The following is a 57,671-nucleotide window of genomic DNA, read 5'->3' as shown; positions in this document are numbered from 1 at the left end:
TTGGTTGAAAACGTTCTTTGGTGTCTCCTTGACTTGCTAAATCTATTTCGGTTTTCATTACATTTTTTGCCTTAGCAGAAAACCAAAGTGTTATAACCATTACAAGTCCAGCAATAAATAACAATACAGTTGGTGTTGAAGCTTTTGCTCCTAAACTTTCCATTGAAAATTCGGTAGCTGCTAATCCCAAAGTATTAACTGCAGGATTTGTAAAATCTAAATACGATTGATACGCTCCAATAGATGGTCCAATAAAATTTACAAGATCGTTACCGGCAAATGCCAATGCCAATGAAAACGTACCTATTAGGATAATTAATTTGTAAATATTTGTTTTTGCTAACTGTATTAAAGTGTAAGATATTAAGAACCAAAGCACAAAACTAATGGCTAAAATATAAAGTGCATTATGCTTTAAAAAGTCTTTAATGGTTTCCCCATCAGTGAAATCGAAAGATTCTTTCGCGAAGCTAGTTCCGCCGATACCTTTCATAAATATGAAATACACAATAGATGTAATGGCGATAGCACCAAATAAAGCACCTACCCATTTAGCTTTCTTTTCAAAATTATAAGACAATAAAAGTCTAGAAATCCACTGAACAAATGCTCCTATTGAAAACGATAAGGCAACAGAAAGTAATATGCTTGAAACAATTTCGGTGGCTTTAGAGGTGTTAATGTAATTTACAATTTCGCTAAAGCTTCCGCCGTCATGTCCTATTTTAATAAGCGCGATGGCTACTGAGGCGCCTAATAATTCGAATACAATGGATACCGTGGTAGAAGTAGGCATGCCCATAGTATTGAAAAAATCTAACAGCAAAATATCTGTAATCATAACCGCCATGAAAATAATCATGATTTCACTAAACATAAATTCTCCAGGATTGAAAATGCCATTACGAGCAACTTCCATCATGCCACTAGAAAATAATGCTCCAACACCAATACCAAAACTGGCAACAATCATGATGGTTTTAAATGAAATGGCTTTAGAGCCAATGGCAGAGTTTAAGAAGTTTACTGCGTCATTACTTACTCCTACCACCAAATCAGCGATTGCTAATATGGCAAGTGCGATAATCATATATAAGTATATGTTTTCCATAATATTTTTGTTATATTAACGGTGCAAAAGTACTTAAATAATATTTTTTAAATTAAATAAATTGTTATCAAATAAAAAAGGAAGCCAAAACGGCTTCCTTTTTTATTTATTTGTTAAATGATTTATTTTTTTTTGTTGTGTTTTAACACCTCTGCATCAATATAAAAAATAATTTCTTCGGCAATATTTTTAATATGGTCGCCTACACGTTCAAATTTTTTAACTACAGAAAATAGAAGAAGGGCTTCAGCAATAATACTGGTGTCTTTTTTTATTTCTGATTCAATAATTGAAAAAGACTGAACATTTATTTCATCTAAAATTTTATCTTTTTTGAATACTTTTCTGGCTGCTTTTACATTTTTGTTTTCGTAGGCATCTGTAATACTTTCAAACATTAATAAAATGGTAGCAAACATTTTATCAAATTCTACGGCGGCAATTAAGTTTGCTGGAATTTTTTTATCAACATCAACCACATATTTCGAAATACCATATGCGTGGTCTGCAATACGCTCTAAATCATAATTTATTTTACGAATGGCCATAACAAACCTTAAATCTATTGCAACGGGATTGTAAAGTGCTATAAATTTTTCGCAATCCTTTTCAATTTTTAGGTCAAGAGCATTAACGCGGTTTTCAATATTCATTACTTCTTCTGCTAAATCACTATCGTGATTTACAAAAGCTTCTTTAGCTTTTTCAAGTTGAGAAATGCTTAGGTTAAGCATGTCTAAACCTGCTTGATTTATTACTTCTCTTTGGTATGTAGCATTTGCCATAATTATAATTTTTTATCCGAAACGACCGGTAATATAATTTTCCGTTTGTTCTTTCTCTGGGTTTGTAAAAACAGTTTTTGTTTTATTGTACTCAATAAGTTTTCCTAAATAGAAAAATGCTGTGTAATCACTTATTCTACTTGCCTGTTGCATATTGTGGGTAACAATAACAATGGTATATTTTTCTTTTAATTCAAAGATTAATTCTTCAATTTTTGCTGTTGAAATAGGATCGAGTGCCGAGGTTGGCTCATCCATTAAAATAATTGAAGGCTCTACAGCTAAAGTACGTGCAATACACAGGCGTTGTTGCTGTCCGCCTGAAAGTGCTAAAGCAGATTTTTTTAGGTTGTCTTTTACATCTTCCCAAAGATCGGCTTGTCTTAATGCTTTTTCAACACGTTCAGCTATTAGTTTTTTGTCTGTTATTCCTTGTATTTTTAAGCCATAAGCAACATTTTCAAAAATAGATTTTGGAAACGGATTGGGTTTTTGGAAAACCATACCTATTTCTTTACGCAGTTCTTCAACATGCACTTTATCTTTATAAATGTTTCTACCATTAACTTTAATTTTGCCCTCCATTTTAAAGTCGTCAACATAATCATTCATTCTGTTAAACAGACGAAGAAATGTTGATTTTCCACAGCCAGATGGTCCAATAAATGCAGTAACCGTATTGCGTTTTATTGACATATCAATGCCTTTAATAGCCATAAAATCGCCATACCATACTTTTGCGTCATTAACTTCTATGGTTGGTGTTTTTTTTAATGATTTATCTACTATTTTATCCATTGGTAATTGTTCTTCAATTTTTGTTTCCATACTTATTGCAATTTGTTTTGCCATTTATTTCTGAAATAAACTGCAATTCCGTTCATTATAAAAGTAATTGCTAGTAATATGATAATGGCGCCTGCGGCTGCTATTGCAAATCCATCTTGCGGACGCGTTGTCCAGGTAAATATTTGCATTGGTAATACCGAGAAAGTATCGAATAAAGAATGTGGAATGAATGGTACATACGCCATAGCACCAACAACAATTAATGGTGCTGTTTCTCCAATTGCTCTAGATAAAGATAATATTATTCCGGTTAAAATCCCACCAAACGAAGAAGGTATAATGACTCTTTGTATCGTTTGCCATTTTGAAGCTCCTAAAGCAAATGAGGCTTCTTTAAGTGATGGTGAAACGGCTTTTATAGATTCTCTAGTCGCTACTATTATGATTGGTAAAATTAAAAGCGACATGGTTAAGGCACCCGAAAGAATGCTACCTCCAAACCCGAAAAAGCGCACAAAAATACCCAACCCTAAAAGGCCATAAATAATTGATGGTACGCCTGCTAAGTTTGCTATATTTATTTCCAACAATCTCGAAAATCTTGACTTTTTAGCGTACTCTTCTAAATAGATCCCTGCTCCAACCCCAACAGGAATTGCGAATATAACTGTTAAAAGCATTAAATCTAATGTGCCTACAATAGCAGTGTAAATACCCGCTTTTGAAGCGCGCCTAGAAGGCAAACTGGTTAAAAAATCCCAATTGATTCTGGTATAGCCTACTTTAATTATGTTGTATAATAAAATGGCTAGAACGATGATGCCCAAAAGCGTAAATAGCATTCCTACTGTTTTGAATGCTGAATCAATAAGTTTATTTTTTTTTAGATTATTCATATTTTTCTTGATACTTTTTCTTAATCCAAAAACTGATGCTATTTAATGCGAAAGTGAACAAAAACAATGTTAATCCAGCTGCAAAAATAGTTTTATATTCAATAGAACCTTGCGGTGCATCTCCCATACTAACTTGTACTATATATGATGTAATAGTTTGTGTTGGTATGGTTGGATCTAAAGATAATTGTGCTTGTTGTCCTGCTGCAATGGCAACAATCATGGTTTCGCCTATTGCCCTTGAAATTGCCAAAATAACCGAAACAATAATACCCGAAGATGCAGCAGGAAGCATAACTTTTATTGATGTTTGAAAACGGGTTGAACCCATTCCGAATGCTGCTTCTTTTAACGATTTTGGCACCGCATATAAGGCGTCCTCACTTAAAGAAGAAATAAATGGTATAATCATGATACCCATAACAAGACCAGCGGATAAAGAATTAAAAGTTTCTAAGTCTGGATAGATGTTTTGTAAAAATGGGGTGACAATAGTTAATGCGAAAAAGCCATAAACTACGGTAGGTACCGCAGCTAAAATTTCTAAAAGTGGTTTTAGTGATTTTCTAAAACTTTTAGGTGCGTACATGTTTAAGTAAATTGCAATAGTCAATCCAACTGGAAGCGCTACAGCAATGGCAATAGCCGAGGTTAAAAAAGTACCTGAGACTAAAGGTAATATTCCAAAATGTTTTTCACTAAATAAGGGTGTCCATTTCGTATCGGTAAAAAAATCCAAAACAGATACGCTTTTAAAGAATGAAATACTTTCAAATAAAAGTATAACAACAATACCAATTGTAGTTAGTATTGTAATGGAGGCGCATAAAAATAGAAGGACCTCAATTATTTTTTCTTTAATCTTCATATGAATGAAATACCGGTAAGACAAAATCTTACCGGTAATTTGTGTTAAATTTTAATAACTATTATTTACTACTAATAGCATTTTTGAATTTTTCTTTTTCAGCGTCGTAACCACTTGCTGGCATGGGTACATAACCAACTTCTTTACACAATTCAGGTGCATTGTCTAAATAAAATTCCACAAACTTTTTAACCTCTGGTTTTTGTGCAGATTTTTTACTTACAAAGATGAATAATGAACGTGATAAAGGTGCATATGTATTGTTTGCAACCGTTTCTATACTTGGTAAAACAACACCGTTTCCATTATCGATTCCAACAACTCCTAATTTATCTTGGTTTTCTTCATAATATGATAAACCTACATAACCTAACGCATTTTTGTCATTTTGAATACCTTGAATGGCAACATTGTAATCTGAAACCGCATTGTAATCAGTTCTGCTAGCGCCAGATTCACCCATAATCACCTCTGTAAAGAAATCGTAAGTACCATGAGATGTATTTGGGCCGTAAAGATGAATTTCTTCGTTTGGCCATTCATTTCTTATTTGGTTCCATTTAGTAATTTGACTATTTGGTTCCCATAATTTTTTTAATTCTTCAGTAGTTATCGATTTTGCCCAAGTATTGTCTTTATTAATTACAATAGTAATACCATCCAATGCAACTGTTAATTGAACATACTCAATCCCGTTTTCTTTACAAAGTTCAATTTCTTTGTCCTTTATTTCTCGTGAAGCATCGCAAATATCAATAACACCTGCACCAAATTTTTTAAATCCGCCACCAGTTCCACTTTCACCAACAGTTACTTTAACTCTAGGTTGTTCAGCTAAAAATTCTTCGGCTACAGCTTCTGATACTGGGAAAACTGTTCCCGATCCGTCGATAGAAATTGATCCGGTCAATTCTACAGTTTCACCGTCTTGATTGTTTGATTTTTTGTTTCCACAAGCAATGCTTAAAGAAGCAAGTGCTATAATGATTATACTTTTTTTCATGATTTTATTATTAAAAGTGAATGTCAAATTGTAATCTGTACATTAAATTGTCATTAGATCCAAAATCTAAATAACTGATATCTGATTGTACTTTAAGTTTGTGACCAACTATATATTTTGAAACACCTAAGGTGTATTGATTTTCTATATCTCTTCCAGTAATGATTTTGTCGTAAGAAATGTTTGTGTAACGACCTGCTAATTCCCAATTAGAATTAAATAAGTAGCCTGCTTGAAGGTTTAAACCATTTCCAACTTGTACTTCGGCACCTGTTAAAGTTCCATTCGTGTTTTTAGCATATGGGTCTTTGGCGTCTCTATTTGCATATTCACCCATAAATGAGAACCCATTGTACTTAAACATGGCGTCAATAAATATAGTATTAATGTTTGTTTCGAACAAGCCTGTACCGTTATCAATATCCATATAAGACCCTTGATTACTACGGTTTTTAACAGCGTTATTATTATAATCATAAGTGATTCCTAAAGCTAGCTTAGGGGTTTCTTCTCTTTTTAAATCACTTCCTGAATAATCGCCTTCACTTGCAAATTCTCCAAATGGATATAATTCAACTCTGGTAGTGTATTCGTGACCACCTAAATTCCCTGTAGTAATATTTCTTCCCTCACCTTGAGATATTGCAAAAGATTCTTTTACTATAAAATTATCAGCTAAGTTAAATTGGTGTCTTAATTGGATACCCATATCACGGTCAATATTAAAACGACTATTTAATAAAGAACGATCAACAAATTGTAAGTTACCAGAAGACACTACACGCTCTCTGTTACCAGGTAGTTTAGTTTGCCCAAACCATAATTCAAAATTTTTGGCAAAATGCCATTTCACAACCGCATCAAGAATATATCGAGGGGCATTACCAGTATAGACAGATGCGCCAGAAATATCGTCATTAGATAATCCCAGTTCTAATTTATATTCTAATTTTGGGGAAAATGCAAAACCATCAAATTTTAATCGAGCTCTTCTAACTGTAAATTCTGATTGCGGATCGATATATTTTCCGTTCTGTTTGTCCCAGTTTACTATTGTTAAAAATTGCATTCTTGCAGCTACTTTCATAGTCCAAGTACTATCTTTACCTACAAGATTTAAAAGTCCTTTTCCAAATTTAGGCGCTTCAGTTTCTTGAGCGTTCATTATTAGGCTAGCTAACAAGGCCAATGCGAATAATTTAATTTTCATAATGTTTATTAATTTTTGTCGCTGCAAATAACCGATACCAATGTTAACTGAATGTTATGTGAGGATTAAGTTTGAAACAAAAAAAAGCTGCCTTGGCCTAAGGCAGCTCATTAGAAATCATGATAATGTAGTCGACAAAAACTAATAGATTATATGAAAAACTAATTGTTTCGTCTTAAGACAATGCGAATATCAATCTTTAAGTTTAGTTAATTGTAATATTAATATTAATTAATTATTAATATTTCCAATGTTAAATTTAACATTGCGAATAAATTGATAATCAAATAGTTAGTTGTTTAATGTTATGATAATGTTAAGACAATGTTGTTTTAAGGTTATCAAATTTGTATATTTGATATATAATGTTAAAAACCCCCATAATTATGAAGAAGTTTATTTTGTTTTTTGCCTTTTTAATTACTGTGGTTTCTTTTGGACAACAAAAGAGAGATTTAAAACTTAACAAAGACACTAATTTAATTGAAGTTGTTTATTATCATGACAATGGCGTTGTAAGTCAAACTGGAACTTATACGGCAGATGGTAAATTACAAGGTGAGTGGTTGAGTTTTGACACAGCAGGCAAAAAAATTGTTTCTGGAAATTATGATAATGGTAAAAAAGTCGGCAAATGGTTTTATTACACTAATGAAACCATAAAAGAAGTAGATTATAGCAATAATGCTATAGCGAATTTAAAAGAATCTGAAATTCAATAAAGTAAATTTTTTTAAATAAACTAAAAAGAAAAGCATCCTATTTAGGATGCTTTTTCTATTAAATATTTTCTTACTAGTAAAAAAGACTAGTTGTTTTTAGAAATTTTAGTAGCCCAAGTAGGTAAAGTTGCTCCGTTTCCAGCACCAGTTTCAGCAGCTACATAATCAGTAGTTAAGTTACTTGTGCTTACAAAAGTCTTACCGTTTACTTTAAAGTCTCCAGCATCAATTCTAGCTGTTGCACCAGTACCTGAATCTAACTTAGCAAATGTATCAATACCAGAAACAAATAAGTTCGTGTAAGTGTGTTTTCCACCACCTTCTTTAAAGTTAATTGCTTGCTCTGAAGCTGTAAATTTAGCATCAGCACCTTTTACAATAGAAACGTTGATTAATTTAGCGTTAGTTAACGGTTCAGCAATATCATTATCTCCATTGTTAGATCCTTCAATACCAGCTTTAGAAACTCCAGAGATGTAAACATTAGTGATGGTACCTTGGTAACCATCAGCAAAATCTAAAGAATCATCGTAAGCATTCACGATTGCAATGTTTGAAGCGTTTACTGCTCCACCAAAAAACTCAACACCATCATCACCACTTTCGAAAGCATAAATATTTGAAACTTCTGTTCCGCTACCCACACCAAAGAAAGAAACGCCGTTATATTCTTTTGTAGGTGAAAATTTTGAACCAGTATACTCAATTCTTAAAAAGTTTATTTTTCCTGAAGAATCTGCATTGTTATTTCCACCGTAAGCTAATCCGCCTACTTCAGATGTTCCGTTATCTCCAGTGTTTACTTTAGCATCACCACAAATAATTAAACCACCCCAATCACTTTCTGCAGGAGAAGCTTTACCAGATGTCATAATTACAGGATTGTTAGCTTCACCATTAATATTAATAGTTGCTCCTCTTTCAACCGCAATATACATAGAAGTTGCATCAGCTGTAGTAGAAGATTTAATAGTTGTTCCTGCAGGAATAGTTAAAGTTGCGCCAGATTTTACTATTAATGCTCCAGATAAAGTATAAGTTTGAGAAGCATCCAAGGTTACAGTTCCATCGGCAATGTTTCCTTTTAAGTCATCTATTTTTAGTTCGAAAGAACTTTTTGGTTTAGATGGTCCACCATCACTTGTACAACTTGTAAATGCAAGTGTTATAACTGCTGCGATTGCTAAAATTGATTTTTTCATTTTGATTACGTTTTATTAAGAAATTTTTAGTTTTATTTTCTGTTGCAAAGAAAGGGCGAAACTGTTTTTTATTTGTTAAGGGTACGTTACTTTGCTGTTAAGTATTTAAGACGAATATTATTTGCACTTAACATTAAGTTTACATGTATTTTTTCTATAAAAAAAGGGTGATTGAAGTATATCAATCACCCTTTTTTAAAAGATATTATTAGTGTTTTTTAGAAAGTGTATTTTAATGAAACACTAAAATTAGAACCTGCTTTAAACGAGCTAACCAAAACATCGTCAATAGTGCTTCCTGGCACTTTACTTTGTTCCAACATACGTTTGTAAGTAGGGTTTAAAATGTTTTTATAAGCTAAACCTAACTGTAAGTTTTTATTTAAATTAGATTTTAATATAAAGTCTAATTTATTAATGGCTTTATCAACCATGTTTCCTTTATTCTGTGTTCCTAAAACAGCTAGTTTATCTGAAAAATAGGCATAAGATAGTGTTGCTGTTACATCTTTCTTTTCAGCAAATTGTTTTAAAAAAGTAATGTCTGCGTTTGCTAAAACATCTGAAGCACCTGCTAGTTTAGCTTCATCAAATGTAAAATTAGCTCCAAAACCATTTTCTTCAAATACTTTATTTTTATCTAAATCTTGATTGTGGTAAATATAGGATCCGTTAATTCCGAATGATAATTTGTCTTTTAAATCATTATCTTTTTCAATTTCAAAAATGTCTTTTCTTAATTCTAATTCAACACCAACAGCAATGGCTTTTTCTCCAGTGTTAGCATATGTAATATTACCAGATGATGAGTTGGTAAACATTTCATTTATTGGGTTTTGAATTAATTTACCAAAAGCAGTAACCGAAACTAACTCACCATTACTTGGGAAGAATTCCCATCCTAAATCTACATTGTAGTTAGTAGAAGCATATAAGCTTGGGTTACCTTCATAGTCTTGCGTTACCTCTTGAAACAATAATTTTACTTTTTCTTTAAATTGAGGCAACGTATATGTTTTACTAGCGGCAAACTTTAAATTTTGTTTGTCGTTTAAAGTATATTTTGCTGTTAAACTAGGTAAGAAATTTACAGGAGAATAACTGGATTCATCACCGTCTGGTACTAAAGACGTTTCAAAATATACATACTGGTCTAATTGCTCTAATCTAGCACCTAATATAACAGATAGTTTTTCAGTTAAGTTGTATTGCACATTACCAAACACTGAATGTACATTTAAATTGCCAGTATAATATTGTGGTATATTACCAGATCTGTCTCCAGATGATAAATCAAAATAAGGGTTCGCTAAATAGGTGTCTACATTATGAATACCTTCTTTTGAAAAGTTAATTTTGTTAGCTATTGGGAAAAATGAATATTGTTGTGAATTAAAGTTGATATCTTTCAATTTCCCAGAATAGCCTAAAGTAACTTTTCCTTTATAATTATCTTCAGCATCTTTTTTGAAATTATAAGATAGTGCAACGTTTGCAGACATTTCACCTTCTTCTAAATCTTGGAAATAGCGGTGATTGTGTATACTTGAGTCTGTAAAGAATGTATAGTTAGAAGAACCATCACGAGAAGGTACAAACGTATTTTGCATACGGTCTGGAATAATATTATTTAAGTAGCTATACCCAATAGCCCAATCAGCACTCCATTGCTCAGTAATATCGTGTTTTCCTAATAACTGATTAACATATAACTGCGTTTGGTCGAATGTGCCACGTTTAATAAAGCCTGAAATATTACCAGCTCCAGAAGCACCACCATCAAAATTTTGATTTGTTCCCTCATATTCACTATAATCTTGTGAACTAGAATTTAAAAATAATGATGTGAATAATATAGAGTTGCTACTGTTAATTTTTAAATCGGCAGTACCCATTACCGTAGTATTGGTATTATGCTTAAATGATTTTTTGTAGAAGTCTGAGTTTATGGTTCCTTGAGCCGTAATACTACCTCTATCGTACCCTTCAATATATTTATTATCGGTATCAAAAGAAGCCGTAAGGAATGTACTTAACTTACTTTGTTCACCAATATCAAATTTTTTACCACCAGATAAAGAGTAACTGTTATTTAAAGTGTTTTTACTTTTTTGTCTGTCCCAACTTGTTTCAAAATTAGCTGGGTTAAGTCCAAATGCAGGTTCTTTTCCAGATTCAAATCCAAAATAAGATGGACCATCTTGTAAATAAAAATCATCTTCTTTTAAAACATTGGTGTTAGCACCCATACCTAAGCCTAAAGTAACATATGGTGAACCAGAGAATTTTTTTGAAACGATATCAATGTTAGCACCACCAAAATCGGCATAATTTTGAGATTCGAATGTTTTACTTATTCCAACATATTCAACAATATCCGTAGTAAAAATATCTAAAGTAATATTTTTGCGTGATGGGTTATTAGATGGTAATGGTAAACCATTTAAAGTAGTAACGTTATACCTATCGCCTAAACCTCTAACAAAAATACTACCAGAACCTTCTTGTTTTGAAATACCACTCACTTTAGTTACTGCGGTTGCTACATCGCTAACACCTTTTCTAGAAAGTTCATCGGCGCCAATAGAAGCTTTAAAAGCAACGGCTTTCTTTTGTTCTAGTAATAAAGCTGTTTCACTTTCTCGTTTTGTAGTTGTTGTAATTACCACTTCGCTAAGAGATGCAGCACTTGCTCCCATAGGAACATTTACTTCTGTTACTTTATTTGCAACAATTGTTACAGGGATTTGTTGTGTTTCATAACCTACGAAACTAAATATTACGGTATAAGAACCCGCTTCTAAATTTTCAATACTATATAGACCATCAATGTCTGAAGTGGTTCCTTTGGTTGTACCTTTTATTAATACGTTGGCAAAAGCTAAAGGCTCATCATTATATTCTTTATCGGTTAGCTTACCAACCACAGAACCAGTGTTTTGACCGTATGAAATTGTTGCTGTAAATAGCAGAAACAATAGGGTTAATTTTTTCATTTTTTTTAGTTTTTATCTGGTGCAAAGAACGAAACACTAAATGAATAAGATGTTACGAATAGGTTAAACAACAGTAACAAAAGAGTTAAGTTAATGTTACCGTATCGTTGATTTATAAACATTAATTTAACATTGATTTTTTTTTTGAATGAACGGATACCTGCTTAAAATCAAGCATGTAAATTCAGATTGTTTTAAAAGCAAAAAATCTATCCTTTTTGGGATAGAAATATTTTAAATGAAAGCCGTTTTTATTTGAAGCTGATAAACAAATTAGAACCTAGATGTCAGTCTGAGCTTGTCGAAGACTTCATTTTAGAAACATTTCGACAAGCTCAATGTGACAGTAGGTACAAAATTGACTTTTTAGAATAATTATACCCAACGGGTTAAATGAAGGGAATTTTAAAAAAATGACTGCTGTATTAATTTAAAACAGCGGTCGATTTGTCATCTTTTTGAGCAACAGCAGTAAGAAGCGCTAAGTCACCTAAGGAAATGGTGCTTGCAGCTAAAGATAATTTTACTTCAGCAGGTTGTAGTGCATCTACATGCACGTTAATTTCTTTGGTTTCATAACCAGCAAAACTACAAACAAGTGTATAGTCGCCAGCTTCCAGGTTTTCAACAACAAATAACCCCGTTAAATCGGTGTTTAAGTTGATGGAGGTTTCTTTTATTGAAACATTCGCCAATACTAAAGGCGCATCATTCATTTCATTATCTAGAATTTTACCAACAATTAACCCTGTATTTTGTCCAAAAGAAAATGCGGTAACGAAGAATAAAGAGATGCAAATTAAATGTTTCATAAATGGTTTTAAATAACACTGCAAAAAAAGTGATTCTGTTTAAATTGTATGTTATCTAAACATTAAACAACAGTCATTATAATGTTACCGTAATGTTACCAAATTTTTTTAAAGACATTTAATTTTAAGTAGAACCTTGGCCAATTCATTCTAAAATGTCGGTCTGAGCTTGTCGAAGACATAAAGAGCCACTTCGACAAGCTCAGTGTCACATAGTACGTCTATTTAGCATAAGAATTGGTGATTTAATTTTCCTTTAAAAGAATACATTAATATTTTAAAGAAATTCTTTATTATCTTGCCAACGCTTAAATTTTTATGATGAACTGGGAACAATTACTATCCTTAAAACGCGCTGGCGATACCAATAAACGTATTAGAAAAGAACAAGATGAAACCCGATTAGGTTTTGAAGTGGATTATGATCGTGTGATTTTTTCATCCGAATTTAGAAGTCTGCAAGATAAAACCCAAGTCATCCCATTATCGGAAACCGATTTTGTACACACCCGCTTAACCCACAGTTTAGAGGTAAGCGTTGTGGGGCGCTCGTTAGGACGCTTGGTAGGTAAAAGATTATTGGAGAAACACCCACATTTACAAAACGTACACGGCTATCAAGCCAACGATTTTGGTGCCATTGTAGCCGCAGCAGCTTTGGCGCACGATATTGGAAACCCACCGTTCGGACATTCTGGTGAAAAAGCCATTGGCGAATTTTTTAAAACGGGCGAAGGATTTCAATATAAAGACCAATTAACCGAAAAAGAATATCAAGACTTATGCGATTTTGAAGGCAATGCCAACGGATTTAAAATTTTAACCGAAACCCGAGCTGGTAGAATAGGAGGTTTACGCTTGTGTTACGCTACGCTTGGTGCTTTTACCAAATACCCAAAAGAATCGTTGCCAAAAAAGCCAACCAATCATATAGCCGATAAAAAATATGGCTTTTTCCAAAGTGAAAAAGAAGCGTATCAAGATATTGCCAACGAACTTGGTTTATTAAAACGAAGCGACAAACACCTAAGTTATGCTCGCCACCCATTAGCATTTTTGGTAGAAGCTGCCGATGATATTTGTTACACCATCATCGATTTTGAAGATGGTATCAATCTCGGTTTAATTCAAGAAGAATTTGCGCTGGAATACCTATCCAAAATAATTAGGAGCAATATCCGTCCAGAAAATTATTATGCCCTTTCGGCCAAAGAAGACCGTATTGGCTATTTGCGTGCCCTCGCCATTGGAAACCTAATAAATGAAGCGGTCGATATTTTTATAGAACACGAAAACGCTATTTTAAACGGCGATTTCGATTGTGCTTTATTAGATAAAAGCAAGTACGACGCCCAAATAAAAGACATTATTAAAATAAGCGTCGAAAATATTTACCAATCCACCGAAGTGGTCGATAAGGAAATTGCGGGTTACGGCGTTATCAACACCCTATTAAATACCTACACAAAAGCCGTAAACAATTGTTACAACAATACTGCTTCCAATTACGACAAACTCATTTTAAAAGGTCTGCCAAAAACCATTAAAATAGATGCCGATAGTTTATACACAAGGCTTTCAAGCGTGTGTTATTACGTATCGCTGTTGTCCGATAGCAAAGCCATTTTAAATTATAAAAAAATAAAAGGCATCGAGTTTTAAGTTGTTTTGGGCGTTACCCAAGGGTCGGGCTTTTCGTTACAAGTCCTCGCTCACTTCGGCTCCGCTCAGCGCAGGCTCTCGCTGTGGGCTTTTCACTGCAATCCCTAACGCAGCTATCTGATAAGTTAAGTATTTATAAATCAAGGATTTGTAGACCATAAAGCAGCACTTTTTAATAGCGCTCTTCTCGGTAATTTTAATCCAGAGACTATTAATTCGGCGAAATCTTCAGGTTGTAAAACACTATCTTCCGTACCTTCTTTCGCAATACCTAAGTCAATCGTCATATCAGAAACAATAGTACTTGGTGTTAAGGTACAAACTCTAATATTGTTTTTACGCACCTCTTTCATTAACGATTCCGACATGCCAATAACAGCAAATTTAGAAGCTGAATATGCCGAAGTCGATGCGTTTCCGCTCAAACCAGCAGTAGACGATACATTAATAATATCACCTTCATTTTTATCAATTAAATACGGAAGCACTTCTTTAGTTACATAATACATCCCCATCACATTGGTTTGAATAATCTGGCTCCATTCGCTCACTTCCATGTCATTAAAGGTTCCAAAAGCGGCGATACCCGCATTGTTTACCAAAATATCAACAGATCCTAGCGTTTTTATAATGGTTTCAATTCCAGTTTTAACCTCCTCGTAGTTACCAACATCAAAAACAGCATAGGTGGCTTTAATACCAAAAGCCTCCAACTCAGAAACCGTTTCCTTTAAAACCGCTTCATTTCTACCTGTTATAGCAACGTCAATGCCTTCTTTGGCGAATGCTATGGCTGTTGCTTTTCCTAATCCACGACCACCTCCAGTAATGATGGCCTTTTTATTTTTTAAATGATTCATATTATTTTTTTGAAATTATTTGTAATGAGTATCATGTCGTTTATACGAAATACACTCGGAAGTAAACAAATTTAGGAGTTTTTTACGAGAAGAGGCAGGGATTTAGATATTCTTAACTTTAGAATAAAGTAGGACCTGGTAACCCAACAAATTTAAGTTCTAACAAAATTATTTATCCAAAGTTTTAAAATGCAATTTCATGCCTTCATGAGTGGCAATAAATCCTAAATCTTCGTAAAATTTAATGGCTCTAGGTCTTTTTTTGTCCGATGTTAATTGTAATACATGCGCATTCCGTTCTTTCGCTCTATTTATAGCCCATTCAAACATAAGTTTTCCAATTCCTAAACCCCTTTTGTCTTTTCTAACCCTTACATTTTCTATTTGCGCTCTTGTGCCACCACAATACGACAAGTATTGAATAAATGTTAATTGAAAAGTTCCAATAATGGCATGGTTTTCATCTTCCACAACCATGAGTTCTTGATTGTCATCAGTGTTTATTATTTCAAAGGCTTTTAAATAGGCTTTCGGCAAAGGCGTTTGGAAATTTTCTCTTTTTTGCCCTAGTTCATCGTCAGCCATTTGTTCCACAATGGCTGAAATATCATGTTTTGTAGCTTTTCTGAAGTTCATTGTTAACTTGTTTTTACTAAAAATAAATATAATTTCTGACGTGGAATTAGGGAATAATTTGAAGTTTTGGTTTATTTCAGGTATATTTCGTCTTTCACATAACTTGCATTTAGCCAAAAACAATGTTTTGTGTATTCAGTCAATCCTGTCAATTTATCTGCAACAGGTAAATCATAAGTATCTGCTGAATTTCTTGCGTGTGGTCTAACATGACTTACTCTGTTTTTGGTTTTCTTTGGAAAATATGTTTTTCTTACACCTTTTTCCGTTACTTCTTTTACGATTTCTCCATTTGAAACAGTCTTTACCATTGCTTCCCAAACATTTTTAGCTTCAAGAATATCGGAATGAGGCATATTCCAAAATTTCACTTTTCGCAAAATCAAACTTTCTCCCTTAAATTGGTAAAACACAAAGAAAAATTTACTTTCTAAAATGTTTTTTAAATCTGAATCTTCCCAATCAGTTTCAATAAGTTCTTGATATTCAAATGTCGGAAATGAGATATCTTCTTTTGGTAAATTATTTTCTTTAAGACGAATTGTTTTTACTTGAATATCAGCTTTTTCAAATTCTTCTATTTTTTGACCAAGTTTAAGACCTAAGATTGCATTTGTAAAAATAGTAAAAATCAATCTTTGTATTGATACATATTGTCTGTTGATCAAAACATACAATTAGTATAGTTTAGAGAAATGATAAATAACTTTCTTTTAAAGGAATTTGGTGATAGAATTCGTCATTTAAGAACTCAAGAAAACTTAAGTCAAGAGCAACTTTCGTACAAAACAGGATTTCATAGAACTTACATAGGAATGATAGAAAGAGGTGAGCGAAATATTTCACTTACTAATATGGCAATTTTTTCTAAAGCATTCAATTTAACAATTGATGAGCTATTAAAATTTGATAATGCAAAAGAATTACTTAAAAATTACAAACTAAAAACTGAAGAATAATGTCAAGAAAACATTCGTTTAAATTGACATTATCTAATAATGTTACAGAAAAAGAGGGAATTAACTATCTGATAGAAAAGCAAACAGGTTTCTTTAAAATCGATAAGCTTATGAAAAAAGAATTATTAGATAGAGTTAATATACCATATAGTTTTTTGCAATCTTTTGATGTTGTTTTTATACCAAAATTAAAAGGCATTTTTTTTGAAAAAGATTATATTGAAACTCATCTTGACGAAATACTTTTTGTAGAATTGAAAACAACAAAAAAGTACCTTCCTGAAAATCCTAAAGGTTTTTTCTTTGGAGCTACTGAAAATGAATTCAATTTCGGCAAATTACTTGGTGATAGATTTAGATTTTGCTTTGTATGTCTAAATGAATTATCTCCATCTTATGCAATGTTAACAGTTGAAGAATTAGAAGAGATAATCAGAAATAGACGAATTCAATATCAGATAAACTTATAATTTTCTATATTAAACTATTTCGCAATCAATTTCAAAATGAGAATTCTTGAACTCTTGAAGGAACTCATCTTTTGTATATTTATAATTGTCGCTAAATTCAATTTTTTCTGCGATATCAAAAAAATAAATAAAATTATCCTTTTGATATATTAACCAAGTCGAAGAAAGAAATCCTTTTCTTTTTGAAACTTGAAAACCTTTGAATTTATTTTCCTTAAAGTTGTTTAAAATATCTATTGCTTGCACTTAATAAAACTTTTTGAATTAACTTTCATTTCCAAAACGCTTCTCATAAACCATTGAAGCGTGTTGAATTTTGGTTGAAGGTTCCCATTGGTTACTCCAAACAACTTCGTAATTGCTTTTTTCAAGTCCAAGACGAAAACCTCCAACTCCTGCAAACAATTCTGCTACTTTCATTTTCTTATTTTCCATTTTCTTGAGCTTTATAATAGTTAATTTTTTCTTCTGCAACTTTCAATATTTCGGAAATAGATTCCGTGTATTTCAATTCTTCCGCAATTTTTTCTGAGTACCAATTTATAATTAGTTCACTTTCAGATAAGTTATAAAATTTTGCAAGTCTTATAATTTGTTCCATTGTCGGTTTTCTTTCATTTTTCTCAAACTTGCTAATCAGAGATTGATCAATATCTACTTTTGCCGCAACTTTTCGCAGTATTAAATCTTTTTCCTCTCTGGCACATTTTAAAGTGTCGCCTAGTGTTTTCATTGGTCAAAATTGTTTTAGACAAATATTGTCCAAATTTATAAAAACATTTTGAATTTTAAACTTTTAATTTAGATTATTTTGTTGCTGATAGAACTGAGGAAATAATTCCTGAAGAAATTTTGATATGAGCCGATTATTTTTGTTAATCGGCTCATGTTTTTACCTTTTTTTGAGCCAATTAATTGCTGTTAATTTTAAACGACTATGTCAGAAGCTAGACTAGGCTAAACAAGACCACTAAAAACAGTTGATAAACTCTCCACATCCAACCCAATACTTTTTTGAAGTTCATTAACACTCCCATGTTCAATAAACACATCAGGAATCCCTAAAAGTTTTATGCTGTTTTTATAGTTGTGTGTAGCAGTAAATTCTAAAATGGCAGATCCAAAACCACCGTTTATGCTGTTGTCTTCCACAGTAATTATGGTTTCAAAGGTTTTAAAAATACTATGTAATAAAGTTTCGTCCAGAGGTTTTATAAAACGAATATCGTAATGCGCTATGTATGCAGGTTGCTTACAGTTTGCAATGGCTTCATTTACGTTTTTGGCAATGGTTCCGATGCTTAAAACGGCTACTTTGTTTCCTTTTTTAAGTTGAACACCTTTACCAATTTCAATTTTTTCAAAAGGTTGTTTCCAATCTACAGTCACACCCATACCTCTTGGATAGCGAATGGCAATAGGTAATTCCAAACCATGTTGGGCGGTATACATGATGTTGCGTAACTCCATCTCGTTACGAGGTGCAAAAATGATGAGGTTGGGGATGCATCTTAAATACGAGATATCAAAAACACCATGATGCGTAGGGCCATCTTCACCCACCAAACCAGCGCGGTCTAAACAAAAAATAACGGGTAGTTTTTGTAACGCCACATCGTGGATTATTTGGTCGTAAGCACGTTGCAAAAACGTGGAATAGATGTTACAAAAAGGAATCAAACCTTGGGTTGCCATACCTGCTGCTAAAGTTACGGCGTGTTGTTCGGCGATACCCACATCAAACGCGCGTTCAGGCATGTCGTCCATCATATGTTTTAACGAACTTCCTGTTGGCATCGCAGGAGTAATGCCTACAATATTTTTATTTTGTTTGGCGAGTTCCAAAATGGTAAGTCCAAACACATCTTGGTATTTAGTAAACTCTGATGGTGTTTTAGAAATAATATCGCCCGTAGTGGCATCAAATTTCCCCGGTGCGTGGTATTTTACTTGGTTTTCTTCGGCTTGTTTTAAGCCTTTGCCTTTGGTGGTAATGATGTGTAAAAACTTGGGGCCTTTTACGGTTTTTAGGCGTTTTAATTCGGAGATGACTTTATCAATATCATGCCCATCAATAGGTCCGGAATAATCAATATTTAAGGCTTCAATAATGTTGTTTTTGCGTTGTGTACCTTTTTTAACATTGGTTAAATACTGTTTTAAGGCACCTACACTCGGGTCGATGCCAATAGCATTATCATTTAAAATAATTAATACATTAGCATTGGTAACGCCAGCATGATTTAAACCTTCAAACGCCATACCTCCTGCAATACTGGCATCGCCAATAACGGCAATATGTTGTTTGTTTATATCACCTTTTAATTGCGAAGCAATCGCCATTCCCAACGCTGCCGAAATAGAGGTAGAGGCGTGCCCCACACCAAATGCGTCGTAAATACTTTCATCGCGTTTTGGGAACCCACTAATGCCACCTAGTTGTCGGTTGGTATCAAAAATTTCTTTTCTGCCCGTTAAAATTTTATGTCCATAGGCTTGGTGGCCTACATCCCAAATGAGTTGGTCATCGGGGGTGTTAAATACATAATGCAGTGCTATGGTTAATTCTACAACGCCCAAACTTGCCCCTAAATGCCCTTCTTTGGTAGCGACGATATTGATGATAAAGTTGCGTAATTCTTTAGCAAGTTGAGGCAACTCTTTTTGGTTTAAAAGACGGAGTTCTTTTGGGGAATGGATATGTTTTAACAATTGGCTCATGTGCCTACAAATGTAATATTTGAAAACGATACGAGCGCCATTATCATTTTGAAATTGTATTTTTGATTTTTAATAATTAAGTTTCTTTTATGTTACAACCTTTTGATGACACCTATTTTATGAAAAAAGCTTTGCAGGAAGCAGAATTGGCTTTTGAAAAAGGCGAGATTCCCGTGGGTGCCGTTATCGTTATTGATAATAGAGTGATTGCAAGGGGACATAATTTAACTGAAATGCTCACCGATGTTACGGCGCATGCCGAAATGCAAGCCATTACCGCTGCATCTAATTTTTTAGGTGGGAAATATTTAAAAGATTGTACGTTGTATGTTACTTTAGAACCTTGCCAGATGTGTGCAGGAGCTTTGTATTGGAGCCAGATTTCGAAAATTGTATATGGTGCGAGAGATTTGGAGCGTGGTTGCATTCATTTGAATACCAAATTGCACCCAAAAACCACTATAAAAGGTGGTGTTTTGGAAGCTGAAGCTTCGGAACTTTTGAAGCGTTTTTTTATAGAGAAGCGTAATTTGAATTGAGGTTGTTTCGCTGAGATATATGGATTTCACTGAACTTTTATTGGGAATACCTGAAAACTGCGACTGCGACTGAAAACTTTTTTTTGAATATGGATTTATAGGTTTCGACTGCGCTCAACCTGACATGGGTAACTGAATACTGCGACTGCAAACCGCGACTGCGACTGAACACTGCAAATAAGCCCGCGTTAGCGATTGAAGCAAGTTACCGTGTAACGCGGAAAGCGCGACCCGCAGGGGAACGCCCAAAATAAGATGGTTTTTGGTAATCACTTTGTTTTAAGGATTCGCAAAGTCTATTAGCAATTAATATTGGCTGAGACCGAAAAACTGCGACTGCAAACTATTTTTCTTCGCGCTCTCGCATTTTATCGAGATTTTCTTTGGTAAGCATGTAATCTTTAACGTTTTTATCTTTCCAACGGTAATATGAAAATAGGGGGAATACGATTAAGAAAAGACCGCAAACACCAAAGCCGATAAATTTTTGCGAATAGACAGATTCTAAAAAATAGCCTGTTAAAATGCTTCCAATGGCGGTGATAGAAAGAAAAATAATGAGATATTTCATAAACGGATTGTATCTATTTTGTAAAGTTGATTAATTGACGTCGGTAAGCGGTTAGAAGTTTTGATTTTGATATAAAACCCACATATTCGCCGTTTTTTATTACGGGTAAATTCCATGCGCTACTGTCTTGGAATTTTTGCATAATATCGGTCATTTTATCTTTTTCAAGGTCTATTATTTCGGGTGCGGGCTGCATAACGTCGGTTGCCACAATATCGTTATATAAAGATTGATCGAACATAACGGGGCGTAAATCGTCCAATAAAATAATACCCATTAAAGCGTTGTTTTTTTCATTCACTACTGGGAAAATATTTCGGTTCGATTTTACGACGGCTTCATGTACCATTTGACCTAAATTCATTTTAGGAGTGATGGTGATAAAATTGTTTTCAATTACTTTATCTATGTCCATTAATGTAAGAACAGCATGGTCTTTATCGTGGGTGATGAGTTCCCCTTTTCTGCCAAGTTCCATATTGTAAACCGAATGTGGACTAAAATATTTGGTTAAACTAAAGGAAATTGTTGCCGTGAGCATTAAAGGAATGAAAAGCTCATAGCCTCCTGTAACTTCAGCAATTAAGAATATAGCGGTTAATGGTGCGTGAAGTACACCTGCCATTAAACCTGCCATCCCAACAAGTGTAAAATTACTTTCGGAAATGGATGAGCCAAACAACCCACAGTTATTGATTATTTTAGCAATACAATTACCCATAATACTACCCATAAAAAGTGTAGGGGCAAAAATACCACCTACGCCACCAGCACCAAAAGTTAGGGCACTGGCTATAATTTTAAAAAACACCAAACCAGCCAAAAGAAAAATAACAATCCAAATGTTGTTTAAATCCATTTGAAGAAAATTGTTTTCCAATGCTTTTTCTGGATTACCGGCAATAAGGTTGTTTATAACATCGAACCCTTCACCGTATAGGGGAGGAATAAAATAAATTAAAACACCTAACAATATTCCGCCAACAATCAATCGTTTAATGGGTGAGCCTATCTTGTCAAAAAATTTGTGAAATTTGTCATAAACTTGAGTGAAGTAAAGCGATGTTATGGCGGCAGCAATTCCTAGAATAATATAAAATGGCGCATCACCGATTACGAACTTATCTTCAATTTTAAAAGGCAATAATATATCGTCTCCAAAGAAAAAATAAGACGTTAGAATAGCCGAAAGTGATGCCAGTAAAAGCGGTAGCATGGAAGCAATGGTTAAATCTAAACTAAATACTTCGATAGCAAAAATAATAGCGGCTATGGGCGCTTTAAAAATAGAACTCATAGCACCAGCGGCGGCACAACCAATCAATAAATTTCGAGTGGTTTGGTTCATGTGGAACATTCTAGAAATGTTTGAGCTTATGGCTGCACCTGTGGCCACCGTAGGGCCTTCTAGCCCAACGGAACCCCCAAAACCAACGGTTAATGGAGCAGCAAGTATTGACCCAAACATTTGATACTGCTTCATGATGCCTTTTCGTTTTGAAATAGCAAAAAGTGTTGAAGGAATACCATGGCTTACTTTGTTTCGGATGATGTATTTAATAACCAAATAAGCCAATGCAAACCCAATAATAGGGAACAAAAAATAGAAGGCATGATGGTAATATTTAATTAGATTCCCTTCGAGTAAATGTTGGATAAAATGCGTTAGATTTTTTAAAACCAATGCGCCTAAACCAGAAGTAAAGCCCACTACAATACTTAGAACATAAACAAATTGCCTGTGAGAAATATGTTTTGCCCTCCAGATGAGCAATTGTTTTAAAATAGTTTGTTTTGGCATGTTTAAATCTACTAAAAAATCCTGCATTGTGCAGGATTCTTTTTTATTGTTTTAAATTAAGTTTTAGGCTTAACTCTGTTAATTGAGCATCATCAATTGGTGCTGGGGCATCAATCATAATATCTCTTCCGGAATTATTTTTAGGGAACGCGATAAAATCACGAATGGTTTCCTGCCCACCTAAAATAGCCACCAATCTATCTAATCCAAAAGCTAAACCGCCGTGTGGTGGTGCGCCATATTGAAAGGCATCCATTAAAAAGCCAAATTGTGCTTTAGCTTCTTCGGGTGTAAATCCTAAATAATCGAACATTAAAGATTGTGTTTCTTTATCGTGAATACGAATAGAGCCACCGCCAATTTCGTTTCCGTTTAAAACTAAGTCGTAAGCATTGGCTTTTACATTGCCAGGGTTTGTTTTTAGTAATTCTAATTGCCCTGGTTTTGGTGAGGTAAACGGATGGTGCATGGCGTGGTAGCGTTGTGTGTCTTCATCCCATTCCAATAATGGGAAATCCATAACCCAAAGTGGCGCAAACTCTTTAGGATTTCTAAGTCCTAAACGTTCTGCTAATTCCATACGTAAAGCACTTAACTGTGAGCGTACTTTATTTTTATTACCCGAAAGCACACAAATTAAATCACCTGCTTTGGCACCAGTTACTTCGGCCCATTTAGCTAAATCGGTTTCATCGTAAAATTTATCTACGGAAGATTTATAAGTACCATCTTCATTGCAACGGCAGTAAACCATCCCTAAAGCGCCAATTTGCGGACGTTTTACCCAATCAATCAATTGGTCTATTTCTTTACGGGTGTATGCATTTCCGCCTGGTACTGCAATACCAACTACCAATTCGGCACTATTAAAAACGCCAAAATCTTTGTGTTGAGCGACTTCGTTAAGCTCTCCAAATTCCATCCCAAAACGAATGTCTGGTTTGTCGTTTCCATACAAACGCATCGCATCATCATACAGCATTCTTGGGAACTTTTCAACTTCCACGCCGTTTATTTCTTTTAGTAAATGGCGGGTTAAACCTTCAAAGGTATTTAATATATCTTCTTGATCAATAAACGCCATTTCACAATCTATTTGTGTGAATTCAGGTTGTCTATCGGCACGTAAGTCTTCATCTCTAAAACATTTCACAATTTGGAAATATTTATCCATGCCACCCACCATAAGCAATTGCTTAAAGGTTTGAGGCGATTGCGGTAAAGCATAAAACTGACCTGCATTCATTCTGCTTGGCACCACAAAATCGCGCGCACCTTCGGGCGTTGATTTTATTAAATAAGGCGTTTCAACCTCTATAAAATCTTCTTTTGAAAGGTAGTTTCTAACGGCTTGGGCCACTTTATGTCTAAAAATCAAACTGTTTTTTACTGGATTACGACGAATATCCAGATAACGATACTTCATACGTAACTCTTCACCACCATCGGTTTTATCTTCAATAGTGAATGGCGGCAACAACGCTTCGTTTAAAATGTTTAGTTCTGAAACTAAAATTTCAATATCGCCCGTAGGAATGTTAGGGTTTTTTGAAGCGCGTTCTATAACGGTTCCTTTTACTTGGATAACAAACTCACGACCTAAGTTTTGAGCTTGTTCTAACATGGCTTTTGAAGTCCGTTCTGCATCAAAAACAAGTTGTGTAATACCGTAGCGATCGCGTAAATCTACCCAAACAATAAAACCTTTATCTCTGGATTTTTGAACCCACCCTGCAAGTGTAACTTCTTTATTAATATGTGATGTGTTTAATTCACCACAATTATAACTTCTATACATAGTTGAAAATTGAAGTGCAAATTTAATGAAATACCACGGAGTAGACATGTTTTGGTATTTTTTTTTAAGCTGTATTTAGGGATTAAATCTAAATGGGTAAGCCGGGACTTATTTTTAACACAGATGATAAATTATTTATTTAATGTAAGTTTTTGATGTGTTTTATTGGTGATAATTCATTTTTTTAAATGTTTTTTTGTCAAAAATTTATGTGCATGCGTAATAAATGCCTCTTTTTTTTCTGAAAGCCCTTTATTATATGTATCTTGTAGGAACTTAACACTAATTTAAATAAATATGAAAAAATTTTTACTATTTAAAATTTGCTTGATTTTAGGTTTGTTTTTTCCTTTGGCTATTGCTGCCCAAGGAATTATTTCAGGAACTATAACAGAAGCAGGAACCAACACTCCTTTGCCAGGGGCAAACATTATAATTAAGGGTACAACCACTGGAGCCATTTCAGATTTTGACGGTAAGTTTAGCATAGAAGCTGCTGCATTTCCAGTAACGGTAGTTGTATCTTCTGTAGGATTTAATACCAAAGAAGTAAAAGTGACTTCGGCACAAAACATTATAGTTAGCCTTCAAGAAGGGGTTTCTTTGGATGAAGTAGTTTTGGTAGGATCTAGAAACCCAAGCAGAACTTCCGTTGATACAGCTGTTCCAGTTGATGTTATCGATATGACGGAATTAACTACTGCTGGACCTCAAGTATCTGTAACACAAATATTAAATTATGTTGCACCATCGTTTTCGTCTAATACCCAAACGGTGGCTGATGGAACAGATCATATTGATCCAGCACAATTAAGAGGTTTAGGACCCGATCAAGTATTGGTATTGGTAAATGGAAAAAGAAGGCATACATCTTCTTTGGTAAACGTTAATGGTACACCAGGACGCGGTTCTGTAGGGACCGATTTAAATGCAATTCCGGCGGCATCTATAAAAAGGATAGAGGTATTGCGAGATGGAGCTGCAGCACAATATGGATCGGATGCTATTGCGGGTGTTATTAATATTGTATTGAAAAATAATGTTAACGAGTTAACAGCAACAGTAACAACGGGTGCTAATATTTCAAAAAATGCCAATGATCATGATGGTGGTACTGATGGAGAAAAAACTCAAATAGATTTGAACTATGGAATTCCATTAGGTGATAATGGCGGTTTCATTAACTTAACAGGGTCTTTAACGTCGCGCGAACGTACTTCAAGAGCGAAACCTTTTAGCGGGAGGATTTTTAATGAATATAATGCCATTGAGTGGCAGGCTAATAATGCTGGTTTTAATTTGTCTGAATTAAGAACTAATTTAGGTGCTATACAAACCTTTGCTCAATTGGTTCCTTATTTTGATAATACTTTAAAGGCACAAATAGCGAATGCTAATAGTATAGAAGAACTATCGGGATATAATATTGCTTCAGGAACACAAGGATCTGGTATATTAAAAGGGGTAGGCGATTTTACCGATCAAGAGTTACTGGTTAGAGGCCAAACGCGCGATGATTACAATATGAGCGTTGGTCAATCTGGTTTAGACCAAGGACAGTTTATGGGGAATTTGGAGATTCCTTTTGGAGATAAAGAAAACGAAACCAAGTTTTATGCTTTTGGGGGCTTGTCTTACAGACATGGTGATGCTTCTGGGTTTTATAGAGCACCTGGAACTGGATCTGGTAGAGGGAATACATTAGCGTATATTAATGGATTTCTGCCAAATATAGAGTCTGATATTATCGATAAATCTTTAGGATTTGGTATTAGTGGTAAAATTAACGACTGGAATATTGATTTATCGCATACTTGGGGAAAAAATACATTTGCTTATATTATTACCAATACTACAAACTTTTATTTGCAAGCGTCTTCGCCTACAGAATTTGATGCAGGTCTAAACGGGTTTCAACAAAACACGGTTAATTTAGATATGTCTAAGTTCTATGATGATATTATGTCTGGATTAAATATAGCTTTTGGAGCAGAGTATCGAGTAGAGAACTTTTTTATTGAAGCAGGAGAAGAATCATCTTATGAAAGATATGATATTAATGGAGAAGTAGCATCTGGAGTAGCAATAAGCGCAAATCCTTCACTGAAAGTTACTGACTTTTATGGCGATCAACCTTCTGAAGGAGCTCAGGTTTTTAAAGGTTTCACACCAGAAAATGCTATTGATGCTAAAAGAAACAGTATGGCACTGTATGTAGATGTGGAAGGTGATGTTTCTGAAGAATTTTTGATGAGTGTTGCTGCCCGTTATGAAGATTTTAGCGATTTTGGGAGTACTTTAAATGGTAAGTTGGCTATGCGTTACAAGTTAAGTGAAAACACAAACTTAAGAGGAGCGATTAGCACAGGGTTTAGGGCACCTTCTTTACATCAGCAGTTTTATAGTAAATCAAATACGCTATTTAACGATCAGGGTATTTCTCAAGAAGTTGGTACATTTACCAATAACTCTAGAGCGGCCAAATTGTTTGGTATTCCAAAATTAAAGGAGGAAACGTCGTTTAATGCAAGTTTAGGGTTTACCTCAAAAATACCTAGTGCTAATTTAACCATTACGGTTGATGGGTTCTTTATTGCGATAGACGATAGAATTACCTATACTGGAAACTTTTCTAATCCTAATGACGGAAGTGCCCTAAGTGATGTTTTTGATAATTTAGATATTGGGCAAGCTGCTTTTTTTGCAAATGCTATAGATACAGAAACAAAGGGTATAGATGTTGTTATAGCGCATAAAGCGAATGTAGGTAAAGGTAGGTTAACAAATAATTTAGCTGCCACTTATTCTAAAACTACTAAAGTTGGTGCTACTAAAGGAAGTGATATTTTATCTGATGCGGGGTTATTAAACACTTATTTTGATGAGAGTTCTAGAGTGTATTTAGAATTAGCTGTGCCTAGAGTAAAAGCCAATTTAAGCCATAGCTTAGATATGGATAAATGGAACTTCTTTTTAAGAAATGCTTTTTTTGGAAGTGTTGAAGATACCGGAAATTTAACTGGCGGCGGGCACCCTGAGATTGGATCTGTGGTTGTAACAGATTTGACCGTAGGATATAATTTTAATGATTCGTTAAGATTAACAGTTGGTGCCAATAATTTACTTGATGTGTATCCAGATGAATTACCAAGTAATTTAACCTCAAGTAATCAGTTTGTATATTCAAGACGTGTGTCTCAATTTGGAAACAACGGACGCTATGTTTTTGGTAGACTAACCTTTAATTTAAAATAAAAAAGAAGCAACATAAAAAACCGTCTAAAAACATCGTTTTAGACGGTTTTTTTAATTTTCAAACATTAAAAACCAACAGCCGAATCATCACCTCTATAATCTGCACCACCTTCTAAATAGCCATTTTCTAAAACAAGAATGCCATCTACTTTGCCAATAACGGGAGCATGCTTTTCATTAATAAAATATCCTAAGTCTTTAAGTTTTTTTATGGTGCCTAAATCAAATACATGAGGCTCTATTCTAATTTCATCAGGTAACCATTGATGATGAAAACGGGGTGCGTTTACAGCTTCTTGCATGGTCATATTAAATTCATAGACGTTTAAAATTGTTTGCAAAACAGAAGTTATAATAGTAGAACCACCAGGTGTACCAACAGACATAAATAGTTTTCCGTCTTTTTCAATAATAGTAGGTGTCATTGAACTTAACATACGCTTTTCTGGAGCAATGCTGTTTGCTTCAGATCCAATTAACCCAAACATATTTGCTGATCCTGCTTTACTGCTAAAATCATCCATTTCATTATTTAAAAAAAAACCAAGCTCGGAGCAATATAATTTTGAACCATAGGCGCCATTTAATGTAGTTGTTGCCGAAATTGCATTTCCATAAGAGTCAATTATGGAGTAATGTGTGGTTTCATCACTTTCAGCTATTTCAATATTTCCTTGACTTATAGTGCTTGAAGGCGTCGCTTTTAAAAATGAAAAATCTTTCATTCTATCTTTTAAATAGGAGCTACTTATTAGTTTTTTAACAGGAATTTCTATAAAATCTGGGTCGCCTAAAAAATAATTTCTGTCTGCATAAGCACGTCTTTCAGCTTCCGTTATAACTTGAATCATTTTTATAGAATTGTGCCCAAAATCATTTAAATCATAAGGTTCAATCATTTTTAATATCTGAGCCAAACAAATGCCACCGCTTGATGGAGGTGACATTGAAATGATTTTTAAGCCCTTATAATTAAAAGTTATAGGCGCTCTCCAAATTGGTTTGTACTTTAACAAGTCTTCTTCTGTTATGATACTTCCATTGTCTTGTAAAAATTTCACTAAAACATTAGCTGTTTCTCCTTTATAAAATTCATCTTCACCATTTACCAAAAGTCGCTTAAAGGTTTTTGCAAGAGGTATGTTTTTTAAAGTATCATCTTTTTTCCAATTTTTTTCGAATACTATAGAATCTTTATTTGCTTGTCTAAAAGCTTTTTGGTATTCCGCTATTCTTTTTGCTTGTTTCTCTGTAACAATAAAACCTGTAGTAGCTAATTCAATAATTGGATTTATTATATCTTGCATTGGCAATATCCCAAATTTTTTATGGACTTCAAACATTCCCGCAACGGTACCAGGTATGCCTATAGACATGGCGCCAATTGTACTTTTATTTGGAATGATATTGCCTTGCATATCTAAATACATGTTTTTTGTTGCAGCTAATGGGGCTTTTTCTCTATAGTCTAAACTACCAATATCCCCATTTACCAATCTATAAACCATAAAACCCCCACCACCTAAATTGCCAGCATACGGATATGTAACAGCCAGAGCAAATTCGGTAGCTACCATAGCGTCAAAAGCATTTCCTCCTTTTTTAAGTATTTCAGTTCCTATTTTAGAAGCTTCTATTCGTGCAGAAACTACCATGGCCTTTTCAGTAATTAAACCTCTATATTGTTCATTTTTAAAGGTCTTTACATGTGTTTCTCCACAAGAGCTCAGTAAAAACAGTAGTAATAATACTTTTAAAAAATATTTCATGCCTTTAGTTATTATTTTAATAATGATTCATATTCTACTAAATGTATAAAAAGATTTACGCATTCATTTGTTTTTTGCTGCTATTAATTCGTAGTAGTTATGATTTCTGTAAATAAATTGAGATTTTAAGTGTAAATTTCAAGGATGGGAAATTATTCAATAAAAAACCCTCAAACATTTGATTGAGGGTTTCTAGTACTAATCTGTTGGGCATGTAACTTATAAAACTTCTGGCGTTGCTATTTCTTTGGATGTTGTTTTACTCCGTATCCACATTTTTAACTGCATGGCTAAAAAGAATAAAACAGGTACTACAATTAAAGTTAAAAATGTTGCTACAAACAATCCGTAAATAACGGTCCAAGCTAAAGGTCCCCAGAAAATTACGTTATCACCTCCAAAGTATATATGAGGATTAAACTCACTAAATAAGGTGTAGAAATTTATGTTTAATCCAATAGCTAAAGGGATTAAGCCCAATATAGTTGTAATTGCTGTTAGTAAAACAGGGCGTAAACGTGCTTTGCCTGCTTGTACAATGCTATTATATAAATCTTCTTTATCTAGATAATCTTCTTCCTCTAATCCTTTATCGTATTTTTTTCTGTCAATAAGAAGTTGGGCATAATCTAAAAGCACTACACCGTTATTTACAACAATACCAGCCAGTGATATAATACCCATCATGGTCATCATTATTACGAAAGCGCTCCCCGTAATAACGATTCCAGTAAACACACCAATTAAGCTTAAAAAGATAGCAAGCATAATGATTGCTGGTTTTGAGAATGAATTAAATTGGAAAATAAGAATTAGAAATATTAAGAACAATCCAGTAAAGAATGCCCCCATTAAAAAGGACATTTGTTTATTCTGTTCTTCTATTTGTCCTGTATAATCTATTTTAATGTTTTTAGGTAACCCTGTATACTCTTTCATGGCGTGCTGTACTTGCGTTACCACAGCACCCGCATCGGTATAGCCAGGGGCTAAAGCAGAATATACTGTAACCACACGCTTTACATCTCTGTGCTTTATTGTGCTAAAACCAGAGGTGTTGGCTTGTTTGGCAACCGCAGATACAGGAACTTCTTTAATTTGTCCAGAAGCCATATCTCTAAAGGTTATTTTTTGATTGAAAATAGCACTAGAGTTATATCTGTTTTCCTCATTGAAACGCACGTAAATATCATAATCGTCCCCATCTTCTTTATAAACACCTGCTTTGGCTCCAAAAATAGCGTTTCTTAATTGTTGCCCAACTTGCGATGAGCTGATACCTAATTCGCCCGCTTTTTCTCTATCAATAACCACTTGCATTGCTGGTTTATCTTTGTTAACGTCTATTTTTAACTCATCGATACCTGCAATACTTCTAGAATTAATAAAGTCACGCATTTTTTCGGCCGTATTAATAAGCTCAGAATAGTCATCACCTTCCAATTCTATATTAATTGGCGCTCCTGCCGGTGGTCCGTTTTGGTCTTTTTCAACCGAAATTAATACCCCAGGGTATATGCCCACTAAGGCTTCTTGAACTTTTTGGCGCATCAATTCACTGTCTTGCCCTTCTCTAAATTTATATTCGCGCATAGAGGCGGTAATTTTACCTTTGTGAGGCATTTCGGCAGCTGAACCACCATCGGTTTGAGGGTTTCCTGCACCTTCGCCTACTTGAGATACGGCACTTTCAACCATAAAGTTGTAGTCACCTTTTCTATACATATCTTCATTTAAAACCGCATAAACTTTCTTTTCTATTTCTTTGGTAATGGTGTTTGTTTTGTCAATGTCGGTACCTTCAGGATATTCAATATAGACTATAATTTGATTTGGGTCATTCTCAGGGAAAAATTGAACTTCAGTACGTTGTGTACTTAAAGACCATCCAAAAACTACAAATGAAATTATTAATAAGATAAATGTTCCAATACTTATGGCATAAGTTCTTTTGCCTTTTAGAGCACTTTTTAATGCTTTTTCGTAGAAGTTTTCAAGTTTTACAAGAGTTTTGTTTTGAAAACGATTTGCCATTTTACGAAGGAGTAAACGATACACCCATAGCATAATAGCCGTAAAAATCATAAGTGAACCCAAAGCTCTGAAATCGCCACCAATTATAAGAATGATGAGACCTATAATTGAAATTGTTGAGGTGATGTATACAATGCGTTTTAAAGGCATATTTTTATCTTCAACCGACATAAATTGCGACACCAATACCGAGTTAAAGAAGATGGCTACAAATAAAGAAGAGCCTAAAACAACGGACAGTGTTATTGGGAAATACTTCATGAACTGCCCCATAATTCCAGGCCACAATCCTAAAGGAATGAATGCGGCTACGGTTGTTGCTGTTGAAATGATTATTGGATAAGCAATTTCGCTAATCCCTTTTTTGGCAGCATCAACCCTACTCATGCCTTCTTCGTCCATAAGCCTATAAACGTTTTCAACCACAACAATACCATTGTCTACCAACATCCCCAGACCCATGATGAGTCCAAAAAGAATCATGGTATTCATGGTGTAACCTAATAAGTTTAAAATCATTAAAGACATAAACATAGACATAGGTATGGCAAACCCAACAAACAGGGCGTTTTTAAAGCCTAAAAAGAACATTAAAACGGTTACAACCAGAATGATACCAAAAATGATGTTATTAACTAAATCATCAACTTGACCAATGGTTTTTGAAGATTGATCATTAGTAGTCGTTACTTTTAAGTTTTTTGGAAATACATTTTCAATAGCATCCTTTTTAATTAGCTCTATTTTTTCGGCAGCTTCCACCATGTTTTTACCAGCACGTTTTTTAACGTCTAACATCACTACTGGGTCTCCAAACTCGCGAGCATAGGTTGTTTTGTCCTTTTCTTTAAAGCTTATATCGGCAACATCTTGTAAATAGATGGGGTTATTGTGTTCAGATTTTACAACAAAGTTTTTTAAATTATTAGGGTCTTCTATTTCACCAATAATTCTAATAGTTCTGCGTTGTCCACTGGCTATAAAATTACCGGCAGACATGGTCATGTTTCCTTGGCTAATGGCACCAATAATATCATCAAAACTTACTTGGGAAGCCATCATTTTATAAATATCTACGGCTACTTCAACTTCTTTTTCTTGAGCACCTCGAATATCTACCTTTTTGATTTCGGTTAAATTTTCAATTTCATCTTGAAGATATTCTCCAAACTCTTTTAGTTTTTCAACCGGATAGTCGCCAGAAATATTAATGTTAAGAATTGGCATTTCTTCAGACATGCTTAACTCAAACACATTAGGTTCTACTTTGGCACCGTTAAATGTTGGCCAATCTTCACTTGAAGTTTCAGAATCTATTTCGTCTTTAACCTTTTGTTTTGCTTGTTCTACAGTAATATCTTCATCAAACTCTACAATTACCATCGAGTAATCTTCTTGCGATGATGAGGTTATTTCTACCACATTACTTACTGTTTTAAGTTTGTCTTCAAGCGGGTCGGTAATTAGTTTTTCAATGTCTTCGGCGGTATTCCCAAAGAACGGTGTGCTGATGTAAATTTTAGTTTCTTTAATTTCTGGGAAACTTTCTCTGGGCATTTTAAAATAAGCTGAAATACCTAAAAAGAAAATCATTGCCATCATCATATAAATTGTGGTCTTATTATGTATAGCCCATGATGATAATTTGAATTCTTTATCGATTTGTTTTTGTTGTTTCGTCATAATTTCAAACTTATTGGTTGATTACTTTCACAGTTTGTCCATCATTTACACTTCTAGCACCTTCTTGAATAATTTCGGCACTGTTTTCAAGTCCTTTGGTTACTTCAATTACATCGCCTTGAGATTTTCCAGTTTCAATAATTACACGTTTTGCTTTTCCTTCATTATCAGAATTTTTGTTTTCGATAATGTATATATATTGCTCGCCATCGGCATTTTCTGAAATGATACTTTGAGGAATTAAAATAGCATTATCGTTGCTGTAATCGTTAATTTTAAGTTTAGCAGTAAGGTTTGGCTTGATACTTTTATCTTTATTAGGAACTGCAACTTCTATCTTGAATGTTCTGTTTGCAGGGTTTATAAAATTTCCTGCTTGTCTAATTTTAGCATCCATAGATTTTCCTAAAATAGGGAACTCCACTTTTACGGTTTTATTAACTGTAATGTTTGAAATATAATTTTCTGGCACATCAGTTTCAATATACATGTCTTCTAAATTTACAATACGCATTAATTGCGATTGCCCTGGAGCCACCACACTACCTTGGTCTGTAATAACATCATCAATCACACCCGTAAATGGTGCTCTAACCGAAGTTTTTGCAAGTTGACTTTTTAGCTGACTTACCGCACGTTGCTGTGCTTCATAACTAGATTTTGCTTGAAGGTATTGAATTTCGCTTCCAATTTTCTGGTTCCATAAACGTTCTTGACGCTCAAAAGTAGTTTTTGCTAAATCTGCTTGAATTTGTAATTGTGCCACTTGTTGGCTTAAACCTCCATCATCAATGGTTGCAAGTACCTGTCCTTTAGAAACACTTTGTCCTTCTTTCACATAAACCCGTGTTAATGTTCCCGCCATTTCTGGATAAATAACAAGGTTTTGTTTTGTTTGAACATTTCCTTGTAATTCTAAATAGTGCTCAAATTTTTCAGACTTGATACTAACAGTTGTTACCAATGGTAATTTTTTAATAGTGTCTAATTCTGAGATTCTATTGTTAATAAGCTTTAACTGTTCTGCCAATTCTTGTTGTTTAGCATCAACTTCTTCACGCTTTTGTTTTAATTCTGTAAGGTTGTCTGAAGCCACTAAGTCTTCTACCGATTTTCCTTTTTTCTCACCACCACAAGCGGTTAGTAGTACTGTTGCGATTAATATGGTGTATATATGTTTCATTTTTAATGTTTTAAATTTTTATGTTGATTAGTTATTGATTGAATTTAGAATGGTTTCCAGTTCTGCTTTTTTGTTTATCACATCTAGCATGGCTTGTAAAAATTCTTGTTGTGCTGTATATAGTTGTGTTTGTGCTTGTCTTAAATCGAAACTAGATGCAATACCTTCAAAAAACTTGGTTTGGTTTTTTTGTTCAATACGTTCAGCAAGATTTAAGTTTAGCTTTTTATTATCGTAATCTTCAATGGCGAATTGATAATCACTTTTTGCAGCTGCCATTTGAAGTTGTAGTTTTTGTTCGGTTTCTATTAAATTGTCTTGTGCCTTTTCTAAATTTATTTGGGCACGTTGTGTAGCGGCACTTCTTCCTAGAGAGCTAAAAATAGGAATGTTCATATTCATACCAAATAACGATGAGCCAAACCATTTTTGGTCTTTGCTTGTAAAATTGAAATCATCACTAAAAGCAGAATAACCACCATTTATAAATGCACTTAAAGTTGGTAGTGCTTTGCTTTTTTCTAACTTAAGCAATAACTCTTTAGCTCTTTTGTCATTTTCTGAAATTTGATAATCTATGGCATTTTCTAGATTTAAATTAGAGTCAACAAGGTCTAAAGATATATTTTGAACCGTTAAACTTTCAAGGCTATCAGTTAATACCGTTTGGTTATAAACATCTAAACCTAAAGTGATGTTAAGCATTTGATAAGCCAACGTTTTTAATCGAATGGTGTTTTTTAACGAACTGTTTACGCCCGATAATGTTATTTGCAGTTGCTCTACACTTTCTTCTTCTTCCAAGCCATTTTCAAATATTTTTGATAAATCATTTAGGTTTTTTTCTAAAATGGTTTTGTTTTTTTCAATAATAGCAATGCTTTCTTCGGCAAGTAACACATTGCCATAAGCATTAATAACTGCTTTTCTAACCTCTAAATCGGTTTTAATTTTAGCGTTTTTCGATATTTCTAAAAACACTTTGGCCGATTGCAACCCTACCAGATACGAACCGTCAAATATTTTCTGGTTTAATGTGGCCGTGGCATTTACGCTTTGTTTGGTACCAAAAGTAACCTCGGCAAATTCACCTGGATTACCACCAAAAAATTCGGCGGGAATAACTTGTACTTGTTGTTTTAAAAAGTTTTGATAACCAATTTCGGTTGATATTTGAGGCAAACCTGTAGCAGTTGTTTCCCATTTTTGTTGTTTAGCAGCTTCAATGTCTAAAGTGGCATTTTTTGCAGTTCTATTATTTTGCAAAGCATAATTAATAGCTTCCTGCAAGGTGAAATTTTGTGTGTTTTCTTGTGAAAACGCTGTTATTGAAAGTGATAAACTAAGTAATAGTATTAGTTTGTGTTTCATGTTTTATGATTGATTGTTGTTTAAATATTGGGTTAAATGTTCGAGTCCTTTTGGGGTACAAATGCCTCTTAAATGGTATTCTAAATAATTGTTCATTAAATCGTGCATAGAAAAATTGTTTAAAGGGAATAGCTCTTTATCTTTTAAAGCCATCATACAGTTAAAATATATTTTAGAAACAAATTCTATATTTATTGTATTTCTATATAAGCCCATGCTTACTCCAAGTGTTAAATTGTGAGTAACACAATCTTCCATAACGCAAAACTGTTTGGTTTTTAAGGATTCAAATATTTTTGGATAATACTTTTGAAGCTGATATTGTGGAGACGATTTTTCATCTTTAAGATGTTTCATTAAAAACCGTTTTATCTCATAAATTTCTTCTATAGGGTTGTTTTCTTGGGCTTTTATCTCGTCAATTCCTTTAGAAATAAAATGGAACATATATAATGTGGTCTCTTCAACCAGTATGTTTTTGTTCTCAAAATATTGATAAACGGTTTTTTTCGACATGCCAAGGGCATTGGCAATATCATCCATCGTCACGCTCTTAAACCCGTAGGTTAAGAATAAATCGGCTGCTGTTTTTAAAATATCTTCTTTCATGCTGTCATATCCATTTTTCATCTGTCACATGGTACATCCATATAGTCATTCATTTAAGTATCTAATTTTTAGTTATGGATGTTTCATAATTCGGGGCAAATGTACAATAGGAAACTTTAAAAACAATAAAAGTTTCCAAAGTTTTAACAATTTTTTAATATTGGATTAAAGTTGTTGGATTAGTGCTAGCAATTACATTATTTTTGTTTGATGCAAAACGTACAATTTTATCAAGATGCATTTACCTTGCATTTAGAAGGTTTTATTAAAGACCGCGAACCAGTGTCTTTATACAGTCCTATAAATTATATTCTGCAGTTAGGTGGTAAACGTTTACGTCCTGTTTTAACTTTAATGACTGCCGAAATTTTCAATTCAGATTACAACAAAGCACTTGATGCTGCTTTAAGTATCGAAGTATTTCATAATTTTTCGTTGGTACATGATGATATTATGGACGATGCTCCCTTGAGACGCGGGAACCAAACAGTGCACGAAAAATGGAATATTAACACCGGGATACTTTCTGGCGATGCCATGTTAATTATGGCGTATCAATTGTTTGAATATTACGAACCAAAAACATTTCAAGCCTTAGCTAAATTATTTAGTAAAACGGCTTTGGAAGTTTGTGAAGGGCAGCAATATGATGTGGATTTTGAAACATGCAGCGATGTTGCTATTGCCGATTATTTGAAAATGATTGAATATAAAACCGCTGTTTTAGTTGGTGCCGCTATGAAAATGGGAGCTATTGTTGCAAATGCATCGGTAGAAGATCAAGATAGTATTTATGAGTTTGGTAAAAATTTGGGTATTGCATTTCAATTACAAGACGATTATTTAGATGTTTTTGGCAATCCAAAAACTTTTGGAAAACAAGTGGGTGGCGATATTATTGAAAACAAAAAAACCTATTTGTACCTAAAAGCATTGGAATTTTCAAACGAAACAGATAAGTTGCAATTAACTCAGTTATTTTCATCAAACCCAGAAGATCTTTCAACTAAAATAAATACGATCAAACAAATTTTTGTCTCCTCTGGCTCTGCCGAAGCTACAAAAGAAGCTATTCAGGAATACACCCATAAAGCTTTTGGTGTTTTAAAGACTATTAATATTTCTGAAGACAAAAAAGCCCTATTACAGGCTTTTGGAAATAATCTTATGAATAGAAGCGTATAATGAGTTTACCAACAACCTTTGAAGATTTAGTTGAAGAAGCCAACCAATTGGGTTTATATAAAAGTTTAGTGCTTCAGCTGAATAAAGATTTTTTGCTGGCAAATATCAATTTAGATTTTCATGACGATGTGTTGCCAACAAGTTTAAAGTTTTTACTGCACGAAACGATTTATAAGCTTATTCAAGAAAAATTTACCGATTATTTAAATCTGCTTTACATTGTCGATGTTTCAGAAAAACAAGTGAAAGCACTAAATGGAGAAGATACACTTAAACTATCTGAAGATGTAATGTTTTTAATTTTGCAACGTGAATGGCAAAAAGTGTGGTTTAGAAAAAAATACTCTTAACAAAATACCAATTATTTCTAAAGATAAAACCTCACAAAAGGTGCCCAGGCGTTGGCATAAATGCTTTTGCCTTTATCATAAAGTAAATCGTACCTAACTCCCAAAGTCACATTTCCGCTTCTGTAACCCGCTCCAATAAAGAGTGCAGGAGACCAATAAGTGTCATTTGGTAAATTATAATAACTTTCATAGTTTCTATTTACATGAAGTTCCTCAAATTCTGCCGACAGCTGAATGGCATCTACTGGATTAAATAAACTAATTATGCTTGCGCCCAAAATAGTCGATTTATAAACATTTTTTTGTGAATTGTAAGTACCATTTAACCCTAAGCCCACAGCAACTTGGTTGTTAATTTCATAAATAGCAATTGGGGCTAATGTTCCACTAAAAAAACCATCACCAAAACTTAAGCCAATACCACCTCCAAAGCGCACAGAATTCCAGAAATCACTATTGTTTTGTTGAGCGTTCAAGGTACTAATAGAACTAAGAATTATGAAATAAAAGAGGATATAAATTTTAATGATTAAATAAAATCTATTCATATAATTAGAAATATTTAAAAAATTAACATAAAAAATTAACTTATTAACATTACGGGAGTTGTTGGTTTATAAATATAACAAAAGAAACATCTAATTTTACTAAAAGTTGTATTTTTGCTGAAATTTGACTTAAATTAAGAGTATTAAAAAATATAATGGATAAATTTTCCTTTTTAAACGCGGCACATACTTCATATTTTGCCGATTTATATGACCAGTATTTACAAAGTCCAGATTCTGTAGAACCAAGTTGGAGAGCTTTTTTTCAAGGTTATGATTTTGGTAGTGAAAATTCAGAGTTACAAGGCGAAACTATTGAAAGTACTTCAACGCAAATGCCAGAATCTCTTCAAAAAGAGTTTCAAGTAGTAAAACTTATTGATGGCTATAGAATGCGAGGGCATTTGTTTACCAAAACAAATCCTGTTCGAGAAAGAAGAAGTTACGAACCAACCTTGGCAATCGAAAATTTCGGACTTAGCGCAAACGATTTAGATACTGTTTTTAATGCAGGTGAAGTTTTAGGTATTGGCCCTCAAACTTTACGAAAGATTTTAGTTCATTTAGATAAAATTTATTGCAGTTCTATTGGGGTTGAATATATGTATTTGCGTAACCCAGAGGTTATTGGATGGTGGCAAAGTCAATTAAATGTTAATGACAATCAGCCTAATTTCAATGAGGAATCTAAAAAATATATTCTTTCAAAATTAAATCAAGCCGTTACTTTCGAGAACTTTTTACAGACCAAATATGTAGGTCAAAAACGATTTTCTTTAGAAGGTGGCGAATCACTTATTCCTGCCTTAAGTAATACATTATATATTTCTGTTGAAAAATATGGCGTAAAAGAATGCGTACTTGGAATGGCACATCGTGGTCGTTTAAGCACTTTGGTTAATATCTTTAGAAAACCAGTTCACGAACTTTTTAGCGAGTTTGATGGTAAAGATTTTGAAGATTTGGATATTGATGGTGACGTTAAATACCATTTAGGTTTAACACTAGATAAAACCTACCAAAACGGAAAGACCATTAAGATGAATTTGGTGCCAAATCCATCACATTTAGAAACCGTTGCTTCTGTTGCCGAAGGAATTACACGAGCTAAAATTGATACCGATTATAACGGTGACGACTCTAAAATTTTACCAATCATTGTACATGGAGATGCCGCTATTGCAGGACAGGGTATTGTATATGAAGTGGCTCAAATGAGTCAACTTAATGGGTACAAAACAGGTGGAACCCTTCATATTGTTGTAAACAACCAAATTGGGTTTACTACTAATTACTTGGATGCGCGTTCTAGTACCTATTGTACCGATGTTGCTAAAGTAACATTGTCTCCAGTACTGCATGTTAATGCAGATGATGCTGAAGCGGTTGTACATGCTGTAGAATTGGCATTGGCGTACAGAATGCGTTATAAAAAAGATGTTTACATCGATTTATTAGGTTACAGGAAATATGGACATAATGAAGGTGATGAACCTCGTTTTACACAACCAAAACTTTATAAGGAAATAGCGAAGCACAGCAATCCATTTCAAATATATTCAGATAAATTAATAGCTGAAAAAACAATAAATCAAGCATATACCGATGGTATTACTGAGGAATTTAAAAATGTTTTAGAAACAGCATTCGAAAAATCTAAAGAAGAAAAATCGTCTAAAGTAAGAGAGTTTATGTTAGAACGGTGGAATGGTTTTAGTCGTAGAGGGCTTGAAGCTATACTTCAAACTGAAAATACATCATACCCAAAAAATAATTTAGAAGGTATTGCTAAGGTTGTGTCAACTGTTCCAGAAGGGGTTAAGTTTGTTCGTAAAGCAGAACGGATTTTAGAAGGTAGAGCTTCTATGGTTTTTGAAACCGATACGTTAGATTGGGGAATGGCAGAAACCTTAGCATACGGAAGTTTACTTGAAGAAGGTTTTAATATTCGTATTTCTGGGCAAGATGTTGAGCGTGGTACGTTTAGTCATCGTCATGCTATTTTACGCGATGAAATCTCGGAAGAGCGTATAAATTTATTAAACACAAACCCATTGAATAAAGGGAAAATGGATATTTACAATTCCTTTTTATCAGAATATGGGGTTCTTGGTTTTGATTATGGTTATGCCATGGCAAACCCAAACACATTAACTATTTGGGAAGCACAATTTGGCGATTTTAGTAACGGGGCACAAATTATTTTCGACCAGTATTTATCGGCAGCTGAAGATAAATGGAAGGCTCAAAATGGTATTGTGGTATTGTTGCCTCATGGCTACGAAGGGCAAGGTTCTGAGCACTCTTCTGCAAGAATGGAGCGTTATTTACAATTGTGTGCGGATGATAATATGATTGTTGCCGATTGTACAACTCCTGCAAATTTCTATCACTTGTTACGTCGTCAAATGAAATGGGATTTCAGAAAACCTTTAATCGTATTTACTCCTAAAAGTTTATTGCGCCATCCTAAAGCAGTTTCATCATTAAATGAATTAGCAACTGGAGAATTCCAAGAAGTCATAGACGATACTCTAAACCCAGAACAAGTAACTAAGTTGGTGTTCTGTACAGGTAAATTCTATTATGATTTGTTGGCGCAACGCGAAAAATTAGAGAATGATAGTGTTGCTTTAATAAGGGTAGAGCAATTGTTCCCACTTCATGAAGACAAAATAAAGCAAGTAATTGCGAAGTATTCGAATGCAATAAAATATGTTTGGGCACAAGAAGAACCTAAAAACATGGGTGCTTGGAGTCATGTTGTACAGCGCTTGGATTTTGTTAAACTAGAAGTTATGTCAAGACCATACAGCTCAGTACCAGCACCAGGTTCTAGTACTAGAGACAAGAAAAGACAACAAAGAGTTATTGACCAAGTATTTGATATAGTATAACATAAAAGTGGAGTTTAAAAAACTCATAAAAACATTAAAATAAAAAGAATGATTTTAGAAATGAAAGTGCCTTCACCAGGCGAGTCTATAAAAGAAGTTGAAATAGCAACTTGGTTAGTTCAAGATGGCGATTATGTTGAAAAAGATCAAGCCATTGCAGAAGTTGATAGCGATAAAGCAACTTTGGAACTTCCTGCAGAAGCAAGCGGTATCATTACCCTTAAAGCTGAAGAAGGCGATGCTGTAGCAGTAGGCGCTGTAGTATGTTTAATAGATACTAGTGCAGCAAAACCAGAAGGTAGTGCAGAAGCACCAAAACAAGAAAAGAAAGAAGAAACTCCAAAAGCAGAGGCTCCAAAAGTGCCGGTAGCTGAAACTAAAACCTATGCAACAGGAACTGCAAGTCCTGCGGCTAAAAAGATTTTAGCTGAAAAAAATATGGATGCTTCATCAATTTCTGGAACAGGAAAAGATGGACGTGTAACCAAAGAAGATGCTGTAAGTGCTGTACCTTCTATGGGAACTCCAACTGGTGGAAGCCGTAGTAGCTCAACTAGTAAAATGTCTATGTTGCGTCGTAAAGTGGCAGAACGTTTGGTTGAAGTTAAAAATACAACAGCGATGTTAACTACTTTTAACGAAGTGGATATGTCACCTATTTTCGCTTTACGTGATGAATATAAAGAAACATTTAAAACGAAACATAACGTAGGTTTAGGCTTCATGAGTTTCTTTACACTTGCCGTTGTAAGAGCATTAGAAATGTATCCAGCAGTAAACTCTATGATGGATGGTAAAGAAATGATTTCATATGATTTTTGCGATATTAGTATTGCAGTTTCAGGACCAAAAGGTTTAATGGTTCCTGTAATTAGAAATGCAGAAAACCTAAGTTTTAGAGGCGTTGAATCTGAAGTAAAACGTTTAGCGCTTCGTGCACGGGATGGTCAAATTACGGTTGATGAAATGACTGGAGGAACCTTCACTATTACAAATGGAGGTGTTTTTGGCAGTATGTTATCTACACCTATTATTAACCCACCTCAAAGTGGTATTTTAGGGATGCATAATATAGTTGAGCGTCCTGTTGCTGTAAATGGTAAGGTTGAAATTCGTCCTATAATGTATGTCGCCCTTTCATATGACCACAGAATTATTGATGGTAAGGAAAGTGTTGGATTCTTAGTAGCTGTAAAAGAAGCTTTGGAAAATCCTACTGAATTATTAATGAATAATGATGTTAGAAAAGCTTTAGAACTTTAATTAAAAAACTTTAATCAAATAAAAAAGTACTAACACAGTTTTAATGTGTTAGTACTTTCTTTTTTTAAATGAAAAACTAACTCAAGCAATAAACAATATTTATTGCAATTACAGTAATCACTAAAAGTGTAAGTCCAATAATAAAGAATTTATCAAGATAACTATTGTCTCTTTCCGCAGGTTTCCTTTTAAATATTTTATACATAAAACTCATTTTTACAAAAGCATATAAACTTTTGTAAAAATAAGTTTTAATTAATTGAGTTAAAATACGTACATATACGTATTTTCGGAAGTTAGGATGTTTGTAAAATGCGGAAAGCTTCAAATATAATGTTTGAAGCCTTCCATAATTCTCCCTAAGAACTAATTAATAGCTCGGTAAAGGTAAGGTGTATAAAGAACAAAAAAAATACGCACTTCTACGTATTTTTTAAAGATGATGCTTGTTAACGTTAGCCCAAATTGAAAGGGATGTTGGTTTGTTGTCTAAACTTAACTTACAAACAATATTGCTTCGGTGTTTGTCCACCGTGCGTACAGATATGGAAAGTTCTTCGGCAATGTTCTGGCTGGTTTTATTTTCAGAAATAAGCTTTACAATTTTCAATTCAGTTTTAGTGAGGAGTTCTAGTTTTTCTGGTTTATGGTCGGAATTAGAATTTAAATAAGATGTTATTTCTTCACTAAAATAAGGTTTGTTTTTTAGAACATGTTCAATGCAATTTTCAATTTCTTCAATAGCAAACTCTTTTAAAATATAACCATATACGTTAAATCTTTTAGCTTGTTCATATAATCCTTCTTCTTTATCGAAGGTTATAAGAATAATTTTTGTTGCAAGATTGTTTTTTTTACAAGCTTCGGCAATTTCTAATCCTGTTTTTTGAGGCATTCTAATATCTAGAACGGCAATTTCCGGTTTTAGTTTTACGATAAGATTATATGCGGTATTGCCATCTTGTGCACTACCAACAATATTAAAGTCTTTTGAAGATAAAAAATCTGTAAGACCTCGCAGCATAAGTGGGTGATCATCGGCAATTACAATAGAGGTATTCATTGTAGGGAGTTAGAATTCTATTAATTGAATGTTTAAATATAGTAATTATTAAAGTTTTAAATAGAGGTATTTCTTCTCATAATCAATGATAGCATTCGACTTTTTTAAAATATCTGCACCAATAATACCATCAACTGGTTTTGATTTATGATTTATGAGTGCTGTGTTTACATGAGTAAGATTAAATAAAACTAAAACAACTTTGTTGGTTTCCCATTTTCCAATTTTTACTTTATTTTTTTTGGACATTTTTGTTTCCATATTAATAGCACCAGCTCCGGCTGCTAAAATCGTAGAATCTTTTACTTTTAAATTAAAAGTGTCTACAGCTTCAAAACCAACACAAGAATTAGAGGCGCCAGTATCTAAAATAAACCGTCCTTTAATACCATTTAAGGTTGCTTTTATTTCGAAATGATTGGTTTTGGTAAGTCGTAACTTTACTCGAATGTAACTTTTATTAAGAAGAAATTCTTCTAGTGTTTCTGCCATGATTTTTATATTTCAATATTAAAAGTAACACAATGCTTGCTATAAATATGCCAAAAATTATATAAAAGATGGCTTTGTCTGGTTTTGTTGGTTCAAGTGTTCCGTAATAAACAAAGGCACTCCAATAGTAAGGTGATTTTTTTACATTACTAATCGCTTCATTTTCCAGATATTCTATTTTTGACTGGTAATTAGCTACATACGCCGATTCCGATTTATTATAGTTTTCATAAAACGATTGGATGATTTGTGATGTAGATAAATCATTAATTTGCCATAACGAAAACAACAAATTTTCTGCTCCAGCATATTGAAACCCACGGGCAATACTCATAGCACCCTCACCTTTATAGAGTTTGCCAATTCCTGTTTCACAGGCACTTAAAACAACTAAATCGGGGTTTAAATCTAAACTATACAATTCATTTAAAAACAGAGTGTCGTTATAAAACGATATGTTAGCAGGATTTATAAAATCGCCGCTGCTAGCATGGGTAGATAAATGTAAAATGCTATACTTTGAGGCATTTTTAAGAAAGTTATTTTTTGAAGCTTTTGAATTCATAAAAATACTTGAATTCATTTCTTTTTTAATCGCTTTTGCTTCATTAATAGAATAAGTAAGTTTTTGATTGGTGTTTTCAAACACAGGAAAAAAACCAAGCAAGCCTTTGTTTTTACCCCTTTTACTTTCTGTTTGATAAAAAGTTGCGCTAGAATTGTAGATAATATTTTGACTTTTAACAACAAAAGGCATTCTTGAGAAGGAAGTTGAGGTGGTTTTTGAAGTAATTAAAGCTTCAAATGGTATAAAATTTAATAAACCATCTGGGATAACTACAACATTTTTATGGTTTGAAAGCTTATTGAATTTTAGTAATTTGAAAATGGCATGAGCTTGGTTGGTGTAATTATTTATATCGTTATTGATGATAGAAGCATCATCAAATAAATGAATAAAGCGTATCATATTATTTCTGACTTCTTCGGTTAATTGAATGCTTTCAATAGTAATGTCTTTTTTTGAAATTATGAATTGATATAAGGTGTTTTTTCCGAAGAAGTATTCAACCAAAATAGCTTCGTCCTTTACTAATTTACTTTGAAAACGTTCTAAACTTGTTTCTTTATTGTTTTCTGGATATTTTTTGGCAATGGCTGTTTTTAGGGTTTTTAATTGAAAGCTAATAGCGCTTAATTTTTCGCTTAAATGGTTTACTGTTGATGCTTTATTAGCACCAAGTTGTTCTTTTACTAATAAACCTGTATAGTATTCTTGTGCCTTTAAAAGTTTAAACTCTTTGGTAAGCAAGCTGTCGTCTGGAAACTGTTTCAAACGCATTTTTTTTTGACTCATATCTTTTAAAACCGAAGCTTTGTTGTTTTCGGAATATTGAAACGCTTCAAATAAAAGTGATTTATTTTTAGTTTGTTTATAGGTGTTAAAAAGGATATCAATACAGCGTTCGCTTCTAATTCGGTTAGAAGTTTCATTAAAAATTTTAGTTTCTTGTGAAGTCCAATTTTCTTGTAATAAATGAGATACATAAAAGCTTAAATCATAACTTTCTAATGCTTGTTTCGGGTTGTTTTGAATTGCGGCATACAAGTCGAATATATCTATAAAGGTATTTTCTGGGTATAAATCTTTTTTACTGGGTAACCCATTTTTATTGAAACTTGGCAACAGCATTTTGATAGCTTGTTGTAAACTTTTTAAAGCCTCATTGGGTTGTTTAAGTAAATGATATAATTGGGCTTCTTCCACATAAAATTTAGCCAAACCTCTGGCTGATACATGTATTTCAGAAAGATATTTTTTTGCTTTGTTAAATGAATTTAAAGCTTCTGAATAATTGCCTTTTTGAAGTTCTGTCACATAGTTTTGTTTATGATTTTCAAAGCTTGAGGAGGTTGAAGTGCTTTTTAAATGCGAGACCGCTTCGTAATTATTTAAAGAGACCAAACTATTTGCTTTTATACTTTGAAGCAGTGCTTTTTGATGGCTGTCTATATTAGGAAATTTATAAGCGTTGTCAACAATTTTTAATACCGTTTCGTGCTTGTTTATAGTTTGGTACAGTTTCGCTAAATTGATAGCGCCACTTATTTGATGCTTGGTGTTTTTACTTTTTTCAGCTAAATATATATATTGGTTGATAGTACTAACAGCATTGGTATAATCGCCCGTTTTGGTATATAAATTTCCGAGTGGTTTTAAACAATTTTCAATAATATCAAAATCTGAAAGTTTTGAAAGTTTGTTGTTATTGAATCGTTTTAGGGCATCTTCATAGGTGGAAATAGCTTCTATTAATTCTGAATGTTCGTCTAAATAATAGCCTTTATTGCATTGTAAAAATATGAGTGCCAGTTGCTCGTCTTTTGTTTCTACACGGTTTTTAAAAGAAGTTTCTTGTTGGGTTAATAGTTTTAAGGAAACCTCGTTTTTGTTGCTAATAAAAGTTTCGGCAGCGGTATAAATGGTTTCTTCTAAATTTTGAGAAAAAGAAACTCCGCAGATTAAAAAGAATAGAAAAAATATTTTTTTCATTTGAGTGAGTTGCCAAAAGAGCCTTAGGTTCTTAAAATTTCCAAATGGCGTAGAATTGCCAATAGTTAAAATTCTTTTCAAAATTCATAATGTAACGTGCACCTAAACTGGGGCCAATTCTAGCGAAACCTGCTGTGGCTTCAAACAACAAACCTGTTCTTAAATTGGTAAATGAGTTAGATACATTGTTGGTGTCTTCTTTAGTACTAATAACAGGGCCATCTGTTGTGTCACCTTCAAATTGTTCAGTTAAAACCGATTGCTCTTGTTTTTCACTTAGTGAAATGGTGTTTTGTAAGCCTGCTCCAAGGCCTATATAATTATTCACATTATAACGTAATAAAACTGGTACATCCCAATCGATATTTTCAAAAGAATTGTTGGTCGTGGTTCGTTGTAAAGTTCGAATACCTTGAGCATCTTGAATAAATTCTTCAGTTACATTTGTATCGGAATCATAATTATGAAAATTATTCATTAACTCGACCTGCCAATACCAACGATACGATTTGTAAGGTGACAATGTTGCCCCAAAAAAGTAGCTTTCAGAATTATTTAAATCTGAAAATGAATTCACCCCAACTTTGGCACCAATTGAAATTCCCGGAAGAAAACGAGTAGTTGAGTAGTTTGTGATAATCGGGTCGTTTTTATCGAAGATAATAGCGGTTCTACTTTTGGTTTTTTGCTTATGAAAATCCTTGGCAAATTTGATGCTATACTTCACAAATCCTTTGGTAGAATCATATTCCTTCACATTTTTTTGTTCGCTTCCAGGAAGGTAAATGTTTTTAAAAGTGAAGATAGCCTGAGTTTTGGTAAACGCGGTGTCTAGACAACTGTAAAGAACGTCGCGTTTCGGACAGATTTCACACTTGGGGTACATGCCTAATACTTTAATTGTAGACTTGTCCAACATATCTGGAATATCAGTTTCCAATTTAATAGTACGAGCTGGACCTTCCCCGTTATTTTGGAATTTGATTTTATATTTTAAAGTTTTAAAACGAACCAATCTATAATTCATGAAAGTGCCGTTTGATGACATTTTGTTGGGATCGTGTGAGGTTACGATTTCCATTTCCATATCCTTAACTTTATGGTTGTCGTAACTTGCATCGGGAACATAAACCCCTCTTACAGAAACAATGGCACTGGTATCCTTCAGCATTTCAGGAGTTGTTTTTAAACTGAAAAAGATGTTGCGTTCTTCTTTAGGTTTCATGTCATTGAATTCTAAAAGACTCCAATTTTTATAAAATGCTTTTGAGTTGGCGATGGTTAATGGCAGATTGGTTTTTAAGGTTGTGTCTTGTACTAACGTTCGTGTTTTGATAAAATTGTTAGTTGAAGAAGCTAGATAAGTTCCGTCGTTGTCTATATTTCGAGTATAGGCAAAACCTTCAGTCGAGATGTTTTTTTCGTTGTTATAAGCTCTGGTTTCGGTTAACTCGAAATTACTGGCTTTATATTGTTGCTCGTTATAAAACAGATAGAGTTTTCCGTTTGTAGTATATTCTTGTGGGTTTTTATAACTGACAATTAGCACCATTTCTTCATCGGGTACGGGTTCGCGGTTGCGTTTTAATATGAAGTCTTCATCCATAGTTGCCACATCGTTATATTCTGTGCTAATTTCGCTTATGGCTATTTTTTTGGGACGGGTTGTTGGTGGTTTTCCGGTGTCGTAATTATTGGTTGCCCATAGTTTTACTTCGTATTCGCCTGTTTTTTTGTAGGTGTGTTTTGGGTTTTCTTCGGTGCTGTAATGGCCATCGCCAAATTCCCAGTAATGGGTGTAAAAGGCTTTTGGTGCCCCGGCTATTTGGTTTAATACAGGCGTTTCAGGCGTAAACAAAACTTCATTGCCATTGGTCGTGTTTTTTATGTTTGCAACTCTTGTAACTGTGTCGCTTGCGATTAGTTTTTGAGCATAACCTAAAACACCAATTAAAAATAAACATAGAAATAAAAACCGTGTGTTCATGATAATGTGAGTTAAAAATGTTTTAAATATACAAAAAGTGATATTCATGTAACTCTTTTAAAAAGTATCTGTTTAAAATGGTTATATGTTAGATATGATTATAGAAATATTTGCACATATAATAAATAATATGATACATACAATTATGAATATAAAAACAAACTTTTTCATGATACTTTCTGTGTAACATTATATCCATTAAGTTGGTGGTTTGTTACCCTTCAATCAAAAAAAAATCCCAGAAACGAAGGTCTCTGGGATAAAAAAAGCAGGTTAAAATTTGTGACAAACCATGACTTTTAAGTAGGTAATTAAAATGAGTAGATTATTTATGGTAACCCATTAATTATGGTTGTAAGTTGTGCTTCGGTAGCTATAGATGTTTCACCTTCTGTAAATGTAATCACTCCGTTTTCTACAATAGTTACCGCTTTTATCGCATATTTCCAGTTTCCTCCATCTTCGGTAGCGAAAATCACATGACATTCTAAACCGATTGGAATTTGTCCGTAATGCTCACTAAATAACCCAGTTTGTGTATCGTAAGTATCAAGACCAGCTAATCCAGATTCTTCACCATCATAAGATAAATATACCGAACTATTTGTGTTATCATATCCAGTTGGTACAGCAACTAAAATGGTTGTTTTTGGACGTGGATCGCTGTAAAATCTATCTACGTTAGACCATCCGAACGATTGGAAAAAGCCATAGTATTGGTTGCCTTCAGCGAATACGCCTCCATTTTGTCCTGCAGCATCGCGTTTATCTTCTGCCCAAGCAAGATTTCCGTCTTCATCAATAATACCATTCCAAAGTATCATATCATTATCTGGACCACCAGTTAAATTTGTAGGTATTTGCATTTGGAATCCACAATTAGTTTCTAAAGCAATACCATTTTGTGTGGCTTGTACAAAAAACTCACCACCAGAAATTAATAAGGCTTTGTCGCCATTTGGTAAAATTCCCATAGTTGGTTTGTTGGTGGTAAGCATGTTTCCTTTATCAAAAAGTTCTACAAATTCTAATTCTACAGCACCGGTTACGGCAACTCCGTTTTTGGTTAAACAACCACCATTAATATATATTTCAACGCCTTTATCAGATGTAAAATTTACTGATCCGTCTTCGGCATTAAATTGAAAGGTTTGAGTTAAGTCTTCAAGAGCTTGTTCTCTAATAGCGCCAAACTCTTCTGCAGTTGCAGGGATTATAAAATCGTCGTTGTCGTTTGTACAGCTAGTTAAAGTTAAAGCTGTCATTAAAAATGTTCCTAAAATGTGTTTTAAATTTTTCATGATAATAAGGTTTTTAAATTGTTATTCATTGTTATATAAACAGGGCAACTTTTTTGTTACCCTGTTTTGGTAATTATTTGTAATTTTTTTTTATTGTTGAGGTTGACTGATGATTATTTTTGATACGATGGGATCACCAGACGATACTAAAGCAATCATTTTATTTGCATAATTTTCAGAAGATGAATATCCTTTTGCAGAGCCTGTAGCTGTTTCAACTTCCCAGAAATATTTTCTTTGAGCATTAACTTCAGATTTTAGAACCAAGTAACTTTGAATTTCTGTTCCTAAAATAATTTCTCCAGAGCTAGATAAGGCAATCATTTCGTTGGCGCTTTTAAGAGTAAGGGAGGTTCCTGAATAGATACCTTTGTCGGTTTCAACTTTCCAGTCGAATACTTGTGCAATGTTATCTCTTGTTAGTGTTACAACTTCAGTTGAAGTGTTAAGGGGCGTTTTTTCATTTGTAGCGTTTAGGTTTAATATTGAAAAAGCTACTGTTGCGATAATTAAAATTGATTTTTTACTCACGTCATTAAAATTGTTTAAGTGTTCGTGAAAATTTTTAAGATTTTTCATGATTTCTAATTTTTATGGATTAATTAAAATTTTTATTTAGTCTTTATTTTGACTGTTACACCCTTATATCAAAACCATTTAAAAAATGTTACCCTTTTATTTTAAAGTTTTTTTAAATTAGCAGTAAATACAAGGGTTAATGAGCGAAAAAAAAACACATGAAGACCAAAAGTATATTGATGGATTGCTTAAAAACAACTCATTTATTATACAGGCTATCTATGACAAATTCGTTCCGAAAGTCATAAACTATATAAAACAGAATAGCGGAAGTAGCGATGAAGCCCAAGATATTATACAGGATACTTTAATAACTATATATAATCAGGCAAGCCAAAAGAAATTAGAACTTACTTGCCCGTTTGATGCTTATTTTTTTTTACTGTGTAAACGAAAATGGTTAAATGAACTGAAAAAATCTTCTAATAAAGAGGTAACAATTAATGAGGAAGTTTTATATAAAGATGACGACGCTCAAGAACTGGCGTTTGAAACATCTTTATTTGGCGAAAAACAAGCCTTATTTACCGAAATGTTTCAAAAACTGGGAAATGCTTGTAAAGAATTGTTAACCGCTACTTTTAAAATCAAATCGATGGAAGAAGTAGCAACTAGTTTAGGTGTATCATACGCTTACGCTCGAAAAAAGAAATCTTTATGTATAGGCAAATTAACAGAGCTGGTTCAAGAATCTCCAAAATTTAACCAACTTAATAATTAATTGTCATGCAAGATCAAGATTACATACTATTTGAAAACTATCTTTTAGGAAACCTTTCTAAAGAAGATGTCATTGCTTTTGAAAATCGTTTAGAATCCGATTCAAAATTCAAAGAAAGTTTCAATACCTATATAGAACTTACATCCTTTTTGAAAGATAAATTTGAAGGAGAAGTAGCTTCCAATGCTTTTCAAAACAACTTAAAAAATATTTCACAAAGCTATTTTGAAAAACAAGAGGCTCCTAAAAAACAAATGCGTTTTAAACCTTGGTTATATGCCACTGCAGCAAGTGTCGTGCTGCTAATTAGTATTGTACTTTTTAATAATTTATCGGCCCCAGTTTATCAAGATTACGCTAATTATGATAGTATTAGTTTAACCATAAGAGGAGAACAGGATGCCTTATTACATACGGCGGAAAATGCTTTTAATAATAAAGATTTCGCTAAAGCGGAAGAAGCTTTTAAAAGTTTAATGGTATTAGATAAAGATAATGCGGAATTACAATTTTATAGCGCAGTTTCAAATATTGAATTGGACAAGTTTGAAAAAGCCGAAATTTTATTAGCGAATTTAATAAAAGGACAATCTGTCTTCAAAAATAAAGCGATTTGGTATTTGGCATTAAGTAACCTGAAACAAAAAGAATTTGATGATTGTTTGGAAATCTTAAAAACCATTCCAGAAGGTGCCGATGATTATGATAGAGCCCAAAAGCTTATTAAGAAGTTGGATTAATTTTGTCTGGTCGAGTGTTCCCGATAATTATCAGGACGAGACCTTTAAGAACCCAATAAGTACATCAGACCTCACAGGTTTTTAAAACCTGTGAGGTCTTTTGCATTGACGAAAATTAGTGAAATTTGTGTCAAACTTTAAATACTTCATTATTTTTACTGCATGATAATAACAGATACCCACACCCATTTATATAGCGAAGCTTTTAATGATGACAGGCATGAAATGATTAAGCGCGCTTTATCCCAAAATGTCTCTCGTTTTTTTATTCCAGCTATCGACTCGACTTATACAGCATCGATGTTGCAATTAGAAAAAGACTACCCTGAGCATGTTTTTTTAATGATGGGTTTGCACCCAACACACGTGAAAGATAATTATAAAGACGAGTTAAGGCATGTTGAAGAAATGCTTGCTAAACGAAAATTTTATGCTGTGGGTGAAATTGGTATTGATTTATACTGGGATAAATCGACACTCGGTATCCAACAAGAAGCTTTTAGATATCAAATTCAATTAGCTAAAAAATATAAGTTGCCAATAGTTATTCATTGTAGGGAAGCATTCGATGAAATTTTTGAGGTTTTAGAAACCGAAAAGAGCGCCGATTTATTTGGTATTTTTCATTGTTTTACAGGTACTTTAGAACAAGCAAAACAAGCCATAGCCTATAATATGAAATTAGGAATTGGTGGCGTTGCAACATTTAAAAATGGAAAAATTGATCAATTTTTAAATCAAATAAGTTTAAATCATATTGTTTTAGAAACCGATTCGCCTTATTTAGCACCCGTTCCTTATAGAGGAAAACGAAACGAAAGTGCCTATATAATAAACGTGTTAGAACAACTATCACATATATATTATAATGTATCTTTAGAAGAAATTGCGAACATCACTACTCAAAATTCAAAAGATGTATTTGGAGTTTAACTCGTAAATCGAAAATTGTCAATCGTAAATCAAAATGGCTAAACCAAACATATTACTAATATACACAGGTGGTACTATTGGTATGATTAAAGATTTTAAAACGGGTGTATTGAAGGCTTTCGATTTTAAAAATCTTTTAGATAAAATTCCCGAACTTCAGCTGTTAGATTGCCATATTAAAACGGTTTCTTTTGAAAAACCCATAGATTCAAGTAATATGAATCCGGAATATTGGGTTCAAATTGCTGAAATAATAGAAACAAATTATAATAAATTTGATGGGTTTGTCGTGCTTCACGGAAGTGATACCATGAGTTATACAGCGTCGGCATTAAGTTTTATGTTGGAAAATTTAGCCAAACCTGTTGTGTTTACAGGGTCGCAATTGCCAATTGGCGATTTAAGAACCGATGCCAAAGAAAACCTAATTACAGCGGTTCAAATGGCATCGTTACAAGAAAACGGGAGTCCGGTAGTAAAAGAAGTTTGCTTGTATTTTGAATATAAATTGTACAGAGCTAATAGAACCACAAAAATAAATGCCGAAAATTTTAAAGCATTTGCATCATTAAATTATCCTGAATTAGCAGAATCTGGAGTCCATTTAAAAGTGAATCACGATTATTTATGGAAGCCAGATTTAAAACATACACTCATAGTTCATAAAAATTTAGACACTAATATAGCAATTGTTAAACTATTTCCAGGGTTATCTGAGACGTTTTTAAGAACCGTATTAGCTACGCCAAGTTTAAAAGCAGTTGTTTTGGAGACCTATGGCTCTGGAAATTGTACTACAGAAGCATGGTTTATAAATCTTTTGCAAGAAACAATCAAGCAAGAGTTACATATTATAAATGTAACACAATGCGTAGGCGGAAGTGTGATGATGGGGCAATACGAAACCAGTAATCAATTGAAAGCCATAGGGGTTATTTCAGGAAAAGATATTACAACCGAAGCAGCATTAAGTAAACTTATGTATTTATTAGGGCAAAATATCCCTAAACAAGAGTTCAAAAAAGTATTTGAAACATCGTTGCGAGGTGAATTATTTTAAAATTAACTTATAAAATTTTAACGTTCAAAGTTTTTTTTGTTATTTGCCCACCCATAAATAAGTACAGTATAAAATACAGAGAGGTGGCCGAGTGGTCGAAGGCGCACGCCTGGAAAGTGTGTATACCTCAAAAGGGTATCGAGGGTTCGAATCCCTTCCTCTCTGCTGTTATTTTTATTTTTTTATTGTATTTTTTTTATATCTTTAACACATTAATTAACTAATAAAATTAAGATTTAGAACATGAAAAGATTATTTTCTATCCTTGCCATTGCAGGAATGATGGCTTTTGGAACTGTTAATGCAACTACAAATGCAAACACAAGTACAGTTGCAACAACTGTAGCAAGTATGACTCAAGAAGCTGACGCAGCACAAGCAGAGGAACTTGGGTTTCATCAAGAATTAAAAAAGAGATTTATTGAAGGAGGTCCTGGGTTTATGGGGATTGTATTATTATGTTTAATTCTTGGTTTAGCTATAGCTATAGAAAGAATTATCTTTTTAAACCTTTCAACAACGAATTCGAAAAAATTAACACAAGAAGTAGAAGATGCACTTACTTCTGGAGGTGTTGAAGCTGCAAAAGAAGTTTGTAGAAATACAAAAGGCCCTATTGCTTCTATCTATTACCAAGGTTTAGACAGAACGGACGAAGGTTTAGACGCTGTTGAAAAAGCTGTTGTAGCTTACGGAGGTGTTCAAATGGGGCAATTAGAGAAAAATGTATCTTGGATTTCATTATTTATCGCGTTAGCACCAATGTTAGGGTTCATGGGAACAGTAATTGGTATGATTCAAGCGTTCGATAAAATTGAGGCTGCAGGAGATATGCAACCATCACTTGTTGCTGGAGGTATTAAAGTAGCACTTTTAACAACGGTATTTGGACTTGTTGTTGCAATGATTCTTCAAGTTTTTTATAATTACATTATTGCTAAAATTGATAGTATCGTTAATGATATGGAAGATGCTTCTATCACATTAATGGACTTATTAATTAGAAATAAAAAGTAATAATTAAAAACAAATAATCATGAATTTATATAAAATACTCAAGTATTTAGCTTTTGCTCTTGGTATTATTGGAGCTGTTTTTGCACTATTGCTAATGACAACAGACTCGGATAGCATGATAGATAATATATTAGTAGTTACTTATATAGTACTATTTATTGTTATAGCTTTAATACTTATATATGTGATTAAAGGCATATTTTCAGGAAATATAAAAAAGACATTAACAACTGTAGGATTATTTTTGGCAGTTATTTTAATTTCTTATTTTATATCGTCAGGTACAGACTTAGACTTAAAGCAATTTAATGATAAAGGTTTAGGCATTACAGAAGGGATATCTAAGAACGTGGGAGCTGGTTTATATGCTTTTTATATTCTAGCATTTGTAGCAATAGTTGCAACGTTCCTTTCTAGTGCAAAAAAACTATTAAATAAATAAATTATGGCAAAAAGAGCAGCACCAGAAGTAAATGCAGGCTCCATGGCCGACATTGCGTTTTTACTATTAATATTTTTCTTGGTAACAACAACTATTGAAACGGATTCTGGATTAAACAGAAAGCTACCGCCTATTGAGGATAACGTTGAGCCTCCTATTATAAAGCAAAAAAACATTTTTACTGTGCTTTTAAATGGTAAAGACCAATTGCTTGTTGAGGATGAATTAATGGAACTTAAAGATTTAAGAAAGGCAGCTACAGAGTTTCTAGATAATGGGGGGGATGGTACTTGTGATTACTGTAATGGCAAGAAGAATTCTGAATCTTCTGATAATCCAGACAAGGCTATCATATCATTAAAAAATGAGCGTGAAACAACGTATAAAACGTATATAGCAGTTCAAAATGAATTAGTGGCTGCGTATAACGATTTAAGAAATATTAGAGCTCAAGCTTTATATGGTAAGTCTTTTTTGGAAATGGAGGCGAACCTTAATGATGTGAATTGGCCAGGGGATAAAACAAAGCTAAAAGATCAACTCGAGAAAATTAAAATTGAGTACCCTCAAAAGCTTTCAGAAGTACAAAATTAAAATTTAACACATTACTATGGCTAAATTTAAAAAGAAACAAGGAGGCGAAATGCCAGCAATATCAACGGCTTCATTACCAGATATTGTATTTATGTTATTATTCTTTTTTATGGTGGCAACTGTTATGAGACAGAACACCTTGAAAATAGAAAATAATTTACCATTTGCAGATCAGGTTGAAAAATTAGATAAGAAAGATTTGGTGATGTATATATATGCAGGTAAACCAAGTGCTAATTATAGAAATTACGGTACTGAAACCAGAATTCAACTTAATGATGATTTTGCTGATGTTAATGATATAGCTGCTTTTATTGCTGCAGAACGCGCTTCTAAAAGAGAAGAATTAATTCCGTTTTTAACTACTGCTTTAAAAGTAGATAAAGATGCCAATATGGGATTGATTGGCGATATTAAGCAAGAATTACGAAAAGTAAATGCACTTAAAATAAATTACACCACAAAGAAGGGTGCTGTAATTGGCAACAACTAAATTCTAAATTCTTAATTTTATATTAAAGGCGTTTTGAAATTTCAAAACGCTTTTTTTTTTAATAAATATGGTATGTTTGTATAATCAATTATAATTGCTAATTAATGAAATCTTCATACAGATTCCTACTTCTTTTGCTTAGTGTTCATTTGTGTTATTCACAAGAAGATAGTATTAGTGGCGCTGATAATTTTTACAAAGAAGACCAGTTTTATATAGGAACTACATATAATTTACTAGGAAAAAAACCAAAAGGTTTATCGCAAAGTGGTTTTTCAAGTGGCATCCATTTTGGTATTATAAAAGACATGCCTCTAAATCAAGAAGGGAATGTTGCTCTTGGTATTGGTTTAGGGTATTCGTTAAACTCTTACATTCAAAATTTATTTATTGATAAAGGTAGTAATGGTAATATAACCTATTCTATTTTAGATAATACTACTTCTTATTCAAAAAACAAGTATACAAACCAACTGTTAGAACTTCCTGTTGAGTTTAGATGGCGTACATCAACCCCAACTGAGTATAAGTTTTGGCGTATTTATACAGGCTTTAAGGTAGGTTACTTAATTGCCAATACCACAAAGTTTAAAGGAGACTCAGGGTCTGTTAAACATCATAATATTAGAGATTTCAATAAGATTCAATACGGTTTAACTCTTTGTGCGGGCTATAATACTTGGAATTTTTATATGTATTATGGTTTAAATCCTATTTTTTCAGACAAGGCTATATTGAACGACAATGATATAAAAACAAATACCTTAAAAGTAGGTTTGATGTTTTATGTCTTATAGTTTTTAGGAGGTAAAAGAATTATAACCAATAGGTCACTAATATTAATTGAGGCATTACGCCAACAAAAAAGCCCATGATTAACTCTTTATAGTTATGTGCTTTTAAATGTAGCCTAGAAGTAGCTACTGCACCCATTATAATACTCATTAAAGCCAGTATGTCGTTAATGTTTATATTAAAATGAATACTTAAAACAATTAAAAACATAAAAAGGCCAGATATAGCAATCATATGTATACTCGCTTTAAATTTTAAAATAGCCAATATTAAACAAGCCATTGTTGAAATTAAAATACCAACAAAAAAGAAATAGAGCTCTATAAATTGTGACTGAGTTAT

51 protein-coding genes, 1 tRNA gene and 1 pseudogene (2 of these 53 running past the window's edge) are annotated in these 57,671 nt (G+C 33.4%); 20 read left to right on the top strand and 33 right to left on the bottom strand.

The features are described 5' to 3' along the window. The 7 genes from VP395_RS07490 to VP395_RS07460 form a co-directional block, all read right to left on the bottom strand. Positions 1–1,111 carry the start of an inorganic phosphate transporter gene (locus VP395_RS07490; RefSeq protein WP_346241156.1) on the bottom strand. It extends 1,217 nt beyond the left edge of the window, so 1,111 of the gene's 2,328 nt are visible here — the first part of the coding sequence; its start codon is at positions 1,109–1,111; its stop codon lies beyond the left edge, outside the window. A 122-nt stretch (positions 1,112–1,233) separates the two neighbouring features. Beyond that, a complete protein-coding gene (gene phoU, locus VP395_RS07485; RefSeq protein WP_346241154.1) occupies positions 1,234–1,896 on the bottom strand; it encodes a phosphate signaling complex protein PhoU in 663 nt (220 codons plus the stop codon). A gap of 12 nt (positions 1,897–1,908) precedes the next feature. Next, complete coding sequence (pstB, locus tag VP395_RS07480; protein WP_346241784.1) at positions 1,909–2,694, bottom strand: phosphate ABC transporter ATP-binding protein PstB; 786 nt, start codon at positions 2,692–2,694, stop codon at positions 1,909–1,911. A 32-nt stretch (positions 2,695–2,726) separates the two neighbouring features. Continuing rightward, complete coding sequence (gene pstA, locus VP395_RS07475) at positions 2,727–3,581, bottom strand: phosphate ABC transporter permease PstA (protein ID WP_346241153.1); 855 nt, start codon at positions 3,579–3,581, stop codon at positions 2,727–2,729. After that, a complete protein-coding gene (gene pstC, locus VP395_RS07470; RefSeq protein WP_346241152.1) occupies positions 3,574–4,449 on the bottom strand; it encodes a phosphate ABC transporter permease subunit PstC in 876 nt (291 codons plus the stop codon). The genes pstA and pstC overlap by 8 nt, the downstream gene beginning before the upstream one ends. Before the next feature lie 61 nt (positions 4,450–4,510). Next, complete coding sequence (locus tag VP395_RS07465) at positions 4,511–5,452, bottom strand: PstS family phosphate ABC transporter substrate-binding protein (RefSeq protein WP_346241150.1); 942 nt, start codon at positions 5,450–5,452, stop codon at positions 4,511–4,513. A 10-nt stretch (positions 5,453–5,462) separates the two neighbouring features. Next, positions 5,463–6,662, bottom strand: coding sequence for a porin (locus VP395_RS07460; RefSeq protein WP_346241149.1), 1,200 nt, complete (start codon positions 6,660–6,662; stop codon positions 5,463–5,465). A gap of 386 nt (positions 6,663–7,048) precedes the next feature. On the opposite strand from VP395_RS07460, the gene VP395_RS07455 reads away from it, so the two are divergent. Then, complete coding sequence (locus tag VP395_RS07455) at positions 7,049–7,384, top strand: toxin-antitoxin system YwqK family antitoxin (protein ID WP_346241148.1); 336 nt, start codon at positions 7,049–7,051, stop codon at positions 7,382–7,384. An 86-nt stretch (positions 7,385–7,470) separates the two neighbouring features. Here the strand turns inward: VP395_RS07455 and VP395_RS07450 are convergent, their stop codons facing one another. The 3 genes from VP395_RS07450 to VP395_RS07440 all read right to left on the bottom strand — a co-directional run bounded on the left by VP395_RS07450 (position 7,471) and on the right by VP395_RS07440 (position 12,394). After that, on the bottom strand, positions 7,471–8,586 hold the full coding sequence (locus VP395_RS07450; RefSeq protein ID WP_346241147.1) for a hypothetical protein: 1,116 nt from the start codon (positions 8,584–8,586) through the stop codon (positions 7,471–7,473). A 218-nt stretch (positions 8,587–8,804) separates the two neighbouring features. After that, positions 8,805–11,582, bottom strand: coding sequence for a TonB-dependent receptor (locus tag VP395_RS07445; protein ID WP_346241146.1), 2,778 nt, complete (start codon positions 11,580–11,582; stop codon positions 8,805–8,807). A 425-nt stretch (positions 11,583–12,007) separates the two neighbouring features. Next, complete coding sequence (locus VP395_RS07440) at positions 12,008–12,394, bottom strand: carboxypeptidase-like regulatory domain-containing protein (protein ID WP_346241145.1); 387 nt, start codon at positions 12,392–12,394, stop codon at positions 12,008–12,010. 321 nt (positions 12,395–12,715) lie between these two features. Between VP395_RS07440 and dgt the strand changes: the two genes are divergently transcribed. Further along, positions 12,716–14,056, top strand: coding sequence for a dGTP triphosphohydrolase (gene dgt, locus VP395_RS07435; RefSeq protein ID WP_346241783.1), 1,341 nt, complete (start codon positions 12,716–12,718; stop codon positions 14,054–14,056). A 140-nt stretch (positions 14,057–14,196) separates the two neighbouring features. Here the strand turns inward: dgt and VP395_RS07430 are convergent, their stop codons facing one another. From VP395_RS07430 to VP395_RS07420, 3 genes are all read right to left on the bottom strand, one after another. Beyond that, positions 14,197–14,916, bottom strand: coding sequence for a 3-ketoacyl-ACP reductase (locus VP395_RS07430; protein ID WP_346241143.1), 720 nt, complete (start codon positions 14,914–14,916; stop codon positions 14,197–14,199). A 168-nt stretch (positions 14,917–15,084) separates the two neighbouring features. Beyond that, positions 15,085–15,552 carry a GNAT family N-acetyltransferase gene (locus VP395_RS07425; protein ID WP_346241142.1) on the bottom strand — a complete coding sequence of 156 codons (468 nt, stop codon included), beginning with the start codon at positions 15,550–15,552 and terminating at the stop codon, positions 15,085–15,087. A gap of 71 nt (positions 15,553–15,623) precedes the next feature. Next, the gene (locus tag VP395_RS07420; protein ID WP_346241141.1) at positions 15,624–16,187 is read right to left on the bottom strand and encodes a MutH/Sau3AI family endonuclease; all 564 of its coding nucleotides are present in this window, start codon (positions 16,185–16,187) and stop codon (positions 15,624–15,626) included. Between the two features lie 60 nt (positions 16,188–16,247). Between VP395_RS07420 and VP395_RS07415 the strand changes: the two genes are divergently transcribed. Both VP395_RS07415 and VP395_RS07410 read left to right on the top strand, forming a co-directional pair. Further along, on the top strand, positions 16,248–16,511 hold the full coding sequence (locus VP395_RS07415; RefSeq protein WP_346241140.1) for a helix-turn-helix domain-containing protein: 264 nt from the start codon (positions 16,248–16,250) through the stop codon (positions 16,509–16,511). Next, a complete protein-coding gene (locus VP395_RS07410; RefSeq protein ID WP_346241139.1) occupies positions 16,511–16,981 on the top strand; it encodes a hypothetical protein in 471 nt (156 codons plus the stop codon). The genes VP395_RS07415 and VP395_RS07410 overlap by 1 nt, the downstream gene beginning before the upstream one ends. 9 nt (positions 16,982–16,990) lie before the next feature. Here VP395_RS07410 and VP395_RS07405 read toward each other — a convergent pair whose 3' ends face one another. The 4 genes and pseudogenes from VP395_RS07405 to dxs all read right to left on the bottom strand — a co-directional run bounded on the left by VP395_RS07405 (position 16,991) and on the right by dxs (position 19,702). Next, positions 16,991–17,227 (bottom strand): hypothetical protein, encoded by a 237-nt coding sequence (locus tag VP395_RS07405; protein ID WP_346241138.1) that lies wholly within the window; start codon positions 17,225–17,227, stop codon positions 16,991–16,993. 21 nt (positions 17,228–17,248) lie between these two features. Further along, positions 17,249–17,416: pseudogene (locus VP395_RS07400) on the bottom strand (DNA cytosine methyltransferase); the annotation flags it as partial. Then, entirely contained in the window at positions 17,406–17,714 is a 309-nt protein-coding gene (locus VP395_RS07395; protein ID WP_346241137.1) for a helix-turn-helix domain-containing protein, read from the bottom strand. The pseudogene VP395_RS07400 and the gene VP395_RS07395, both read right to left, overlap by 11 nt. Positions 17,715–17,938: 224 nt before the next feature. Beyond that, the gene (dxs, locus tag VP395_RS07390; protein WP_346241136.1) at positions 17,939–19,702 is read right to left on the bottom strand and encodes a 1-deoxy-D-xylulose-5-phosphate synthase; all 1,764 of its coding nucleotides are present in this window, start codon (positions 19,700–19,702) and stop codon (positions 17,939–17,941) included. Between the two features lie 89 nt (positions 19,703–19,791). On the opposite strand from dxs, the gene VP395_RS07385 reads away from it, so the two are divergent. Next, a complete protein-coding gene (locus tag VP395_RS07385) occupies positions 19,792–20,241 on the top strand; it encodes a nucleoside deaminase (protein WP_346241135.1) in 450 nt (149 codons plus the stop codon). 343 nt (positions 20,242–20,584) lie between these two features. Here VP395_RS07385 and VP395_RS07380 read toward each other — a convergent pair whose 3' ends face one another. Genes VP395_RS07380 through aspS form a run of 3 tightly spaced genes read right to left on the bottom strand, consistent with a single transcriptional unit; the run spans position 20,585 to position 24,411 of the window. Beyond that, positions 20,585–20,812: a hypothetical protein gene (locus VP395_RS07380; RefSeq protein WP_346241133.1), complete on the bottom strand. Its 228-nt coding sequence runs from the start codon at positions 20,810–20,812 to the stop codon at positions 20,585–20,587. 13 nt (positions 20,813–20,825) lie between these two features. After that, a complete protein-coding gene (locus VP395_RS07375; RefSeq protein WP_379884228.1) occupies positions 20,826–22,640 on the bottom strand; it encodes a chloride channel protein in 1,815 nt (604 codons plus the stop codon). A 16-nt stretch (positions 22,641–22,656) separates the two neighbouring features. Beyond that, positions 22,657–24,411, bottom strand: coding sequence for an aspartate--tRNA ligase (gene aspS / locus VP395_RS07370; RefSeq protein ID WP_346241781.1), 1,755 nt, complete (start codon positions 24,409–24,411; stop codon positions 22,657–22,659). Between the two features lie 297 nt (positions 24,412–24,708). On the opposite strand from aspS, the gene VP395_RS07365 reads away from it, so the two are divergent. Beyond that, the gene (locus VP395_RS07365; RefSeq protein ID WP_346241132.1) at positions 24,709–27,666 is read left to right on the top strand and encodes a TonB-dependent receptor; all 2,958 of its coding nucleotides are present in this window, start codon (positions 24,709–24,711) and stop codon (positions 27,664–27,666) included. Positions 27,667–27,731: 65 nt separating this feature from the next. On the opposite strand, the gene ggt is transcribed toward VP395_RS07365, so the two are convergent. The 5 genes from ggt to VP395_RS07340 form a co-directional block, all read right to left on the bottom strand. After that, a complete protein-coding gene (ggt, locus tag VP395_RS07360) occupies positions 27,732–29,435 on the bottom strand; it encodes a gamma-glutamyltransferase (RefSeq protein ID WP_346241131.1) in 1,704 nt (567 codons plus the stop codon). A gap of 219 nt (positions 29,436–29,654) precedes the next feature. Next, the gene (locus VP395_RS07355; protein WP_346241130.1) at positions 29,655–33,152 is read right to left on the bottom strand and encodes an efflux RND transporter permease subunit; all 3,498 of its coding nucleotides are present in this window, start codon (positions 33,150–33,152) and stop codon (positions 29,655–29,657) included. Between the two features lie 10 nt (positions 33,153–33,162). After that, positions 33,163–34,335: an efflux RND transporter periplasmic adaptor subunit gene (locus VP395_RS07350; RefSeq protein WP_346241129.1), complete on the bottom strand. Its 1,173-nt coding sequence runs from the start codon at positions 34,333–34,335 to the stop codon at positions 33,163–33,165. A 27-nt stretch (positions 34,336–34,362) separates the two neighbouring features. Further along, positions 34,363–35,706, bottom strand: coding sequence for a TolC family protein (locus VP395_RS07345; RefSeq protein ID WP_346241128.1), 1,344 nt, complete (start codon positions 35,704–35,706; stop codon positions 34,363–34,365). 3 nt (positions 35,707–35,709) lie between these two features. Then, complete coding sequence (locus VP395_RS07340) at positions 35,710–36,315, bottom strand: TetR/AcrR family transcriptional regulator (RefSeq protein WP_346241780.1); 606 nt, start codon at positions 36,313–36,315, stop codon at positions 35,710–35,712. Positions 36,316–36,525: 210 nt separating this feature from the next. Between VP395_RS07340 and VP395_RS07335 the strand changes: the two genes are divergently transcribed. Both VP395_RS07335 and VP395_RS07330 read left to right on the top strand, forming a co-directional pair. Beyond that, a complete protein-coding gene (locus VP395_RS07335) occupies positions 36,526–37,500 on the top strand; it encodes a polyprenyl synthetase family protein (RefSeq protein WP_346241127.1) in 975 nt (324 codons plus the stop codon). Further along, complete coding sequence (locus VP395_RS07330; protein WP_346241126.1) at positions 37,500–37,850, top strand: hypothetical protein; 351 nt, start codon at positions 37,500–37,502, stop codon at positions 37,848–37,850. Before VP395_RS07335 ends, VP395_RS07330 begins: the two co-directional genes overlap by 1 nt. Before the next feature lie 17 nt (positions 37,851–37,867). On the opposite strand, the gene VP395_RS07325 is transcribed toward VP395_RS07330, so the two are convergent. Further along, complete coding sequence (locus tag VP395_RS07325) at positions 37,868–38,398, bottom strand: alpha-ketoglutarate decarboxylase (protein ID WP_346241125.1); 531 nt, start codon at positions 38,396–38,398, stop codon at positions 37,868–37,870. Positions 38,399–38,553: 155 nt separating this feature from the next. Here VP395_RS07325 and VP395_RS07320 point away from each other — a divergent pair, with 155 nt between their 5' ends. Next, on the top strand, positions 38,554–41,295 hold the full coding sequence (locus tag VP395_RS07320; protein ID WP_346241124.1) for a 2-oxoglutarate dehydrogenase E1 component: 2,742 nt from the start codon (positions 38,554–38,556) through the stop codon (positions 41,293–41,295). Positions 41,296–41,343: 48 nt separating this feature from the next. Continuing rightward, complete coding sequence (odhB, locus tag VP395_RS07315) at positions 41,344–42,558, top strand: 2-oxoglutarate dehydrogenase complex dihydrolipoyllysine-residue succinyltransferase (RefSeq protein WP_346241123.1); 1,215 nt, start codon at positions 41,344–41,346, stop codon at positions 42,556–42,558. A gap of 433 nt (positions 42,559–42,991) precedes the next feature. Here odhB and VP395_RS07310 read toward each other — a convergent pair whose 3' ends face one another. From VP395_RS07310 to VP395_RS07285, 6 genes are all read right to left on the bottom strand, one after another. Beyond that, on the bottom strand, positions 42,992–43,621 hold the full coding sequence (locus VP395_RS07310) for a response regulator (RefSeq protein WP_346241122.1): 630 nt from the start codon (positions 43,619–43,621) through the stop codon (positions 42,992–42,994). A 48-nt stretch (positions 43,622–43,669) separates the two neighbouring features. After that, complete coding sequence (locus VP395_RS07305) at positions 43,670–44,113, bottom strand: retropepsin-like aspartic protease family protein (protein WP_346241121.1); 444 nt, start codon at positions 44,111–44,113, stop codon at positions 43,670–43,672. Then, positions 44,082–46,667: a CHAT domain-containing protein gene (locus VP395_RS07300; RefSeq protein WP_346241120.1), complete on the bottom strand. Its 2,586-nt coding sequence runs from the start codon at positions 46,665–46,667 to the stop codon at positions 44,082–44,084. The genes VP395_RS07305 and VP395_RS07300 overlap by 32 nt, the downstream gene beginning before the upstream one ends. Before the next feature lie 31 nt (positions 46,668–46,698). Then, complete coding sequence (locus VP395_RS07295; protein ID WP_346241119.1) at positions 46,699–48,654, bottom strand: DUF7849 domain-containing protein; 1,956 nt, start codon at positions 48,652–48,654, stop codon at positions 46,699–46,701. A gap of 329 nt (positions 48,655–48,983) precedes the next feature. Beyond that, positions 48,984–49,955: a hypothetical protein gene (locus tag VP395_RS07290; RefSeq protein WP_346241118.1), complete on the bottom strand. Its 972-nt coding sequence runs from the start codon at positions 49,953–49,955 to the stop codon at positions 48,984–48,986. Positions 49,956–50,045: 90 nt separating this feature from the next. Continuing rightward, entirely contained in the window at positions 50,046–50,534 is a 489-nt protein-coding gene (locus VP395_RS07285; RefSeq protein ID WP_346241117.1) for a hypothetical protein, read from the bottom strand. Between the two features lie 139 nt (positions 50,535–50,673). On the opposite strand from VP395_RS07285, the gene VP395_RS07280 reads away from it, so the two are divergent. The 10 genes from VP395_RS07280 (at position 50,674) to VP395_RS07235 (ending at position 57,331) form a co-directional block, all read left to right on the top strand. After that, complete coding sequence (locus tag VP395_RS07280; RefSeq protein ID WP_346241116.1) at positions 50,674–51,255, top strand: RNA polymerase sigma factor; 582 nt, start codon at positions 50,674–50,676, stop codon at positions 51,253–51,255. A 5-nt stretch (positions 51,256–51,260) separates the two neighbouring features. Beyond that, entirely contained in the window at positions 51,261–51,995 is a 735-nt protein-coding gene (locus tag VP395_RS07275; RefSeq protein WP_346241115.1) for a tetratricopeptide repeat protein, read from the top strand. Positions 51,996–52,157: 162 nt separating this feature from the next. Then, a complete protein-coding gene (locus VP395_RS07270) occupies positions 52,158–52,928 on the top strand; it encodes a TatD family hydrolase (RefSeq protein WP_346241114.1) in 771 nt (256 codons plus the stop codon). A gap of 34 nt (positions 52,929–52,962) precedes the next feature. After that, the gene (locus VP395_RS07265) at positions 52,963–53,988 is read left to right on the top strand and encodes an asparaginase (protein WP_346241113.1); all 1,026 of its coding nucleotides are present in this window, start codon (positions 52,963–52,965) and stop codon (positions 53,986–53,988) included. Positions 53,989–54,065: 77 nt separating this feature from the next. After that, a tRNA-Ser gene (locus VP395_RS07260) sits at positions 54,066–54,153 on the top strand. A gap of 78 nt (positions 54,154–54,231) precedes the next feature. Further along, positions 54,232–55,005, top strand: a complete 774-nt coding sequence (locus VP395_RS07255; protein ID WP_346241112.1) for a MotA/TolQ/ExbB proton channel family protein — start codon at positions 54,232–54,234, stop codon at positions 55,003–55,005. Positions 55,006–55,024: 19 nt separating this feature from the next. Next, positions 55,025–55,447 (top strand): hypothetical protein, encoded by a 423-nt coding sequence (locus VP395_RS07250; protein ID WP_346241111.1) that lies wholly within the window; start codon positions 55,025–55,027, stop codon positions 55,445–55,447. Between the two features lie 3 nt (positions 55,448–55,450). After that, positions 55,451–56,041 (top strand): ExbD/TolR family protein, encoded by a 591-nt coding sequence (locus tag VP395_RS07245; protein WP_346241110.1) that lies wholly within the window; start codon positions 55,451–55,453, stop codon positions 56,039–56,041. Between the two features lie 16 nt (positions 56,042–56,057). Further along, positions 56,058–56,534, top strand: a complete 477-nt coding sequence (locus tag VP395_RS07240; RefSeq protein WP_346241109.1) for an ExbD/TolR family protein — start codon at positions 56,058–56,060, stop codon at positions 56,532–56,534. A gap of 104 nt (positions 56,535–56,638) precedes the next feature. Then, on the top strand, positions 56,639–57,331 hold the full coding sequence (locus tag VP395_RS07235) for a porin family protein (RefSeq protein ID WP_346241108.1): 693 nt from the start codon (positions 56,639–56,641) through the stop codon (positions 57,329–57,331). A 19-nt stretch (positions 57,332–57,350) separates the two neighbouring features. On the opposite strand, the gene VP395_RS07230 is transcribed toward VP395_RS07235, so the two are convergent. Continuing rightward, positions 57,351–57,671, bottom strand: partial view of a hypothetical protein gene (locus tag VP395_RS07230; RefSeq protein WP_346241107.1) — the 3' portion only. The gene runs 285 nt beyond the window's last position; only the last 321 of its 606 coding nucleotides appear in the window; its start codon lies off the right edge, out of view; its stop codon occupies positions 57,351–57,353.

It is taken from the genome of Mariniflexile soesokkakense (assembly GCF_039650365.1).
Taxonomy (GTDB): Bacteria; Bacteroidota; Bacteroidia; order Flavobacteriales; family Flavobacteriaceae; genus Mariniflexile; species Mariniflexile soesokkakense.
Note: the sequence above shows the minus strand (reverse complement) of the source record. Positions and strands in the feature narration are given on the sequence as shown.

Excerpts from the sequence above, each read along its gene's own strand:
- phoU (WP_346241154.1), bottom strand. The coding sequence starts at position 1,896 with ATGGCAAATGCTACATACCAAAGAGAAGTAATAAATCAAGCAGGTTTA.
- pstB (WP_346241784.1), bottom strand. The coding sequence starts at position 2,694 with ATGGATAAAATAGTAGATAAATCATTAAAAAAAACACCAACCATAGAA.
- pstA (WP_346241153.1), bottom strand. The coding sequence starts at position 3,581 with ATGAATAATCTAAAAAAAAATAAACTTATTGATTCAGCATTCAAAACA.
- pstC (WP_346241152.1), bottom strand. The coding sequence starts at position 4,449 with ATGAAGATTAAAGAAAAAATAATTGAGGTCCTTCTATTTTTATGCGCC.
- VP395_RS07465 (WP_346241150.1), bottom strand. The coding sequence starts at position 5,452 with ATGAAAAAAAGTATAATCATTATAGCACTTGCTTCTTTAAGCATTGCT.
- VP395_RS07460 (WP_346241149.1), bottom strand. The coding sequence starts at position 6,662 with ATGAAAATTAAATTATTCGCATTGGCCTTGTTAGCTAGCCTAATAATG.
- VP395_RS07455 (WP_346241148.1), top strand. The coding sequence starts at position 7,049 with ATGAAGAAGTTTATTTTGTTTTTTGCCTTTTTAATTACTGTGGTTTCT.
- VP395_RS07450 (WP_346241147.1), bottom strand. The coding sequence starts at position 8,586 with ATGAAAAAATCAATTTTAGCAATCGCAGCAGTTATAACACTTGCATTT.
- VP395_RS07445 (WP_346241146.1), bottom strand. The coding sequence starts at position 11,582 with ATGAAAAAATTAACCCTATTGTTTCTGCTATTTACAGCAACAATTTCA.
- VP395_RS07440 (WP_346241145.1), bottom strand. The coding sequence starts at position 12,394 with ATGAAACATTTAATTTGCATCTCTTTATTCTTCGTTACCGCATTTTCT.
- dgt (WP_346241783.1), top strand. The coding sequence starts at position 12,716 with ATGAACTGGGAACAATTACTATCCTTAAAACGCGCTGGCGATACCAAT.
- VP395_RS07430 (WP_346241143.1), bottom strand. The coding sequence starts at position 14,916 with ATGAATCATTTAAAAAATAAAAAGGCCATCATTACTGGAGGTGGTCGT.
- VP395_RS07425 (WP_346241142.1), bottom strand. The coding sequence starts at position 15,552 with ATGAACTTCAGAAAAGCTACAAAACATGATATTTCAGCCATTGTGGAA.
- VP395_RS07415 (WP_346241140.1), top strand. The coding sequence starts at position 16,248 with ATGATAAATAACTTTCTTTTAAAGGAATTTGGTGATAGAATTCGTCAT.
- VP395_RS07410 (WP_346241139.1), top strand. The coding sequence starts at position 16,511 with ATGTCAAGAAAACATTCGTTTAAATTGACATTATCTAATAATGTTACA.
- VP395_RS07395 (WP_346241137.1), bottom strand. The coding sequence starts at position 17,714 with ATGAAAACACTAGGCGACACTTTAAAATGTGCCAGAGAGGAAAAAGAT.
- dxs (WP_346241136.1), bottom strand. The coding sequence starts at position 19,702 with ATGAGCCAATTGTTAAAACATATCCATTCCCCAAAAGAACTCCGTCTT.
- VP395_RS07385 (WP_346241135.1), top strand. The coding sequence starts at position 19,792 with ATGTTACAACCTTTTGATGACACCTATTTTATGAAAAAAGCTTTGCAG.
- VP395_RS07380 (WP_346241133.1), bottom strand. The coding sequence starts at position 20,812 with ATGAAATATCTCATTATTTTTCTTTCTATCACCGCCATTGGAAGCATT.
- VP395_RS07375 (WP_379884228.1), bottom strand. The coding sequence starts at position 22,640 with ATGCAGGATTTTTTAGTAGATTTAAACATGCCAAAACAAACTATTTTA.
- aspS (WP_346241781.1), bottom strand. The coding sequence starts at position 24,411 with ATGTATAGAAGTTATAATTGTGGTGAATTAAACACATCACATATTAAT.
- VP395_RS07365 (WP_346241132.1), top strand. The coding sequence starts at position 24,709 with ATGAAAAAATTTTTACTATTTAAAATTTGCTTGATTTTAGGTTTGTTT.
- ggt (WP_346241131.1), bottom strand. The coding sequence starts at position 29,435 with ATGAAATATTTTTTAAAAGTATTATTACTACTGTTTTTACTGAGCTCT.
- VP395_RS07355 (WP_346241130.1), bottom strand. The coding sequence starts at position 33,152 with ATGACGAAACAACAAAAACAAATCGATAAAGAATTCAAATTATCATCA.
- VP395_RS07350 (WP_346241129.1), bottom strand. The coding sequence starts at position 34,335 with ATGAAACATATATACACCATATTAATCGCAACAGTACTACTAACCGCT.
- VP395_RS07345 (WP_346241128.1), bottom strand. The coding sequence starts at position 35,706 with ATGAAACACAAACTAATACTATTACTTAGTTTATCACTTTCAATAACA.
- VP395_RS07340 (WP_346241780.1), bottom strand. The coding sequence starts at position 36,315 with ATGAAAGAAGATATTTTAAAAACAGCAGCCGATTTATTCTTAACCTAC.
- VP395_RS07335 (WP_346241127.1), top strand. The coding sequence starts at position 36,526 with ATGCAAAACGTACAATTTTATCAAGATGCATTTACCTTGCATTTAGAA.
- VP395_RS07330 (WP_346241126.1), top strand. The coding sequence starts at position 37,500 with ATGAGTTTACCAACAACCTTTGAAGATTTAGTTGAAGAAGCCAACCAA.
- VP395_RS07325 (WP_346241125.1), bottom strand. The coding sequence starts at position 38,398 with ATGAATAGATTTTATTTAATCATTAAAATTTATATCCTCTTTTATTTC.
- VP395_RS07320 (WP_346241124.1), top strand. The coding sequence starts at position 38,554 with ATGGATAAATTTTCCTTTTTAAACGCGGCACATACTTCATATTTTGCC.
- odhB (WP_346241123.1), top strand. The coding sequence starts at position 41,344 with ATGATTTTAGAAATGAAAGTGCCTTCACCAGGCGAGTCTATAAAAGAA.
- VP395_RS07310 (WP_346241122.1), bottom strand. The coding sequence starts at position 43,621 with ATGAATACCTCTATTGTAATTGCCGATGATCACCCACTTATGCTGCGA.
- VP395_RS07305 (WP_346241121.1), bottom strand. The coding sequence starts at position 44,113 with ATGGCAGAAACACTAGAAGAATTTCTTCTTAATAAAAGTTACATTCGA.
- VP395_RS07300 (WP_346241120.1), bottom strand. The coding sequence starts at position 46,667 with ATGAAAAAAATATTTTTTCTATTCTTTTTAATCTGCGGAGTTTCTTTT.
- VP395_RS07295 (WP_346241119.1), bottom strand. The coding sequence starts at position 48,654 with ATGAACACACGGTTTTTATTTCTATGTTTATTTTTAATTGGTGTTTTA.
- VP395_RS07290 (WP_346241118.1), bottom strand. The coding sequence starts at position 49,955 with ATGAAAAATTTAAAACACATTTTAGGAACATTTTTAATGACAGCTTTA.
- VP395_RS07285 (WP_346241117.1), bottom strand. The coding sequence starts at position 50,534 with ATGAAAAATCTTAAAAATTTTCACGAACACTTAAACAATTTTAATGAC.
- VP395_RS07280 (WP_346241116.1), top strand. The coding sequence starts at position 50,674 with ATGAGCGAAAAAAAAACACATGAAGACCAAAAGTATATTGATGGATTG.
- VP395_RS07275 (WP_346241115.1), top strand. The coding sequence starts at position 51,261 with ATGCAAGATCAAGATTACATACTATTTGAAAACTATCTTTTAGGAAAC.
- VP395_RS07270 (WP_346241114.1), top strand. The coding sequence starts at position 52,158 with ATGATAATAACAGATACCCACACCCATTTATATAGCGAAGCTTTTAAT.
- VP395_RS07265 (WP_346241113.1), top strand. The coding sequence starts at position 52,963 with ATGGCTAAACCAAACATATTACTAATATACACAGGTGGTACTATTGGT.
- VP395_RS07255 (WP_346241112.1), top strand. The coding sequence starts at position 54,232 with ATGAAAAGATTATTTTCTATCCTTGCCATTGCAGGAATGATGGCTTTT.
- VP395_RS07250 (WP_346241111.1), top strand. The coding sequence starts at position 55,025 with ATGAATTTATATAAAATACTCAAGTATTTAGCTTTTGCTCTTGGTATT.
- VP395_RS07245 (WP_346241110.1), top strand. The coding sequence starts at position 55,451 with ATGGCAAAAAGAGCAGCACCAGAAGTAAATGCAGGCTCCATGGCCGAC.
- VP395_RS07240 (WP_346241109.1), top strand. The coding sequence starts at position 56,058 with ATGGCTAAATTTAAAAAGAAACAAGGAGGCGAAATGCCAGCAATATCA.
- VP395_RS07235 (WP_346241108.1), top strand. The coding sequence starts at position 56,639 with ATGAAATCTTCATACAGATTCCTACTTCTTTTGCTTAGTGTTCATTTG.